Annotated in this window: 47 protein-coding genes (1 of these 47 running past the window's edge); 22 read left to right on the top strand and 25 right to left on the bottom strand. The window is 48.4% G+C overall.

From position 1 onward, the window contains the following. The 4 genes from BLQ13_RS23500 to BLQ13_RS23485 all read left to right on the top strand — a co-directional run. On the top strand, nucleotides 1–493 hold the 3' portion of the coding sequence (locus BLQ13_RS23500; RefSeq protein WP_090924127.1) for a DUF1700 domain-containing protein. Its footprint begins 113 nt before the window's first position; only the last 493 of its 606 coding nucleotides appear in the window; the start codon falls outside the window, past its left edge; it ends in the stop codon at nucleotides 491–493. After that, nucleotides 490–1413 carry a DUF4097 family beta strand repeat-containing protein gene (locus BLQ13_RS23495; protein WP_090924126.1) on the top strand — a complete coding sequence of 308 codons (924 nt, stop codon included), beginning with the start codon at nucleotides 490–492 and terminating at the stop codon, nucleotides 1411–1413. Before BLQ13_RS23500 ends, BLQ13_RS23495 begins: the two co-directional genes overlap by 4 nt. An 83-nt stretch (nucleotides 1414–1496) precedes the next feature. Further along, nucleotides 1497–2216: a 3-ketoacyl-ACP reductase gene (locus BLQ13_RS23490; RefSeq protein WP_090924125.1), complete on the top strand. Its 720-nt coding sequence runs from the start codon at nucleotides 1497–1499 to the stop codon at nucleotides 2214–2216. Between the two features lie 527 nt (nucleotides 2217–2743). Beyond that, a complete protein-coding gene (locus BLQ13_RS23485) occupies nucleotides 2744–8749 on the top strand; it encodes an S-layer homology domain-containing protein (protein WP_090924124.1) in 6006 nt (2001 codons plus the stop codon). A gap of 205 nt (nucleotides 8750–8954) precedes the next feature. Here the strand turns inward: BLQ13_RS23485 and BLQ13_RS23480 are convergent, their stop codons facing one another. Together BLQ13_RS23480 and BLQ13_RS23475 are read right to left on the bottom strand one after the other, a co-directional pair. Next, nucleotides 8955–9503, bottom strand: a complete 549-nt coding sequence (locus BLQ13_RS23480; protein WP_090924123.1) for a helix-turn-helix domain-containing protein — start codon at nucleotides 9501–9503, stop codon at nucleotides 8955–8957. A 41-nt stretch (nucleotides 9504–9544) separates the two neighbouring features. Beyond that, nucleotides 9545–9913, bottom strand: coding sequence for a glyoxalase superfamily protein (locus BLQ13_RS23475; protein WP_090924122.1), 369 nt, complete (start codon nucleotides 9911–9913; stop codon nucleotides 9545–9547). Between the two features lie 309 nt (nucleotides 9914–10222). Between BLQ13_RS23475 and BLQ13_RS23470 the strand changes: the two genes are divergently transcribed. The 4 genes from BLQ13_RS23470 to BLQ13_RS23455 all read left to right on the top strand — a co-directional run bounded on the left by BLQ13_RS23470 (nucleotide 10223) and on the right by BLQ13_RS23455 (nucleotide 13762). Then, nucleotides 10223–10900 (top strand): alpha/beta hydrolase, encoded by a 678-nt coding sequence (locus BLQ13_RS23470; protein ID WP_090924121.1) that lies wholly within the window; start codon nucleotides 10223–10225, stop codon nucleotides 10898–10900. After that, nucleotides 10897–11670, top strand: a complete 774-nt coding sequence (locus tag BLQ13_RS23465) for a DODA-type extradiol aromatic ring-opening family dioxygenase (protein ID WP_090924120.1) — start codon at nucleotides 10897–10899, stop codon at nucleotides 11668–11670. The genes BLQ13_RS23470 and BLQ13_RS23465 overlap by 4 nt, the downstream gene beginning before the upstream one ends. Before the next feature lie 293 nt (nucleotides 11671–11963). Beyond that, nucleotides 11964–12575, top strand: a complete 612-nt coding sequence (locus tag BLQ13_RS23460; protein ID WP_090924119.1) for an SMI1/KNR4 family protein — start codon at nucleotides 11964–11966, stop codon at nucleotides 12573–12575. A gap of 182 nt (nucleotides 12576–12757) precedes the next feature. Next, complete coding sequence (locus BLQ13_RS23455) at nucleotides 12758–13762, top strand: cation diffusion facilitator family transporter (RefSeq protein WP_090924118.1); 1005 nt, start codon at nucleotides 12758–12760, stop codon at nucleotides 13760–13762. 191 nt (nucleotides 13763–13953) lie between these two features. On the opposite strand, the gene BLQ13_RS23450 is transcribed toward BLQ13_RS23455, so the two are convergent. Beyond that, nucleotides 13954–14541 (bottom strand): NAD(P)H-dependent oxidoreductase, encoded by a 588-nt coding sequence (locus BLQ13_RS23450; RefSeq protein WP_090924117.1) that lies wholly within the window; start codon nucleotides 14539–14541, stop codon nucleotides 13954–13956. A gap of 135 nt (nucleotides 14542–14676) precedes the next feature. On the opposite strand from BLQ13_RS23450, the gene BLQ13_RS23445 reads away from it, so the two are divergent. Continuing rightward, complete coding sequence (locus BLQ13_RS23445; protein WP_090924116.1) at nucleotides 14677–15711, top strand: AraC family transcriptional regulator; 1035 nt, start codon at nucleotides 14677–14679, stop codon at nucleotides 15709–15711. Nucleotides 15712–15863: 152 nt separating this feature from the next. Then, nucleotides 15864–16364 carry a hypothetical protein gene (locus BLQ13_RS23440; RefSeq protein ID WP_090924115.1) on the top strand — a complete coding sequence of 167 codons (501 nt, stop codon included), beginning with the start codon at nucleotides 15864–15866 and terminating at the stop codon, nucleotides 16362–16364. Between the two features lie 295 nt (nucleotides 16365–16659). Here the strand turns inward: BLQ13_RS23440 and BLQ13_RS23435 are convergent, their stop codons facing one another. From BLQ13_RS23435 to BLQ13_RS23410, 6 genes are all read right to left on the bottom strand, one after another. Beyond that, complete coding sequence (locus BLQ13_RS23435; RefSeq protein WP_090924114.1) at nucleotides 16660–17379, bottom strand: CPBP family intramembrane glutamic endopeptidase; 720 nt, start codon at nucleotides 17377–17379, stop codon at nucleotides 16660–16662. 24 nt (nucleotides 17380–17403) lie between these two features. After that, complete coding sequence (locus BLQ13_RS23430) at nucleotides 17404–17595, bottom strand: hypothetical protein (protein ID WP_090924113.1); 192 nt, start codon at nucleotides 17593–17595, stop codon at nucleotides 17404–17406. A gap of 92 nt (nucleotides 17596–17687) precedes the next feature. Further along, nucleotides 17688–18761 carry an ABC transporter substrate-binding protein gene (locus BLQ13_RS23425; protein ID WP_090924112.1) on the bottom strand — a complete coding sequence of 358 codons (1074 nt, stop codon included), beginning with the start codon at nucleotides 18759–18761 and terminating at the stop codon, nucleotides 17688–17690. Next, nucleotides 18758–19567, bottom strand: a complete 810-nt coding sequence (locus BLQ13_RS23420; protein ID WP_090924111.1) for an ABC transporter permease — start codon at nucleotides 19565–19567, stop codon at nucleotides 18758–18760. The genes BLQ13_RS23425 and BLQ13_RS23420 overlap by 4 nt, the downstream gene beginning before the upstream one ends. Continuing rightward, nucleotides 19542–20375, bottom strand: coding sequence for an ABC transporter permease (locus BLQ13_RS23415; RefSeq protein WP_090924110.1), 834 nt, complete (start codon nucleotides 20373–20375; stop codon nucleotides 19542–19544). Before BLQ13_RS23415 ends, BLQ13_RS23420 begins: the two co-directional genes overlap by 26 nt. Then, nucleotides 20365–21474 (bottom strand): ABC transporter ATP-binding protein, encoded by a 1110-nt coding sequence (locus BLQ13_RS23410; RefSeq protein WP_090924109.1) that lies wholly within the window; start codon nucleotides 21472–21474, stop codon nucleotides 20365–20367. Before BLQ13_RS23410 ends, BLQ13_RS23415 begins: the two co-directional genes overlap by 11 nt. A 251-nt stretch (nucleotides 21475–21725) precedes the next feature. On the opposite strand from BLQ13_RS23410, the gene BLQ13_RS23405 reads away from it, so the two are divergent. The 3 genes from BLQ13_RS23405 to BLQ13_RS23395 all read left to right on the top strand — a co-directional run bounded on the left by BLQ13_RS23405 (nucleotide 21726) and on the right by BLQ13_RS23395 (nucleotide 23699). Further along, entirely contained in the window at nucleotides 21726–21977 is a 252-nt protein-coding gene (locus BLQ13_RS23405) for a hypothetical protein (RefSeq protein ID WP_090924108.1), read from the top strand. A gap of 85 nt (nucleotides 21978–22062) precedes the next feature. Next, nucleotides 22063–22257, top strand: coding sequence for a hypothetical protein (locus tag BLQ13_RS23400; protein ID WP_090924107.1), 195 nt, complete (start codon nucleotides 22063–22065; stop codon nucleotides 22255–22257). Between the two features lie 170 nt (nucleotides 22258–22427). Further along, on the top strand, nucleotides 22428–23699 hold the full coding sequence (locus BLQ13_RS23395) for an MFS transporter (RefSeq protein ID WP_167375827.1): 1272 nt from the start codon (nucleotides 22428–22430) through the stop codon (nucleotides 23697–23699). A gap of 37 nt (nucleotides 23700–23736) precedes the next feature. Here the strand turns inward: BLQ13_RS23395 and BLQ13_RS23390 are convergent, their stop codons facing one another. The 6 genes from BLQ13_RS23390 to efeO all read right to left on the bottom strand — a co-directional run bounded on the left by BLQ13_RS23390 (nucleotide 23737) and on the right by efeO (nucleotide 31184). Then, nucleotides 23737–24990 carry a nitric oxide synthase oxygenase gene (locus BLQ13_RS23390; RefSeq protein WP_090924105.1) on the bottom strand — a complete coding sequence of 418 codons (1254 nt, stop codon included), beginning with the start codon at nucleotides 24988–24990 and terminating at the stop codon, nucleotides 23737–23739. A gap of 127 nt (nucleotides 24991–25117) precedes the next feature. Beyond that, on the bottom strand, nucleotides 25118–25597 hold the full coding sequence (locus BLQ13_RS23385) for a Dps family protein (RefSeq protein WP_090924104.1): 480 nt from the start codon (nucleotides 25595–25597) through the stop codon (nucleotides 25118–25120). Nucleotides 25598–26002: 405 nt separating this feature from the next. Further along, nucleotides 26003–26743, bottom strand: a complete 741-nt coding sequence (locus BLQ13_RS23380; RefSeq protein ID WP_338060893.1) for an HAD family hydrolase — start codon at nucleotides 26741–26743, stop codon at nucleotides 26003–26005. 254 nt (nucleotides 26744–26997) lie between these two features. Beyond that, on the bottom strand, nucleotides 26998–28944 hold the full coding sequence (locus BLQ13_RS23375) for an FTR1 family iron permease (protein WP_244159435.1): 1947 nt from the start codon (nucleotides 28942–28944) through the stop codon (nucleotides 26998–27000). A 61-nt stretch (nucleotides 28945–29005) separates the two neighbouring features. Beyond that, nucleotides 29006–30283, bottom strand: coding sequence for an iron uptake transporter deferrochelatase/peroxidase subunit (gene efeB, locus BLQ13_RS23370; protein ID WP_090924103.1), 1278 nt, complete (start codon nucleotides 30281–30283; stop codon nucleotides 29006–29008). Between the two features lie 4 nt (nucleotides 30284–30287). Continuing rightward, complete coding sequence (gene efeO / locus BLQ13_RS23365; RefSeq protein WP_090924102.1) at nucleotides 30288–31184, bottom strand: iron uptake system protein EfeO; 897 nt, start codon at nucleotides 31182–31184, stop codon at nucleotides 30288–30290. 331 nt (nucleotides 31185–31515) lie between these two features. Between efeO and BLQ13_RS23360 the strand changes: the two genes are divergently transcribed. The 3 genes from BLQ13_RS23360 to BLQ13_RS23350 all read left to right on the top strand — a co-directional run bounded on the left by BLQ13_RS23360 (nucleotide 31516) and on the right by BLQ13_RS23350 (nucleotide 35561). After that, a complete protein-coding gene (locus BLQ13_RS23360; protein WP_090924101.1) occupies nucleotides 31516–32460 on the top strand; it encodes a zinc ribbon domain-containing protein in 945 nt (314 codons plus the stop codon). Nucleotides 32461–32780: 320 nt separating this feature from the next. Further along, nucleotides 32781–33527: a DUF3105 domain-containing protein gene (locus BLQ13_RS23355; protein ID WP_090924100.1), complete on the top strand. Its 747-nt coding sequence runs from the start codon at nucleotides 32781–32783 to the stop codon at nucleotides 33525–33527. A 312-nt stretch (nucleotides 33528–33839) separates the two neighbouring features. Beyond that, nucleotides 33840–35561, top strand: a complete 1722-nt coding sequence (locus BLQ13_RS23350) for a methyl-accepting chemotaxis protein (RefSeq protein ID WP_090924099.1) — start codon at nucleotides 33840–33842, stop codon at nucleotides 35559–35561. Nucleotides 35562–35752: 191 nt separating this feature from the next. On the opposite strand, the gene BLQ13_RS23345 is transcribed toward BLQ13_RS23350, so the two are convergent. Together BLQ13_RS23345 and BLQ13_RS23340 are read right to left on the bottom strand one after the other, a co-directional pair. Further along, nucleotides 35753–36706 carry a nucleoside hydrolase gene (locus BLQ13_RS23345; protein WP_090924098.1) on the bottom strand — a complete coding sequence of 318 codons (954 nt, stop codon included), beginning with the start codon at nucleotides 36704–36706 and terminating at the stop codon, nucleotides 35753–35755. 267 nt (nucleotides 36707–36973) lie between these two features. After that, entirely contained in the window at nucleotides 36974–39205 is a 2232-nt protein-coding gene (locus BLQ13_RS23340) for an MMPL family transporter (RefSeq protein ID WP_090924097.1), read from the bottom strand. A 208-nt stretch (nucleotides 39206–39413) separates the two neighbouring features. On the opposite strand from BLQ13_RS23340, the gene BLQ13_RS23335 reads away from it, so the two are divergent. Continuing rightward, on the top strand, nucleotides 39414–40052 hold the full coding sequence (locus BLQ13_RS23335) for a TetR/AcrR family transcriptional regulator (RefSeq protein ID WP_244159434.1): 639 nt from the start codon (nucleotides 39414–39416) through the stop codon (nucleotides 40050–40052). A 123-nt stretch (nucleotides 40053–40175) separates the two neighbouring features. Here the strand turns inward: BLQ13_RS23335 and pdxR are convergent, their stop codons facing one another. Further along, the gene (gene pdxR / locus BLQ13_RS23330; protein WP_090924096.1) at nucleotides 40176–41693 is read right to left on the bottom strand and encodes a MocR-like pyridoxine biosynthesis transcription factor PdxR; all 1518 of its coding nucleotides are present in this window, start codon (nucleotides 41691–41693) and stop codon (nucleotides 40176–40178) included. 181 nt (nucleotides 41694–41874) lie between these two features. Between pdxR and BLQ13_RS23325 the strand changes: the two genes are divergently transcribed. Beyond that, on the top strand, nucleotides 41875–42456 hold the full coding sequence (locus BLQ13_RS23325) for a GNAT family N-acetyltransferase (protein WP_090924095.1): 582 nt from the start codon (nucleotides 41875–41877) through the stop codon (nucleotides 42454–42456). 35 nt (nucleotides 42457–42491) lie between these two features. Here BLQ13_RS23325 and BLQ13_RS23320 read toward each other — a convergent pair whose 3' ends face one another. Beyond that, nucleotides 42492–43388 carry a diacylglycerol/lipid kinase family protein gene (locus tag BLQ13_RS23320; RefSeq protein ID WP_090924094.1) on the bottom strand — a complete coding sequence of 299 codons (897 nt, stop codon included), beginning with the start codon at nucleotides 43386–43388 and terminating at the stop codon, nucleotides 42492–42494. A 471-nt stretch (nucleotides 43389–43859) separates the two neighbouring features. On the opposite strand from BLQ13_RS23320, the gene BLQ13_RS23315 reads away from it, so the two are divergent. Continuing rightward, nucleotides 43860–44528 (top strand): hypothetical protein, encoded by a 669-nt coding sequence (locus BLQ13_RS23315; RefSeq protein WP_090924093.1) that lies wholly within the window; start codon nucleotides 43860–43862, stop codon nucleotides 44526–44528. A 285-nt stretch (nucleotides 44529–44813) separates the two neighbouring features. Here the strand turns inward: BLQ13_RS23315 and BLQ13_RS23310 are convergent, their stop codons facing one another. The 4 genes from BLQ13_RS23310 to uxaC all read right to left on the bottom strand — a co-directional run bounded on the left by BLQ13_RS23310 (nucleotide 44814) and on the right by uxaC (nucleotide 50818). Further along, nucleotides 44814–46703, bottom strand: a complete 1890-nt coding sequence (locus BLQ13_RS23310; protein WP_090924092.1) for an ABC transporter ATP-binding protein — start codon at nucleotides 46701–46703, stop codon at nucleotides 44814–44816. Next, the gene (locus tag BLQ13_RS23305; RefSeq protein ID WP_090924091.1) at nucleotides 46700–48427 is read right to left on the bottom strand and encodes an ABC transporter ATP-binding protein; all 1728 of its coding nucleotides are present in this window, start codon (nucleotides 48425–48427) and stop codon (nucleotides 46700–46702) included. The genes BLQ13_RS23310 and BLQ13_RS23305 overlap by 4 nt, the downstream gene beginning before the upstream one ends. Continuing rightward, nucleotides 48424–49002 carry a MarR family winged helix-turn-helix transcriptional regulator gene (locus tag BLQ13_RS23300; protein ID WP_167375826.1) on the bottom strand — a complete coding sequence of 193 codons (579 nt, stop codon included), beginning with the start codon at nucleotides 49000–49002 and terminating at the stop codon, nucleotides 48424–48426. The genes BLQ13_RS23305 and BLQ13_RS23300 overlap by 4 nt, the downstream gene beginning before the upstream one ends. 376 nt (nucleotides 49003–49378) lie before the next feature. Beyond that, nucleotides 49379–50818, bottom strand: a complete 1440-nt coding sequence (uxaC, locus tag BLQ13_RS23295; protein WP_090924089.1) for a glucuronate isomerase — start codon at nucleotides 50816–50818, stop codon at nucleotides 49379–49381. 302 nt (nucleotides 50819–51120) lie between these two features. On the opposite strand from uxaC, the gene BLQ13_RS23290 reads away from it, so the two are divergent. Continuing rightward, nucleotides 51121–51873, top strand: coding sequence for an MBL fold metallo-hydrolase (locus BLQ13_RS23290; RefSeq protein WP_090924088.1), 753 nt, complete (start codon nucleotides 51121–51123; stop codon nucleotides 51871–51873). Nucleotides 51874–52369: 496 nt separating this feature from the next. Here the strand turns inward: BLQ13_RS23290 and BLQ13_RS23280 are convergent, their stop codons facing one another. Together BLQ13_RS23280 and BLQ13_RS23275 are read right to left on the bottom strand one after the other, a co-directional pair. Continuing rightward, the gene (locus tag BLQ13_RS23280) at nucleotides 52370–53833 is read right to left on the bottom strand and encodes an alpha-amylase (protein WP_090924086.1); all 1464 of its coding nucleotides are present in this window, start codon (nucleotides 53831–53833) and stop codon (nucleotides 52370–52372) included. Nucleotides 53834–54036: 203 nt separating this feature from the next. Further along, nucleotides 54037–56355 carry a helicase C-terminal domain-containing protein gene (locus BLQ13_RS23275; protein WP_090924085.1) on the bottom strand — a complete coding sequence of 773 codons (2319 nt, stop codon included), beginning with the start codon at nucleotides 56353–56355 and terminating at the stop codon, nucleotides 54037–54039. Nucleotides 56356–56576: 221 nt separating this feature from the next. Between BLQ13_RS23275 and BLQ13_RS29070 the strand changes: the two genes are divergently transcribed. After that, nucleotides 56577–57074 (top strand): antibiotic biosynthesis monooxygenase family protein, encoded by a 498-nt coding sequence (locus tag BLQ13_RS29070; protein ID WP_090924084.1) that lies wholly within the window; start codon nucleotides 56577–56579, stop codon nucleotides 57072–57074. A 326-nt stretch (nucleotides 57075–57400) separates the two neighbouring features. After that, nucleotides 57401–57671: transposase (locus tag BLQ13_RS23265; RefSeq protein WP_090916541.1), on the top strand; the 271-nt coding region annotated here is incomplete at its 3' end.

Here is a 57671-nt window from a genome sequence, read left to right as displayed (position 1 = left end):
TGAAGGCAAGTCGGAGGAAGACATTACACGTGAGCTCGGCCACCCGGAGGAAATTGCACGTAAAGTACTCGGCGAACGGTATACTGCTAACGCATACTCTCACACATCCGATAGAGATCCCTTTGATGGGCCAACATTCAGAGAGATGAAACCACCTGTTAATCACAATCGGGCTACGCGAAACTTTTTTGTGGGCATAGGCTTGATTTTCCTTAATCTTACACTCATGATTCCGATCGGTCTTAGCCTCTGGTCCGTGTGGCTTACGATTGCAAGTCTATCCTTGCTTGCGCTGGCTCCTATCGCAGCTGCCTTCGACTATCTGTATCTGAATCACCTTGAAACAACAGAAATTTTCGTTGCTATTGGGCTGTTCGGTATTGGCATTTTGTTTGCCCTTGCCTCCAAATATATCTTTATCGCATTTAAAAATATGACACTTCACTATATTCGGTGGAATATCAACGTGATGAAAGGGGATGTTTCTGCATGAGCACGAAGAAATGGCTAGCACTGGCTCTCGTCTGCATTGGCATAGGTTTACTTGGAACATCGGTCTATGGTTTTCAGTTCAAGGATGATAGGGAAGCATACAGCAAGCGGTGGGAACTCAGCACCGGAGGACTGCAAGATGATCTGCAAAATATTCAGCTGGATGGCAATTTTAATGCTGATATCGAATTCATCGTTAGTCCAGACAACACCGGCTATATCGAAGTGGATGGAAAGTGGGCACCGGAGGTTATTCAAAGCTTCGAGGAGGCAAGTTTTACCGATGGCACATTCCAGCTGACGCTGCAAAAACACAACCGTCTGAAGTTGTTCTCTTTTAATTGGAACTGGGGCGAACCAGATTCAAGAATAACCGTGGCTTTGCCAAAAGGATATCCCTTGAATGATGTCACACTACACTCTAGCTCAGCGGATTGGGATATAACTGGGCTAAATGCTGAATCTCTGGAGATGAAAAGCACCTCAGGCTCCATTGTTTTGCATGATATTCAGGTTCCTCGCATGGAATTGTCTTTGACCTCAGGGGACATTGCTGCTTCTTCTATTCAAGGGGATTTAGCCGTAGAACAGACATCAGGAAGCTTCACCGCAAAACAAGTGGATGGAAAAGTAAATAGCGTGATTCAATCAGGAGATGTGGAAATTGCACAATTGAATGGTGAGGCTAATGTTGAGTTCACATCTGGCAGTATTGATATCCAGCAATCTCACGCAGCGCCTATTCAGGTATCAGGGACATCGGGGGATATATCCATTCAGGCTGCACCTGATTTTGATGGGATTTATGAGGCCAAGGCTACTTCGGGCGACGTTAATATACCGGAGTCACCAGGCATAAGTCAGGATGTGATCCAGGCACGCACGACTTCTGGCAGCATTCGAATTACCCAACCGCGCTAACGTGTGATGAAGCATATTTCCGATCATTGGGTAAAATATAGTATAATCAAGTGCTAACCCAAATGCTGAGGAGGAATATTCCTATGGAACTTAAAAATAAAACAGCCATCATTACTGGCGCCGGTAAAGGTATTGGCCGCGCCATCGCGGAAGCCCTTGCCAAAGAAGGCGTACATCTTGGACTGATCGCCCGCACCGCTTCCGATCTGCAAGCCCTTCAAGAGTCTTTAAGCCAGCAATATGGCGTGAAAGTAACAAGTGCTGCAGCAGACATCTCGGATCGCTCTCAAGCTGAAGCAGCGGTCGCAGCTATCGAGATGGAGCTTGGAGCAGTCGATATCCTCATTAACAATGCAGGGATCGGAAGTTTCGGTACACTGCTAGAGATGGACCCTGAAGAGTGGGAACGCATCCTGCATGTGAATGTCATGGGTACATACTATGTAACTCGGGCCATTCTTCCAAGCATGATCAAGGAAAGCAGCGGCAGCATCATTAATATCGCTTCAACGGCAGGTGAGCGCGGATTCGCTACAGGTTCAGCCTATTGTGCATCCAAATTCGCATTGCTGGGCATGACGGAATCCTTGATGCAGGAAGTTCGCAAATCGAACATTCGTGTAACCGCGCTGACACCAAGCACCGTAAATACGGAACTGGCTGTGAATGCCGGACTCAAAATCGGAGATGAGGATCGCATGATGCAAGCCGAAGATGTAGCCGAACTGGCGCTGGCTACCCTCAAGCTGTCTGACCGCGTATTCGTCAAAGCCGCAGGCATCTGGACAACCAATCCACAGTAAGATGTGACTCCACCAACCAGAATGCTGGTTGGTGGTTTTTGTGTTTATGATATAAAGGATATGTAACGTATTCGTGAGGATGCTGAAGGTAATTAATTCGAAAAGTGTTCTACAAGAACTAATAGGGTTGATTGTTTGTATCCAGAGTCATGATGCAGAACACTTCTCTATCGTAATCATTAAGGAACCTTTTAAAAGTAAACACGGCATCCCCTGGAGTTTTGATTTTGTTTTTAGGAAAATGAATTGATGTTTTATCACGTACTATTTATAGTTTTATGATTTGGACAATGGTCTGCGTAGCTTTTGTTCGTTTACTCATTCGTAGATACGACTTTCCGGTATACGTTCTGGCCCGAGTCCGGGATTTTGTCGTAGCTTTGATACAATAGAAACAAGCAGAATGAAAGAGCCTTCGGAATTGATCGAGATTCCAAGGCTCTTTCATGTTTATTTCTTGTTTATTTTTTGTTTATTGTGTTTTTGTATAATAAACCTGATTTTTGTCGAAATGGGGGACGAGAGCTGTGAATCATCAAAGAAAAGCCAAACAATGGTTGAAGAAGTTGTATATATTGAGCATGGCGTTGATTATTGCATGTTCAAGCATATTAGAAATCCCGGTTTATGCAGCTGAGACTTGGAGTCAATTTGGCCGGATCGGGTCGGTCTCCAGTTCAAACCCCGGAGGTTTTGCCTCTCCCAAAGGAGTAACGGTAGACAGCAGCGGGAATGTGTATGTGGCCGATAGTAGCAACCATCGCATTCAGAAGCTGACCCTATCGACGAATACATGGAGCGAGTGGAAAAAGGTCGGTGGCGGCGCAGGAAGCGGTTTGGGCGAGTTTAACAGCCCATGCGCAGTGGCGGTAGACAGCAGCGGAAATGTATACGTGGCCGATTCTGGCAACCATCGCATACAGAAGCTGACACTATCGACGAATACATGGAGCGAGTGGAAAAAGGTCGGCGGCGGCAATGGACTCGGTTTGGGCGAGTTTTACAATCCAAGAGGAGTGGCGGTAGACAGCAGCGGGAATGTGTACGTGGCCGATAGTAGCAACCATCGCATACAGAAACTGACCCTATCGACGAATACATGGAGCGTGTGGAAAAAGCCCAGTACCGGCGCAGTCGCAGGAAACGGCTTGGGCGAGTTTAATTTTCCTAATGGAGTGGCGGTAGACAGCAGTGGGAACGTGTATGTGGGTGATAGTAACAACCATCGTATTCAGAAGCTGAACAAATCCACGAATACATGGAGCGAGTGGGTGAAGAGCGGCGGCGGCGCAGGAGCCGGTTTGGGTGAGTTTAATACTCCAAGAGCAGTGGCGGTAGACGGCAGCGGGAACATCTATGTGGCCGATACTGGCAACCATCGCATTCAGAAGCTGAACGCAGGAAGCGGTACATGGAGCGAGTGGGTGAAGAGCGGCGGTGGTTCAGGAAACGGCTCGGGCGAATTTATTAATCCAAATGGAGTGGCGGTAGACAACAGTGGGAATGTATATGTGGCCGATGACAGTAATCGTATTCAGAAGCTGAACGCAGCCAACAATACATGGAGCGAGTGGTCTGTATTAGGGCCTGTTAACGGGATTAGTCCGGGCGAGTTTACTTTTCCAAGAGCAGTGGCGGTAGACAGTAGCGGGAACATCTATGTGGCCGATTCTGGCAACCATCGCATACAGAAGCTGAACAAATCCACGAATACATGGAGCGAGTGGAAAAAGGTCGGCGGCGGCAATGGAAGCGGCTTGGGCGAGTTTTACAATCCATTGGGAGTGGCGGTAGACAGCAGCGGGAACGTGTATGTGGCCGATACCGGCAACCATCGCATTCAGAAGCTGACCCTATCGACGAATACATGGAGCGAGTGGAAAAAGGTCGGCGGCGGCACTGGAACCAGCTTGGGCGAGTTTAGCGTCCCAAGTGCAGTGGCGGTAGACCTTAACGGGAATGTGTATGTGGCCGATTCCGGCAACCATCGAATTCAGAAGCTGACCCTATCGACGAATACATGGAGCGAGTGGAAAAAGGTCGGCGGCGGCCCAGGAAGCAGTTTGGGAGAGTTTAGCGTTCCAGGTGCAGTGGCGGTAGACCTTAACGGGAATGTGTACGTGGCCGATTCTGGCAACCAGCGCATTCAGAAGTTGACCCTATCGACGAATACATGGAGCGAGTGGAAGAAGGTCGGCGGCGGCACTGGAACCAGCTTGGGCGAGTTTAACAATCCAAGAGCAGTGGCGGTAGACAGCAGCGGGAATGTGTATGTGGCCGATTCCGGCAACCAGCGCATACAGAAGCTGACCCTATCGACGAATACATGGGGCGAGCGGAAAAAGGTCGGCGGTGGCACTGGAACCAGCTTGGGCGAGTTTAATACTCCTTATGGAGTGGCGGTAGACAGCAGCGGGAATGTGTACGTGGCCGATTCGGCCAACCATCGCATGCAGAAGCTGGATATACCTTCATCTGCGATCATTGACTTTGCAAGCACAGCGAAGACGAGCACAACGGCATCGTTCAGTTGGACTGCAGCCAGCGGAGCGACGGGACTCATCATCGAGCAGTCGCCAGCCGGAGCGAATACATGGACAACGACCACGATTGGCGCGATCGCAACCAATTCGACGACTGCGACGGTAACAGGGCTCAGCGCGGCCACCGCATATGATTTCCGGTTAGTGGTCAGCGGCGGGGCGAACGCAGGCAACTCGAACACGGTGAGTGTCACGACCGATAATGTACCAACGTACACGATAGCAGAGATAGCGGATCAAACGGCAACGGAACTGACGGCAGGTTACAGTTCGGGCACTCAGGACACGAAAACGATCACGATTACGAAAACCGGCACCGGAGATTTGACGAACGTAGCGACGGCGTTAAGCGGAACCAATGCGACCGACTTTGTAATTACGCAGCCGGGAACGACGACACTAAACAGCGGAACGACATCGACGACGTTTACGGTGAAAGCAAAGGACAGCCTGGCAGCAGGCACGTACACCGCAGCGGTGACGGTATATGCGGACAGCATGACGAACGTGACATTTGCGGTTACACAGACGGTGAATCCGGCGCCCGTGGCACCGTCTATCACAAGTCAGCCGGGCAACAAGACAGTGACAGCGGGACAGACGGCAACATTCAGTATAACCGCCAGCGGCGACGCGCCGCTTAGCTACCAGTGGAAGAAAGACGGCAATGCGCTGACAGACGGCGAAAACATCAGCGGAGCAACGGCGGCGACCCTAAGCATCAGTAACACGCAATCGGGCGATGCGGGCAGTTATACCGTCGTGGTCACCAATGCAGCGGGGAATGCGTCAAGCAACGCGGCAACTCTGACGGTGAACGCTCTGACCAACGCGGCAACACCAAGCATTGATACACAGCCGACGGGCGCCACGGTTAACGAAGGTGACAGCAGCCCGAACTTAAGCGTAGCGACCAGCGTAAGTGACGGCGGAACGCTGTCCTACCAGTGGTACAGCAATTCGGTGAACAGCACGATCGGCGGCAATGCAATTGCGGGTGCAACCAGCGCAACCTATGCCGCGCCGACAACATCGACAGGCACGACCTACTATTATGTTGTCGTAACGAACACAAACAACGGTGTCAGCGGCACCAAGACCGCAACGGCAACGAGCAACATCGCTGCGGTCAACGTGAACGCTCTGACCAACGCGGCATCACCAAGCATTGATACACAGCCGACGGGCGCCACGGTTAATGAAGGTGACAGCAGCCCTAACTTGAGCGTAGCGGCCAGCGTAAGTGACGGCGGAACGCTGTCCTACCAGTGGTACAGCAATTCGTTGAACAGCACGTTCGGCGGCAATGCAATTGCGGGTGCAACCAGTGCAACCTATGCCGTGCCGACGACATCGACAGGCACGACCTACTACTATGTTGTCGTGACGAACACGAACAACAGCGTCAGCGGCACCAAGACCGCAACGGCAACGAGCAACATCGCTGCGGTCAACGTGAACGCTCTGACCAACGCGGCATCACCAAGCATTGATACACAGCCGACGGGCGCCACGGTTAATGAAGGTGACAGCAGCCCTAACTTGAGCGTAGCGGCCAGCGTAAGTGACGGCGGAACGCTGTCCTACCAGTGGTACAGCAATTCGGTGAACAGCACGGTCGGCGGCAATGCAATTGCGGGTGCAACCAGTGCAGCCTATGCCGCGCCGACGACATTGACAGGCACGACCTACTACTATGTTGTCGTGACGAACACGAACAACAGCGTCAGCGGCACCAAGACCGCAACGGCAACGAGCAACATCGCTACGGTCAACGTAAACATCGCGCCTACCCATACGATTGCTCCTATTGCGGATCAAACGTTAGCTGCACTTACTCAAGGTTATGCTCTGGGTACCCAAGAGACAAAAACTATCGATGTAACGAATACTGGCACGAGCGATTTGTCGAATCTGTCGGCGACGGTTAGCGGCATTCATGCTAGAGATTTTGTGATTACGCAACCAAGTACAACGTTAGTGAACGGAGCGACCACGTCAGCCTTTACGGTGAAAGCGAAAGATGGCTTACCAGCGGGGACATATACCGCAACAATAACGTTATCAGCAACCCAGATGACGGATGTGACGTTTACAGTGATGCAAGTTGTGAACATGCCGAACGCACCGGAAAATCCGCAAAACCTTGTGGCTGTCGGTGGAAACGGTGAGGTCACCCTAAATTGGAGTACGGTAACGGGAGCGACGTATTACAACCTTTATATGGCGACTGATCCAAGTCAGCTTAGTAACGCTTCGGTTGTTATCGTCAATTCCTCTACCTACAATGCACAAAACTTGCTAAACGGCACGACCTATTTCTTTACAGTGAGAGCAGGTAACTCGGGAGGCTTGAGTGGGGAATCGAATCAGGCAAACGCCACCCCTGCAACTGTACCGGCAGCCCCAACGAATGTTTTGGCAGTAGCTGGAAACGGAGAAGCCACCGTAACCTTTACAGCTCCAACCGAGAACGGTGGAAGTCTAATTACGGGGTATGAAGTAACCGATTCATCAGGGAATGCAGTCACAACAGGAGCGGCAAGTCCGATTGTAATTACAGGTTTAACGAATGGAACGAGCTATACATTTACGGTGAAAGCGATCAATGGTCTAGGAAAAAGTACAGCATCCGCTAATTCAAATGCGGTTATTCCGCAAAAGTCATCCGGCGGTAGCACGGTCCCGATCGATACGCCATCCGTGCCTAGTACTCCAACCATCCCGGAGAAAACGAATACGGGAATGGATATACTTGTGAATGGTAAAGCGGAAAATGCGGGGACCGTAGCGAGAACCCAACGAAACGGTCAAACCGTTACAACCGTGTTTGTGGATCAGAAAAAGTTAGAGGACAAGCTCGCTGCGGAAGGCCAAAATGCTGTGGTGGCGATACTTGTAAATGACAAATCCCATGTGAACGTCGGCTCATTGAACGGTCAGATGGTGAAAAACATGGAGGACAAGCAAGCTGTTCTTGAGATCAAAACCGATCGTGCGACCTATACGATTCCAGCGCAACAAATCAATATTAATACGATATCCGAGCAGGTCGGCAAGTCAGTAGCCTTGCAAGATATCCAGGTACAAATCGAAATATCCGAACCAACAACAGATATGGTGAAAGTTGTTGAGAATGCGGCAGCCAAGGGAACGTTCACGCTTGTCGTACCGCCGTTAAACTTCACGGTGAAGGGTATCTACGGAGATAAGACTGTCGAAGTATCGAAGTTTAATGCCTATGTCAAACGAAATATTGTGATTCCGAATGGTGTTGATCCCGGTAAGATTACCACAGGAATTGTTGTTGAGACAAACGGAACCATACGTCATGTTCCGACCAAGATTGTCGTGATTGACGGCAAATATTACGCGCAAATCAATAGCTTGACGAATAGCACGTATTCTCTTGTCTACCATCCGCTCGAATTTGAAGATGTGGCCAAACATTGGGCAAAACAAGCAGTGGGCGACATGGGATCACGGATGGTTATCGATGGTACGGGCAATGGTATGTTCAGTCCCGACCGGAATATTACCCGCGCTGAGTTTGCAGCTATCATTGTTCGCGCATTGGGACTCAAGACGGAGAATGGAGCAACCTCATTCTCAGACGTACAATCAACAGATTGGTACAGCAGTGCTGTCAATACTGCTTATGCCTACCACTTGATCGGCGGTTTTGAAGATGGTACCTTCCGTCCGATGGACACGATTACACGGGAACAGGCAATGGTGATCCTCTCCAAAGCAATGGCGATTACTAGTCTGAAAGGCAATCTTGCTGTTCAATCGACAGACGTAATACTTCGTCCTTATGGAGATACGGCAGCTGTGTCTGCATGGGCGCTGAGCAGTGTAGCTGATACTGTAGAGGCTGGCATTGTATCAGGAAGAGGCGGCAATGAGCTTGCACCGAAGGATTACATCACTAGAGCTGAGGTTGCCAAAATTATTCAGGGACTATTGCAAAAATCCGGCTTGATTTAAGCAAGAGAACGACGGCAGCTGAATTGTGATTTGGCACAGCTAAGACTCGCAAAGAAGAACTAATTAACTAAAACAAGGTGAGGGACACGTGTCCCTCACCTGTTTATGCTTTTGTAATACATCTGAATTAGATCTCTACTAATAAAAGCAGACGGTACACATCATATTTTAGAATCCGTCCCTTTCCTCACTCGCCTCACTTACCTTACTTGTTCAACAGATGATCCAGCTCCAATTCCTTGGACACCGCAATCAGCACAACGGCGGGTTCCTCGCCGATATTAGTCACTTCATGGGGTACAATCGCGTTCCATGTAAACGAATCTCCCGCTTCCAGCGTCTCCACATCTTCTCCCTGCTTCGCTTGGATGATACCTTGCAGCACCAGATGGCTTTCCTCCCCCGCATGTTTGCTGATCCCGGTCGAAGCTCCCGCTGGCAGTTCTACTATGGACATACGCATCGCACCTTTTGCCGTTAACTGCTGTACTTTAATCTGTCCGCTACCTGCTGTGGTCTCCTTGCGTTCATGCTTGCGTACCACATTCATACGTTGCTCTGATGTCAACAACAGGTAAGGTAGCGGGACGCCCAGGTAGTCCGCGATGCTTTCCAATGTAGCGATGGACGGTGACGTTTTGTTATTTTCCACATTGCTGATAAACCCTTTGGACAACCCTGTCCCCTCACAGAGTTGCATAATCGTAATCTGTTTCTGTTTGCGTATCGTTCGAATGGCCAAGCCAATATCCATGTGACCGCCCTCTCTTCTCTCTAACTACCGTTTCCTTGAAATCAAGATTCAACCGTTGACTCTACAAAAACAAGGCGATTGCCAAATGGATCGGTAATGGTCATTTCCCGTGAATCCCAAGGGGTCTTCTCGATACCCGGTCTCGCATATTTATATTTTTGCAAAGAAATCCGCTTATGCAGCTCCTCCAGATGCTCTGTCTCAATCCGTAATGCCGCACCAGGAGTACAGTCCCCGTGATGTTCGGACAGATGAATAACAATCTCATCCTGCGACACCTGCATGTACAGTGGCATATCAGCCTCGAATCGATGCTCCCAGTCCACTTTGAACCCCAAGTAATCCATGTAAAATTCCTTTGCCTTCGCTTCATCAAAAATTCTAAGAATAGGTACGATATGTTTCATCATCTTCTTCACGTCCTCCTCTAAAGAGATAAAAGCACAACAACAATTCTTATTCCAAGTTCCCTTATACAAAACATATTTTCATCATACAAAAAAAGTGTTGACCCTACAATGAAAGCATGATAGATTTTGTTCATAAATAAGAATATTATTTTCACATAGGTGAACTTTATGTTTTTAGTTTAATCCATGTCATTACTTCTTTCCACTCTTTTTGCTTCATTGGTTTGACCTATGCATTTGTTTGATATTTGCATTCATTTTATACATTCGATTTATCACAACTCATATTTCACCTGGAGGTGTATTGGTTTGAATTCTACTTATATTCATGAGGTGAAGTTACCTCCACATTACGATAAAACCCAGCAATATCCTGTTATTTTTGCCTTGCACGGCATGGGATCAGATGAGCAGGACATGCTTCGCTTGATGGAACCTCTGTCTACCGATTTCATCATTGTTGCCATTCGTGGGCCTATTGTACAGGGTGGAGGTTATGCTTATTTTCAGATCAAAAGCATAGGCAATCCCGTCCGCGAGTTATATGATGCCTCGGTTCAAGGACTGCAACAACTTATCATCGAGCTGTCAGCCCAATATGCGGTCGATCCTGCACGGCGTTACATCGCCGGATTCAGTCAGGGCGGCATCATGGCGATGACGCTTGCCTTGGTGATGGGTGATGCCATCAAAGGCATTGTGGCTATGAGCGGATACATTCCGCAGTTTGTGAAGGAAGAATATGCTTTGCAGCCTTCATCGAATCTGTCTGCTTTTATCTCACACGGCGATCAGGATCACCTTTTCCCGTTACAGCTGGGTGAAGATAATGCTTCGTTTTTCCGGAATCATACGAATCAAGTTACGTATGTGCCATACAGCGGGGGCCACCATGTAACTCCTGAGTTATATGCCAAACTCCAACACTTCCTTCGGACGGATGCCGGGGTATCTACAGAAGACACGAAAGGAATGACTGAATCATGATGCCATCTTTGTTTATCGCCCATGGTGCTCCTTCTCTTGCTTTGGAAGAGAATGCGTACACTGAATTTTTGCAAAAACTTGGGCAGGATCTGCCCAAACCTAAAGCGATCGTCCTGTTCTCCGCTCACTGGGAATCGACTACACAGCTCGTATCTGCTGTAACCGGCTCATATGACACGATCTATGATTTCGGTGGTTTTCAACCCGAACTGTACCAGATCAAATATCCAGCGCAAGGACATGCTGAAACAACCGCTGAGATCATCAAGGTGTTCACCGAAGCGGGCATTTCAGTGCAGACGGATGAGGTACGCGGCCTGGATCATGGAGCGTGGGTTGTGCTACGCCTGCTCTACCCAGAAGCAGACATTCCTGTAATCGCTCTGTCCGTTAACCGTTATCTGACGGGTGAGCAACAGTATCAGGTAGGCCAAGCACTCGCTTCTTTGCGAGAGCAAAACGTTCTTGTCATTGGCAGTGGCGGAACCGTGCATAACCTGCGCCGTCTGAACTGGGAAAGTCAAGGTGTAGATTCCTGGGCTATGGAATTCGACAGCTGGCTCCAAGATAAGCTTGAGCACTGGGATACGGATGCCCTCTTCGCATATGACAAGCTTGCTCCATCTGCACAGGCAGCGGTTCCTACGCCAGAGCATTTTGTGCCAATCCTGATCGCCATGGGTGCAGGAGATGAGAAGAAACAAGCCTCTCTCTTATTCCGCGCGTATCAGCTGGGTAACCTGAGTTTATCCTGCTGGAGATTTGAATAACAAAACATGAGATCGATTTAAAACCAATAGACCAAATAGAGATCAAAGCGTGAGTCACAGGGTAACCCTGCTGCTCACGCTTTTTTTTGAGATATTGTTAGGTGGTTGAATGCAACTACATAGACCACAAGCGCACTTTTACACTTCCATATTCATTCGTTATGTAGGACTCCCGCTTGGTCTATGGTTTCTTGTACGAGTTTCCTGAGTAAATCTATACTAGTGGGAAAGCATCTCATTTAACAGATTCACCAGATGAGTATGACATGCGAACGCTCATAAGGAGGCGAAACATGATGTCAGAACCAAAGTCAGAACAACGGATCGATGAACTCATGCAAGAGTTGCTAGAACTGCTGGAAGAAAAGGTGCAGGATGAGGAAAACCAGGAGTTGCTGGAGGCCTACCGTGAACAGGAAGGAGCAACCGATGAGGAACTTGACGCGTTCGAGCAATATTACAGCATACGTCTACCAGAAGACTTCCGGGCATTTTACAAACGTAAAAACGGCAGCGGATATGCCTTTCACGTTCTTTTTCCAGGTGATGCCGCACAAAATGAAGATATGGTCTTCTACATGTTATCGCTGGAACAAATGAAGAGAGAACATGACGGTACTGTAGAGATTCGGATGGAAGACTATTTTTCCGAAGAAGAAATGCGTGAGCTGGACCCGCGAATCAAGCCTTATTTGCATCAGAAATCATGGATCACCTTTGGCAAGCTGGGAGGCGGATCGCTTTATTTGATGATGGATTTTGACCCAACAGAGCAAGGAACATATGGACAGATTATTATATTCAAACATGATCCTGACTTTGTCTATTACGTGGCTGAAACCTTCACCGAATTGCTGGAGCAATCCAATCGTAATTTGCGTGAGATCGATGTGATCGAATACTAAGTCAAATTGAATGACAAACAATTATATTAACAGCCGTTATCGTCTGGATAGTGATATGACCATTTTTTCATAATGCTGGGATATGTAAAGGCGGTTATAATAACATTTAGTGGAAATGCACAAGCTACCGGAAGAAGGACTGTCTTTCTACACCAACTACATATCTGGGAGGAACTACCGAAGTGGCTGAACAACCGAAGTCAGAGAGCTTTATGTCTCTCGTCAAAAAAGGCAACACATCCTCTGCTGTAGCCATGGCGGGTAACGCCATACTTGCACTATGTAAAGGAGGAGCCTTTATATTCAGTGGCAGCGGCGCCATGTTCGCATCAGCGATGCATTCACTGGCCGATGCCATTAACCAAGGGTTTGTATTTGTCGGAAGTGTATTATCCGAGAAAAAACCTACACGCCGCTTCCCGACTGGATTCGGACGGGTCATCAACATTTTCTGTATGATTGCCGTAATTGTGGTGACGATTATGGCCTACGAAACCATTCACGAAGGCATTCACCTGCTCCAGCATCCTGCTGGTCACTCGGGCGGACTGTGGATCAACATTGGTGTGCTTGTGCTTAATATTGTGATCGATGGAGCCATCCTCATCAAAGCAATGAAGGAAATTTTGAAAGAAGCTCGTGCTCCCAAAGCGACAGGGTTCGCCCTGGTGCCTGCAGCAATCAAAAATGTAGGACGTGCCGCACCACCAACCCGCCTGGTATTCTACGAGGACGTTGTAGCCGTGCTTGGAGCGACGCTTGCGCTTATATCTGTTGTCGTCATTGCACTGACAAACTTCGCTTTGCTTGACGGTATTGTCACCACTATCATCGGATGCCTGATGATCGCCGTTGCTTTCCGTGTCGGCTATGACAACATGATTGGTCTGATCGGTGTCGCCGCACCGCAGGATATCGAGGACAAGGTGTCCCAGACGATTCTGGCAGACAGCCATGTGGCTGATATCCAGATGATGCGTATCATTCAGGAAGGCCGGTATTACCATGTTGAGGGTCTGATTGAGCTGACTAAGGGACTCAGTCTAGCGGATGCGGATGATATCAAGTTCCGGATTCAGGAAAAACTGATGACAAACCCGGATATTGCTGACGCGGCGATCTCGATCATTGAAGACGACGGCGTTAACAGCTGGGGCAAGAAACATTCGGATGTGTTGAAAAAGTAGTGAAAAAGCAGGTTAACAACTGACTTATCGCTGCTTCATCTTCACAACAAAGAAACGAAGCAGGGAGTTCTCTGCCTCTTTTCTTTTGTTTTGTGTTCTTTGATCCTTGCTTTGATCCTTTTCTTTGCTCTGTTCCTTTGTTCCTCACTCTTTATGAACGATTCTCATTTGATATTCCTATCCCTATTAGATCATCGTGCCTGCCTCATCCCCATTTCCATCACCTTACCCAGCCATTTCTGACGAAACGCTTCCGTGGACTTGCGGATTGGACTAATCTCGGTTACACGTACAGGGGATACCCCACTGAATTGAAGGACGTTGGATTTCATGACCCGGTGACCTGCCCTTCTGTATACCAATGCATTGTAGAACCAAGGGGTGTCCATCGTCACAATAAGCTGTGCAGACTTACCTTTCAACAATTTGTCCCAGAGCGGTGAGTTGTCCCGATACCTCATAGCAAACCCGGGCAGGAAAATCCGATCAATAAACCCTTTCAACACAGCGGGCATTGTTCCCCACCACGTCGGATACACAAATACCAAATGATCTGCCCAGCGAATGAGTTCCTGTGCCTTCAGCAGATCAGGCTCGAGCTCTGTCCGCTGACGATAGCCGTATCGGAGATTAAGATTGAACTCGATCTCACTCAGATCGATCATCTCCACCGTCCCACCTGATTTTCGTGCGCCCTCTGCGTAGGACTCTGACAGTGCCTTGCAATAACTCTGTGGATCGGGATGACCGTTAATGATGAGAATTTTATTTGCATTCATACGTATGTTCCTCCTGTATAATATGGTTCATGAAGACCGATGAAACGGATATATCACAAGCATATAGTGAAGGTAGGTATAAACAAATGATCAACGACGCCAAATCATTGCGGATTCGTGCAAACGGGAGGACTTATGAAACATCTTAACCACAGTGTCCCGATATCCATGGTATATCCTATTTTGAAAACGCTGGTACACAAAGGTTTTGACACGGAATCCTTTTTCAAAGACATCGATGTAGATCCCTCCATCTTGGAGAACCCGGATGCCCGGATTCCCGTCACTGAATTGGAACGGATCATGCGGCGTGCTGCTGATTATGCAAACGATCCATACTTTGGATTAAACCAGGGTGGGCGGCTGGATTTTGCGGATTTAAGTCTGCCCGGATATGTCATGATGCACTCCAAAACGATTGGTGACGCACTTAGCGCGTACCAGCGGTATAACGATATTTTATATAGTGGATTTCAACTGGAGTGGAAGGTCGATGGACCGGATGTGATCATTCAGTTGTCTGTTGAAAATGAAGAAATCCCCATGTCTCGCCATTGCGTAGAGGATATGACTGTATCGGTATTACATCTGATCAACAAGCTGGCGAATCACCGGGCCGTGGTAAGAGAAGTCCAATTCAGTCACGAAGCCCCTGTCGGGGCAGGTGATCTGTCTGTTTACATGAACTCCCTTGGGGTCACTCCCGAGTTCGGTGCTACCCAAACCCTGCTGCGCCTATCCAAAGAGGTCCTGACGTTGCCCGTTTTATATTCGGATGCCAGGATGTTGAAGGTTTTCGAGTCGATGGCGGAGGAGACCCGGGCAGACCTGTATGCCTCTCAGCCCTTCTCCAGCAAAGTAAACCGATGGATCACGGAGAGTCTGCCTTCCTTCTTCCCCACATTACAACACACGGCAGCACATCTCGGCGTGAGCATTCGCACACTCCAGAGCAGATTGCGTGAAGAAGGTACAACGTTTAACGAAATCTCCGTTCAGGTACGGAAGGAAATGGCGCTACGTTACTTACAAAGAGGCAACTATGCTGTCGTCGATATCGCCTATGCCCTTCATTTTTCGGAACAAAGTGCCTTCCAGAATGCGTTCAAAAAGTGGACGGGACAGACCCCGGGTCAATACCGGGCTAATCTGGCGACTCGGCAGGGATAGGATCGTAGCCCCACACCTAGACTTTAGTCTAGGATAAGTTTAACGCCAAAGACGGAGGTTCCCCTTTTCCAGTTCGTGGTATGCTGTATATAACGAAAATGATGTTACATATTGCACGGATGAAAGATTCCATATTCAAAAGGAGAGAAATTATGGCTAAACGTACGATTCTTGCACCTGTCCTGATTTTGCTCGGTGTATACCTGATTCTGAATCAAGGCGGCACAATGGGTCCAGGCACTATCTTTGGTACTTTCTGGCCTACGTTATTTGTGATTCCGCTCGGACTGTTCTTCCACTGGTTATACTTCTCCATGATTGGCCGTGGCGTTGGATTGCTCGTTCCAGGCGGCTTGCTGCTGACCGTCGGTATTGTATGCCAGATCGCGATGCTGTTTGGTAACTGGGGTACGATGTGGCCGGGCTTCATTCTGGCGCCAGCGGTCGGTTTGTTTGAACTCTACTGGTTTGGCGGAAAAAATAAATGGTTGCTGATTCCGATTAATATTCTGACGGTTCTTTCCCTATTGTTCTTCACTGTCATGTCGATCGGTTCCGTACTGAGCAACATGAGCTATATTCAACCGTTTGTGGCCATTCTGCTGATTGTGGGCGGGTCGTATATCATCATGGGGCGCAAAAAGCCTATGTAGTGGCATGATATCCGATAAGTTCTTTGAGTTACACTGGAGCCACTCCGAGTGCAGAGTAATCTTCCGATCGCTGTTACCCCCGGATTTTTTGGAATCTCATATCCTATGAGAAAATCCGGTTGTAAAGGCGAGCGCTTCGCTTCCTTCGTTTGTCCTGTCCCCTCCGTTAACGTGTAATCTCATATTCATCGGATATCGCACTTCAAAGCTATTGCTTTAGAGCAGGTAAAAGAAAAGGAACATCCCTGATCCATACGTGATCAAGGGATGTTTTTATTTATTTTTGTTGTTCTTATTAGGGTGAAACTGCCTGTTCATTGGGTTTTGATTGCATAGCTATGTTGTATTTAATCCAGAAAAAGAGGATCAGAGGCAGGGCCGCGTTGGACGCGACAAAAAAAATCAGTGAAGGTATTCCGGCAAGTGGCATGTAGCTTATGCCTGTCACTTGAACGAATAACTGCTCGCCGTTCGGGCCGTCAGAGAACAGGATGGATGATGCTCCGTTCCAGCCCAGATGGCTTCCTGCTGCAAGAGCCATAGAACCGGTTTTGGCATACGCATATGCCCAAACCAAGCCCATAATAAAGGTCGTTATAAATACAATGAGCATAATCGGGATGTTTCCGAACACACCGTCCGTGAACCAGTGATACATCCCAAACGCCATGGAAGAAAGTACGATTCCCCATCGGACTCCTAACCCGTGAATCATAAGTACAAGCAGTGCACCACGGAAAAGCAATTCCTCAAACCAGACCGACTTGAAGTTCCACCAACTGGCTATCAAAAAATCAGCCCAGGAATATTCGGGGTTTAGCTTCCAGTTTGACATGGTGACCAGAGATTCTGTCCAGTGAACTGCCGAGGAAACGAGGATACCCAAAAGTAAGGCTATCGCAAATTGCTGGAGACGTGGACCTGCCGGACGATACCCGAGCACAGACAACGGTTGCTTGATCGTGAAACGAAGCAAGAGCCAAGATAACAAAACAAGCACGATCATGCCTAACATCACGAACCTCCTTCCCGCTTCATTTTAAGTAAAACAATTGAATTCAAACATCACATCTACACCGTCAGAGTTTCCGTTCCGTTCTCTTTCATCCCGTTCCGTTCCCTCTATCCCGATATACTTTTCATATTCGGGGTTATGGGCTTTAGTACGCACGGGTGTAAATAAAGTTCCCGGCAATCCGAATTCTCGGAGCCCGCGCCGGAATAAATCCAACGTCAAATATCCCCTGAAGCCGCCAATAGGTTCAGGGGGTATTTGCGTTGCACTCGTTATACTCGTTGCAGTTTGCGTAGACTGGAGGACAATTATTTACTATGCATCTTAAACTCCAGAAACAGGTCGTTATAATGCGATAGCATTTTTTTGCCCAGATTGTTGTAAACCTCCAGCTTGCTTGTCAGTGTCTCGTCTGGATAGAAGCGTTCATCCTGCGAGATATCTTCTGGCAACAGCTTAAGTGCCTCCGCATTCGGTGTCGAGTATCCCACGTACTCTGCGTTGCGTGCAGCATGATCCGGGTCCAGCATAAAGTTGATAAACTGGTGCGCGCCGTCTACGTTTTTAGCTGTTTTCGGGATGACCATGCTGTCGAACCAGAGATTTGAACCTTCCTCCGGTACCTTGTAATCCAGCTTGTCGTTCTGATCCATAATCTCCGATGCATCCCCGGACCATACGAGTCCAACCGCGGCTTCTTCGTTCGCAAGCAGCATTTTGATCTCGTCTCCAACGATGGCTCTTACGTTAGGAGTCAGGGTAGACAGCTTTTTGAGTGCAGCCTGAAGATGATCTTCATTCGTATCATTAAGTGAGTACCCCAGGCTATTCAGCCCCATACCGATGACCTCACGAGCACCATCGAGTAGCAGGATCTGATTTTTCAGACGCGGGTCCCATAGGTCATTCCAGCTGTCAAATGTCAGGCCACCCACCAGTTCCGGGTTATACACAATACCAACGGTTCCCCAGAAATACGGAATAGAGAATTGGTTATCCGGATCATAGTTCAAGTTCAGGAACCGGGAATCGATGTTTTTCAGGTTAGGCAGCTTGTTGTGGTCAATCGGAACGAGCAGGTTCTCTTCTTTCATTTTGCTAATCGCATATTCAGAAGGAATCGCCACGTCAAACGTTGTGCCGCCCTGTTCAATCTTGGTCAGCATCGCTTCATTGGAATCAAACGTCTGATAAATGACCTTCATTCCAGATTCTTCTTCGAATTCCTTCAAGAGATCCGGGTCGATATAATCGCCCCAGTTGTAGATCGTCAGCGTGTTTCCACCGGAATATCCCTGACTTTTGTTCAGATACGAAGCCAGAATCATAAGGGCGAATGCAGCCACAAACACAAGTGCGAATGTCCGTACCAACTGTTTCATGGACGCAGCCCCTTTCCTCCGGCTGGAATGCGTGATGCACGGCGGTTAATGAAGTAATATCCGACCACCAGCAGCACCGTGAGCAGGAACAACAGGGTAGACAACGCATTAATCGACAGCGACACCCCTTGCCTTGCTCTGGAGTAAATCTCCACCGAAAGTGTGGAGTATCCATTCCCTGTCACAAAGAAGGTTACGGCAAAGTCGTCGAGCGAGTACGTCAAAGCCATGAAAAATCCAGCAAAAATACCGGGTTTCACGTAAGGCAGTACCACACGCGTTAGAATTTGCCATGAGCCCGCGCCTAGATCACGAGCCGCATCCATCAAGGTTGGGCTCATCTCCTGCAGCTTCGGTAGCACCATGATGACCACAATCGGCACACTGAATGCGATATGAGACAGCAATACCGACGTAAAGCCGAGTTTGATGCCAATCATCGTAAACAAAATCAGGAATGATGCACCGATAATGACATCGGGGCTAACAATCAACACGTTGTTTAGAGATAACAGTGTGTTTTTGGTCCGTTTACGACGTACATGATAAATCGCCAGTGCCCCTGCCACACCCAGAATGGTTGAAATCGCTGAGGACAACAGCGCGATAATAAACGTATTCAAGACAATAATGAGCAGCCGGGTGTCCGCAAAAACTTCTCTGTACCATTCCAGTGTGAAGCCTTCGAACCCCCGCATATGGCCACCACTATTGAATGAATAGAAAATCAGATAGGCAATCGGCGCGTACAAAATGGCGAATACAACAGCCAGATAGACGTTAGACAGCTTTCCGTTTCTTCCCATTTCGCACCTCCTTCTTGCCTGATCCGGTTAGAAACATAATGACTGCCATCGCGATAATCAAAAAGACGGCAATCGTCGAACCCATGCCCCAGTCCTGGGTAACGAGAAAATGTTGCTCAATCGCTGTACCCAGCGTAATAACACGGTTCCCCGCAATGAGGCGGGTAATCATAAACAGGGACAACGCCGGGATAAATACGGCCTGACAGCCTGATTTCACTCCGCTGATCGTCAGCGGGAAGATCACACGGCGGAACGTCAGCCACGATGAAGCGCCGAGATCCCGTGCAGCATAGATCAGGGACGGATTCATCTCCTCCAGCGCGTTAAAGATCGGCAGAATCATAAAGGGAATGAAGATGTACACCGAAACAAAGATAAAGCTGAAATCAGTGAACAAAATCTGTTGTGTCCCAATGCCCACCACTTCCAGCAGAGAGTTGGTCAGACCGTATGTGCCGAAAAGGCCAATAAAGGCGTACGCTTTTAACAACAGATTGATCCAGCTTGGCAAAATGATCAGCAGCAACCACAGCTGCTTATGCTTCGTCCGGGTCAGCATATACGCCGTTGGATACGAGATAAGTAGCGAGAACGCCGTAATCAGAAATGCATACCAGAATGAACTGAGCGTCATCTGCATATACACCGGTGTAAAGAACCGCGCATAGTTGCCAAGTGTGAAGTTACCCTCCACATCAAAGAACGAATAATAGATGACCAGCAGCACCGGCGCTACAACGAACAACACCATCCATAACACATAGGGAATCAGATACGCATTGCGCGTGCTGGCTTTAGTCTGCATGAGCGGCCTCTTGGTAAGCTTCGAGTCGTCTGTCGAACTCTTCCTCAGTTTCGTTAAAACGCATAACATGAATGGCTTCCGGGTCAAAATAAAGCCCGATGCGCGATCCGACGGCCGCTTTCTTCGTCGAATGAATCAGCCATTCGTTGCCTGCGTCATCGTAGGTCGAGATTTCGTAGTGTACGCCGCGGAACAACTGCGAGTCCACCTTAACCTTGAGCTTGCCCTGCTCCTCGGTTGTGATCTCGAAGTCCTCTGGGCGGATGACGATCTCAACAGGCTCGTCAGGCTGCAAACCCTGATCGACACATTCATACTGTGCACCTGCAAACTCAACGACAAAGTCCTGCTTCATCTTGCCTGCCACGATATTCGACTCTCCAATAAAGTCCGCGACAAAGCGGTTAATCGGCTCATCATATATATCGTTCGGCGTACCACTCTGCTGAATGACACCACCGTTCAGGACAAAGATTTCATCAGACATCGCAAGTGCTTCTTCCTGGTCATGCGTGACAAAAATAAACGTAATGCCCAGCCGCTGCTGCAGCTCTCGCAACTCGTACTGCATCTCGGTACGAAGCTTCAGGTCGAGTGCCGACAAAGGCTCGTCCAGCAGCAGAATCTCAGGCTCGTTCACAATGGCGCGGGCAATCGCCACACGCTGGCGCTGTCCGCCGGACATCTCGCCAATCTCCCGGTTCTCATAACCGGACAGATTGACAAATTTGAGAGCTTCGAGCACTTTGCTACGAATCTCGGATGTTTTCATTTTTTTAATCCGCAAGCCAAAGGCTACGTTCTCGAATACATTCAAATGCGGAAATAACGCATAGTCCTGAAATACCGTATTCACCTGACGCTGATGCGCAGGAACCTTGTTAATCAATGCGCCGTTAAAATAAATGCTGCCCTCCGTCGGCTCCGCAAAGCCGGCAATCAGCCTTAATATCGTTGTTTTACCGCAACCGGACGGGCCGAGAAGCGTATAAAATTTTCCACGTTCAATCTCAAAGCTGACAGCTTTCAATACAGCCTCATCCTGGTCATATTGCTGTGTCACCCGCTCGAACCGGATGATCGGTTGTTGTTCTGACATGCTTCACGTCGCCCCCTTATCCTTGGGTTTATCCTAAGAAACCTTACCTATTATACACGACTTTAATTAAGCCATATCTCGAATATGAATAATTTACCCCATTTTCTTTTGTTTTGAAAGGTCAAGCGCGTACGTTACAGATATTAATAATATGGCAATAAATCTATTTTCTTATTAATTAGTCTTCTATACAAACGAATTAATAGATTCAGAATAGTATAACGTATATCCATCACAAGGAGGTATTCTTCATGGCTAACTACTTGTCCCCACACTCTCCAAAAAGTAAAGCTGCCAACAAAAGCAAATTGGTATCCAAAAACCGCGCAAAAAACAAATCTAAAAACAACGCAGGTAACACAAGCAAGTCAGAGCATATTCAGGAAACTGTCGTTAACGTCATTCTGCCTGAATCTAAAGAGAAAGATACACATCACCACCACCATCATCCACACAATCATCATCACCATCACTGCAATCCCGGCTGCAATCCTTACTGGTAATCTATCTATTTCATTATCTTAGCCTGTCCATGTGAATTGATAGATTCAAAAAAATAAAACGTATATTAATGAAGGAGGCTTTACCATGACTAACTTCTTCTCACCGCTCTCTCCAAAAAGCAAAGCTGCCAACAAAAGCAAACTCATTTCTAAAAATCGTGCGAAAAACAAATCTAAAAACAATGCAGAAAACACAAACCATGCAACACATATTCAAAAAACCGTTGTTAACGTTGTTATACCTGACCACGAAAATAAACACCCTCACCATCATCACTGATGGGAAACCCTGTTCAGCATTGATGTAAATTTCGCAGCATAAGTCTCACAAGAAGACGTAGCAGTTACATCTGCTACGTTCCTTTTTGAGTTATTTTAGTTTTTCGAAGTGATTCAAAAAGAATGAATGATGCCGGGACTCCATATCATGGAGTTGAGGTGAGAAAGACCATGGAAATGCGTCGTAATTTACCCCTTTTGATGAGTGTCTGTTTTCTTAGCCAGATGGGGGGATTTATGATTCTGCCCCTCTTTCCGATATATATCGACCAACTTGGCCTATCTGGCTGGGAGATGGGGTTCATTTTCGGATTGTTCTATTTAGGTAAAGTAGTCGGCGGGCTCCCTGCCTCTGCTCTCTATCGCCATGTAGGGGTCAAAATATCTCTCGTCCTTATGCTGCTGATGCTCGCTATATGTACAGCCGGTTTTGCCATTGCCTCTACGCCCCTGTTCCTTGGCCTGTTGCGGCTATTGCAAGGAATGGCTTCAACCGGGCTGACCGTCATCGTACGCTCCATCATCAGTGACGGAGGAAATAGCGATAACCGGGGACTATACAACGGATACATCAGTAGTAGTGAGGGTGGGGGCATGATCCTAGGGCCGGTCATCAGCGGCTGGCTTACGCTCCACGTACCGCTGTCCGTTCCGTTCTGGCTGGTTGCATGCTGTTGTCTGATCGCCATGGTTGTTGTTATGGGTATGCAAAACAAAACAACGTATGGATCATCTGGCTCAATACCCATTCTAGAGTCGAAGGATAGTGAAGTTCTCTCTTCGGCTCCTGCAGATCAAACTTCACGTCAAGAAAAGATTGCTCAGGAGTATACCTCCAATAATACACAGTCTCGCTCAAGCCTTGGCACAGGTCCTATTCCTGTCCCACTTACAGGATACATAACGGTGCATGTCCTGGAGATGAGTGCCTACGCTGTATTCCTGACGTATTTTGCACTCTATGCAACCCAAATCATGCAGTGGGATACTTTCTCTGCCAGTCTGGCCTTTACCATAGCCGGAATCTCTACCCTTGCCGCTGCCCCTTTTGTCGGTTTTCTCTCCGACCGCTTGGGTGATCGGCTCCTGCTGTGTATGCTGGGCATGTTCCTGATCGGCGTTGAAGTCATTGTTTTTCTAAGTACATCTGTCCACCTCTGGGTGTACATTGGCATGTTCATCGGTGGCATCGGCGGAGCTTGTTACATGGATTCCTTTTTTGCACATATTGGGGATCACACTCCTGAAGTGAATCGAAGCTCTGTCATTGGTAAAATTGTCTCGTCTGCGGAGATCGGTTCTATGGTATCTCCTCTACTCGCAGCACTTCTGATGGAGACCTTGTCTCTATATGCTGTATTTGTCTTCAATCTTGTTCTGATCGCGGCAGCCATCACCGTTCAAGCCATCATGCGAAGCAGGTATCGGATGAAAGAGAGCTGAGAGGACTGCTTCAAAAAATAAAACCCGCTCACACAAATTAATGTGCAAACGGGCATTTCATTGGTGTATTCCCTGCCTGTGACTGTTTGGCTTCATCGGACGCATGCTCTCGGTCGTTTTGATGATCCATGTTCTCATGGTGCTTATGGTGTTGCTCACTTATACCGACATCTGAGGCAACAGCCATCCCATCTTGAAACCTGTATGCAGGGTCCTGATGAAAAAAGTTCGGCTTCACAATCTCATTAAGGTAGGAACTGTGAAAAATATGAGTAGTAGCTGGGGACACTGGTGGAATCAGCCACACCCAGTCTCCGGTCAGCTCGCGTCCAGCCTTTTCTTCCCGCTGTTCAAACAGAGCAAACTGCGATGCAGCTGTATGGTGGTCCACGATACTCACGCCGGCCTTCTTAAAAGAATGTAGCACAGCCACATTAAGCTCCACCAGTGCTCGGTCTCTCCACAGTGTCGTTTCACTCGACGTGTTTAACCCTAGTGCAGCAGCTACATCTGGCAACTTGTTATATCGGAATGTATCGGCAAAGTTTCGCGCTCCGATCTCCGTTTCCATATACCAACCGTTAAACGGCGCAGCCGGGTAGTTAATGCCTCCGATCTCGACCCGCATATCCGCAATCATTGGCACACCGTACCAACGCAGGCCGAGTTCAGCAATCTCCACTCGCTCCGGGTGCTCAATCTGCACTTCGATGATCTCCTGCTCTGGTATTACATACCACTCTGGGGCCTGTCCTTGAGCTTGAATAATGATCGGCAACACATCATAATCGCCTCCAGCTCCCTGCCAGCCGAGGGAATTGGCCGCTTTGGTCAGTTCAATGGAAGCAGGATCACCCACAATGCCTTGCGCTGTCTCATATCCAGCATAACGGATCAACTGATGATTCCAGATACGGATGGGGGCTCCAACTGGGCCTTCTGGCGGCAAGAGGGTAATCGTCGGGATGATCTTGCCTCCGTTTGAAGCGTTATGGATATGATCCAGTACGGCCTGCGCAGCCACTCCTGCGGTATCAGCATGACGTGCATCCACAATGCGCAGCTTGTCCCAAAACAGCCGCCCGATACAGCGGTTGCTGTTCCGCCATGCCATTTTGCAGCCATGTTCCAGTTCCTCTGCAGTATGGGTATAGGTTCCCGTTTTGTCCATCTCTTGCTTAATGGCAATAAGCCGGGCCTCTGCGTCTTTACGCGTATGGCCCAGCTCTTCATAACTAGTATATATAAACCGTTCAGCTTCTTCCTGCAATCGATCCAGGTCTGTCCGCATTTCTCATTCCACCATTCTGTACATCTTGGATGCCATTATTATACGGGAAGCACACCGGATTTGTAAGCGAACGGGATGTTTGTTCACGGACTCTACATATCGTTGTCAGGACACAGGTTAGCCTAGATTATTTGCCCAAAAATGCGTTTAACATCCAGATCTCTTTATCCAGCGCAGCAGTGAATCCGATCATCATGTCTTCTGTCGCATTGTCTTCTGCTTCTCCAGCTTCATGAATGCCTTGGCGAATCACATCAAGCATTGCATTCAGATCGGCAACAACATGTTCAACCATCTCTTCAGCAGACAGTTGTCCTTGTGCCTCCGCAATTGGGGACAGGCGAAGTTGTTCTGCAATCGTTGCTACAGGACGACCACCAATGGTCAGAAGACGCTCAGCAACCTCGTCCATATTCGCTGTAGCCAAGTTGTACAGTTCTTCAAATTTGGCGTGAAGTGTGAAGAAGTGTGGTCCTTTGACATACCAATGGAAGTTGTGCAACTTCGTGTAAAGGACAGACCAACCTGCGATCTGACGGTTCAATACCGCTTGAAGTTTAGCTGTGTTTGTTACAGAAGTGTTTGGGTTAGTTTGGATTGTACTCATGGAATTTATCCCCTTTCGAATATCTCATTTTAGTTTTGTTTGTCATATGATTTGTTTGGTATCGCTTCGTTATTCTTTTCTTTTAATTTAGACTTAATCTAAATCTTGTTTTAATTATAGCACTGACTATATACTTTGAAAAGAGCTTTGAGCTCTCTTCCAAATGAAGATTCCATGAAGCCGGGCTTCATGATGAACTTTTGGGTGCTTCCACTATGAACAAGGCTGCTCATGTAGTTATACCGCCAACCTTACCGACCTTCAGTGAACATTCTCACACGTCTGAGTGAAAACAAAAAAACAGCCCTTCATCTGCAATCACAGATGACAGGACTGAATGCCTTGTTAGAACATGATCATTATTTAGTTAATTCTTAGAAGTGCTTCGATTCTCCGAGTTCCCGCCTATGAACGAACCTGTTCAAACGTAAGAAGATGACTGATTTCCTCGTAGTTCCGTGCCGTAAAATGAGGTTGATGATCCGATTCGGGCGATGCCTCACGGTGATTAAACCAGATGATCTTCCAGCCTGCATCCACCGCTCCGGCAACATCGTTGCGCCACGAATCTCCAATATAGTAGCTATGATCTGCTGTTGTTCCTGTCTGCTTGTTCACATGCTCAAACAGTCTGCCGTCCGGTTTCGCATAACCGACTTCACCGGAAATAAAGACCAGTTGCTCGTCCACCAGACCGAACGCATCTAGCGCTTCTAACTTACGCCGCTGATGCTGACCTTCTCCATTCGTAATCAGCCCCACCGTATGTCCCTCCGCTTGAAGTCTGCGAATCAGATCATATGCTCCTTGGAAGGGAGTAATCTGAAACTGTCTGGTCAAATACCTTCGTTGCAGTTCTTGCGCTTGTCCAGGCTGCAGTTCAATCCCAAAATCAGCCATCGTTAGCTCGAATCTACGGCATCTCATACGCTCTACTGCATCCGGTTCAGGAACCGCCGAAAGGTCTTCCTGTGCAGACAGCCAGTCGCTGTAATAGCGAAATCGATGATACGCCAGCGCATAATCAAACGATTCCGGCAATCCGAGCACTTCCTCCAATGCTCCCCGAAGCGGCTGTAAGTGATCATATAAGGTATCATCTAGATCGAAAAATATGGCTTTAGTTGTATTATTGCTCTCCATCATGGATGCTTCCCCCTGCTTCTAATCTGCTCTCAAGTCAAACTGTTCTCTTATTACTACTATATATGTAGTGGAGAAGTCCGTCCAAACCCACTTAGATGATTTTACGTAAAAATGCCCCCTACTTACCACCCATCGTGGTGAAGTGAGAGAGCATTCTTAATTAAATCTCTGGAGATGCCCGGGGAGGTACTCCTTGAACGACATCATCGGATTTAACGTACATCACCAGAATCGGCTGGCTACACTGGAAGTATTCAAACTGATGTACTGGACATATCTCTTGCTGAGCGTTTCTCGGTGCGAACCAGACTAAAGACCAGATAGACCAATACCACCATTTGCGGCACGAAGGTCTCCCATGTAGGATACATGCCAAGCCAGCTTAGGGCAGGGAACTCATGTGCTACATGTGCAGAAAGCGTGGCCGATACCTGCAGGGCATGAATACTCTCGCCCAGAAAACGAAAGACCAGATAATAGATCAATAGCGTAGCCGTGAGGAAAAACCAGCGCACCGGCAGACGCACGCTGAATTGAATAATCGCTATGGCCAGAATAACCAGGATCACCAAGGCTATGCCCACCCCCATGAACAACTGGGATAGCTGAATGGAAGGAGCCATGCCGATGTAAAAAATAGTGGTTTCCGCACCTTCTCTTAATATGGCAAGACCAGCGACGGCAAACAAAGACCATAAACTTCCGCGTGCAAGGGCTCCTCCAACCTGGCGTTCTACATAACTGTTCCATGAGCGGGCGTTTGATTTGTTATGCATCCATTGTCCAACGGTCAACATCAGAACCACTGCCGCAAGACCCGTATACCCTTCAATCATCTCGCGTGTACTGCCTGAAGACGCCGCAGCCAGCAGCAGTGTTAGCACCACAGCCAGCCCTACACTCAAGAGTAAACCGCTACCCGCCCCAGCCCAAATCCATCGCCGCGCAGCAACTTGCCCGCTCTTCTTGGCATAGGCCAGCAAAGCAGCCAGTACCAGAATCGCCTCCAGTCCTTCACGAAGAAGAATTAAGGCTGCATCCCATGCAGTATAAGACGTTGTTTCCGTTAAAGGTTCCAACCGCTCTATCATTCGGGATACCACTACTGTTGCTTTCGATGTATTCGGTGGACTGGAGACCAGGTAGCCGGATGCTTCCGTCATCTCATTCTCGATTGCGGTATACGATGCAGGCGAAGAGATCTGCACCTGTCCTTCGACGGAAGGCCAAGCAACAATAAACTGTTCCATGCCTGTAGCCGCTCCGGTGCTATCCCCGGCCTGAATCTGCTGTTGCACCTTTTCCAGCAATTGCAGCAGATCAGCCAGCGATGCAGAACCAGCGTTGACTGCTTCTTTATCCAGTTCCCCATCCTTGAGTGTCCCCATACTGTAATCCGTCAGAAGCGTCACCATTTCGTTCATTTGCTGGATGGCCTGTGTTTCCTTGCGCGGTTCAGCTTGCATGGCAATCCGAATCAGGCTCATCTGTTTCTCAAGCTGGCTGTATACGCCAAAATGGTCCTTGCGAATCGGTGCTTCCGTACCTTTCCAGGCAGTAACGATTCGTTTATACGTGCGCTCTGCCAGTGGCCAGTCTCCGTTTTGCATTGCGACAAGACTACTTCGGGAATCCGGAAGTAAACGTGTTGCCGCCTTCCGGCCTGCGTCACTGCCACCTTCTACACTTTGGAAGGCTTCTACGTATGCATTGACTGCTCTTGCAAGGTCTGCCAGTGCACTTTTGGCTGCGTCGGCATCGCTACCCTTCAACACATCTTGAACCTTGGTGAGTGCATCGTTAACGGTAGTAATTAAACCTGCGATCTGCTCTGCATTTTGCTCCGGTTTCAGTTGTCCGGCTTGTTGCCATAACACCTGAAAATCGGATACATCCCGAATGGCATCTTCCAGCTTGCCCTGGCCTGCTTCCACCAGCGCGCTTCCTACCGGAGGAAGCAGAGCATGCAACTGATCCGTTTTCGCGCTTTTCTGTGGTACAGCGGACGCAGCTGCAGCTGACGCATATGAAGCTTTTCCAGAAGCATAAGCAGTAGTCTCCTCAAAGGCAAGGCCGCGTCCACCAAAAACATAATCAACATGTTTGAACAGGCCTCCTCCCATCCATGAAAAAGAATAGATGAGGCCAACGAGTAAAGATAATGTAATGCGTAATGGTAATGTGATGCGTAGCAATCTCATATCGTTTTGCCCCTTAATCCGTGACCATTTGGATGTGAACTTCGATGTAAACTCATCAGCATTAGAACAATGTCTCCCCGATATATCCACCCTGTTTGCACCCGGGAAAACAGGCAAAGACGGCACTGCCCACATGCACCGTATATTCATTCAGTTTGTCACTCTTCGCCAGCCGTGTCTGGATCGGGATAAACTGCTTGTCCAGATCCCGCTGGTAGCTAATAAACAGCAAGCCTGCGTCGAGCTGGCCTGTTTTGGCATCGAGGCCGCTCGAATACGAGTACGAGCGGCGCAAGATCAGTTGACTCCCGTCTCCCTTGGCGAGCCGCAGATGCGATGTTGCCGGGATTAAGGGCTGTCCATCGGTGGATCTCGCCTGCAGATCCACCGGGTCGAATTCTCCACGGCTGCCAATCGGCGCGCCGCTATCACGGTGGCGACCAAACGTCGCCTCCTGATCCTTCAAGGTGGAGCGGTCCCAGACCTCCACACGCATGCGCACCCGGCGGACGGCCATGTAGCTGCCGCCGGCCATCCACCCCGGACCGTCACTCGGCTGCGCCCAGACGGTCTGATCCATGAGCACGGCATCCATAGTATCCGGATTGCCGGTGCCGTCTTTGAAGCCGAGCAGATTGCGCGGTGTTCCACCCGCGGGGTCGGCTCGGCCTGTGCGCTGGAAGCCCTCCTGGGTCCAGCGCAGCACCGCATGCCCTCGCGCAATACGCGCGAGGTTGCGGATCGCATGGAAGGCGACCTGCATATCGTCTGCGCAGACTTGCACGCACAGGTCGCCACCACACCACTTCGGGTCCAGCGCATCCCCGGCAAATGCCGGCAGGTCACGCAGTCCCCGCGGCTTCGGTCCCTTCAAGCCGAAGCGCCCGTCAAACAAAGACGGCCCCACACCAAACGTCAACGTGGTACGTGACGGTGTCAGGCCTGCCGCCTCCCCCGTATCGGTGGGGGGCGTATTCAGCGTGGTGTTGTGCTCGCCGATCATCTGTCCGGAAGCCATGGCAGCCGAGGCTGCCGTCCAGTCCCGGAACAGACGGCGAAGCTCTTCCACGCTGCCTGCGGTAACGTCAAACGCCGCAAAGCAGATAAAATCCTGCGCGGGCGTAATAATGCCTGCCTGATGCTTGCCATAGAAAGGCAATCCCTTATCAGCCGCCGCAGGTTCTACAGCGGCGACAGAAGAGCCTTTGCGGCCCAGCGCCATCAGTCCGCCTGCGCCGCCCCCGCCAATAAGCAGACCAAGCCCGGCTACGCCGGTCAGCTTCAGCATTTCACGCCGTGACAACGGCTTTTTCAGCGAATCCTGCTTGTTCTCCGTCATCGTTCTACACTCCCAGTACCTGTCCCATATTGGACAGCGGCTCCGCGAGCGCATCGAGATTCTGGCTTAGCTTGCGCACATCCTCATCCTTCAACTTCTTGTAAGAAACGTACCCGTCACCTTCCTTGAAAGGAGCCAGTTCTTTCTCCAGCGCATCGAATCGATCCGCAATCTGTTGGTTCAACTCTTTGTCCTTGGATGCCAGATCATCCTTCAGCAAGTTGTAAATCTCGCGTGCTCCTTCTACATTCGCCGCAAAATCATACAGATCCGTATGCGAATACCGTTCCTCTTCCCCGGTCACCTTGCTGGAAGATACCTCGTTCAGTAGTTCGACCGCACCCGTGACCATCAGACTTGCATCGATATCCATCGTTTCCACTTTAGCCCGTAGCAGCTTCGCATCACTGAGCAGTGTGTCTGCATATTCGCTCATGCCGTCGGTTGTTTTGTCTGCCCATAATGCTTTCTCAATCCGGTGAAAACCACGCCAGTCTGCAGCTTCAACGTCACCATCACGTGCATCAATGTTAGGGTCCAGATCACCTAGCGCCTCCGCTACCGGTTCAATCCGTTCATAATACATACGTGCCGGGGCATATAACGACTTGGCCTTTTCTAAGTCTCCAGCCTTCACCGCATCCGTAAACTTCTCGGTTTCCTTCACAAACGCATCAATCTGCTCTACGGCAAACGTACGATACCCCTCTACCGCAACAGAGTAATCTGCAACAGTTGCCTCTTGGCCTCCCTTGCTTGTATCCTGAGATGCTGTTTGAGCTTCACTCGTTACAGCTGTCTTCTCAGATGCCTTGTTCAAAGCCGCCCCATCATTGCCACACGCTGCAAGCAGCACCGAAGTCACCATCACGACAGCTGGCAAAGTCACACTTTTTCTCATTCTCAACACGAACACTCCCCTATGAACGCAGTAATTAGGCAACAAACCCTTCAAACAATCCTTTACCGATACAGGAACGTCGAGCAGACATACAAATATCGCTCTTGACCCTAGCTTTTAATTGATAATGATTATCAATTTCGATAATGACATCATAATTCCGCCCCATCTTTATGTCAATATGAAAATATGGCAGGTTATTACGCCTGTTTCATTAGGTTTATTTTGGGTATTTAATTCTGCGATCCATAGACAAAGTTCGTCATAGAACGTTAAAATGAGACACAATGTTAACTTGTTCCATAATTTAAGAAATTGGAGGCTTATGAACATGAAATGCCAAGTATGTAATCATGAAAATGGAGATGCCCAGTTTTGCGAGAAGTGCGGCTCTAACCTGACGGGAACCCATGCTTCTTCTGATCCTGTGGATTCCGTAACACGCACAGATTCAGCTTCCGCTGACTCGGAATACACGCATTGGTCCAGCAACAAGGAATCTGCTTCTCATCAACCAGAACCTACACGCTCTTCTTCGGATTCACCTGTACCATCGCTTGTAAAAGAAACAGCAACGGTACATTCCAGTAATCATGAAGCTCCTGATCACGATACTAACCAAGGTAGCACAGGAAATCAGTGGAACAACTTCGTTCAGAATGAAAAAGTACAGCAAGCCAAAGAAGTAAGCAAACAATACCTGACCTATTTCCTCAGCGTACTGGCTCGTCCGTATCAATCGATGAAAACCGTCGGTGAACAGCATGCCCTAAATGGGTGGCTAACGATGGCATTGTTTGCTGTATTAACCTCTACATATGTTCTGATCACATTTGGCCGCCTCGGTGCGGAAGGCATATTTGTTAGCGGATTTTTGCGCCCTCTCCTGTTTTCAGCTATTATTCTGGTTGCTGCTGTTGCGCTCATCTATGGTGTACTTAAGCTGGAACGGATTACGTTCCGTCCCAAAATTCTGGTTGCCCAGTTCGGAACCTTGCTGGTCCCTGCAATCGCTACGCTTCTGCTCGCTAACTTGATGATTGTGATCTCCTACTCGTTCGCGATCTCCCTACTGGTGCTGTCGTATATTATGGTGTTTGTTGCGATGAATACGGTGCTGTTCCAGCATCCGCTCAATCGGACCAAAGCTGCCATTGACAGCACGTACAGCGTGTTGATTGTGAATGCTGTATTGTTTTACTTAATGTACCGTTTGTTATTTTCGACTATAGCTGGCTTACTTAGCCCGTTATTTTCGCCGTTTGGACGCTTGTAAATTCGTTTCTTCTACTTAAGATTGCTGAAATGGAGACTTCTCCCGATTGTGGGGGGAGTCTTTTTCATTTGCGAAAGGCAACGTTGCGCGGATCATATTCCATACACTATAATGTGTAGTGTAAAAAATATGTTTGTATTTACTTATATGAGCCAGCATTTAGTTGAAGTCACTTTGCTCTACTGTTTTTTCTTTGTTTCTTGCTTGGTTTTTAATGTTTATTAGCTTGTCTGTATGTTTTCTTTATGTTGCTTCACCTTTAACACTACGATATGTAGTGTAAATATTCATTATTTGTTGACGAAAGCGGAGGAATTCGAATGGACATGACCCACATGGATCATATGCAAATGGAACAACAAACGGGGACCTCATATCTATGGCTGATTGTTGGAGCCGCCCTGCTGCTACTCTCGATTGCCGCCTATATCTGGGCATCACGTACGCGCGGCAAAATTCTTAGCCACATGAAAAAGAATGAGCGAGCAGCTATTCAGAAGAAAAGCCGCTCGCTCCGGCTCACAGCACATGCCTTGATCGCTGTATCCATCGTAGCCTTCGGCGTATTTTTCCTTCAAGGTGCCGGAAAGACATACGATGTAGCCGACCTCCCGAACAATGCAACCATCAATGTGACGGATGACAAATATTATGGGGCCACCCACACCGAGGAGCCGATCCAGTATGAAATGAAAATACCGACATCGGGGCCACATAATCCGCATGATATCCAATTTGGCTTTTATACGGACTTCCCGGGGTATCCTTATCTAGTTCATAACATGGAGCATGGAGACATCATCATCTATTATCGTGAAAATGCCAGTGATGAACTGAAGGAACATCTCCAATATCTCGCAAAATTTCGCCAAGCCGGGTCAGGCATTCTTGCCGTACCCAACAAAGATATTCCTGACGGCAGCGAGATCGTTGTGACCGCTTGGACCAAAACAATGAAGCTGGACAAGTTTGATGATGCCAAGGTAGGTACGTTTATCCATCGTTACATCAATCAGGGGCCTGAGAAGATCCCGCCATCCATTCGCCAAGGCGGCGGAACAATGTAGCTTAGCAAATTTAAATGTAACGATCTCCAGAAACCTTATCTTCTGAAAAAGGAGTGCTTAAGCTCAAAAAAATCCTTTTGAGCAAAAAAAGGGCTTTCAGGAATCGTTACATTTTCAACTGTTCAAAAAAGGAACAATTAGCGCTTCTCAGGATTGTTAGACCCCACAACTGAACGCAGCAGGACACCGCGACATAACATACCAGCGTCAACCTCTTCCCCCTCCCCTAATCCTTTCCTAATCATATGCCGATAAATTGAAGTAGAAATACATACATAACATATACGCTCACAAGGGGGAGCCATTGGAACAATGAATAGTTTGTTTATGCGAATTTTTTTGTTTTTTTCCTGTTTAATGCTGGCTGCTGGGGCCATTTTAGGCATCACGATGTATCGGGCATCTGCTCAATTGGTTGAACAATCCATGGGGATGCAGGCACAGGCTGTAGCTGAACGGGCAGCCGCTTTGATCGATACGACACTGTATGCTCCACTCAGCACGGGGCAGGACAAAACGGCGTATTACGATACGCTGCGCGCACAACTTAGCCAGTTGCGTGAAGCCAACGGACTCAAATATTTGTACACACTTGGCACACGCGAGGAAAGTGGAAAGGCTGCGTATTATTACGTGGTAGACGGGGCCGCGCCGGATGTAGCCGAGGATGATTTTTCCCCATACGGTACAAAAGAGGAAACACTGTACGATGGCATGCTTCAAGCCTTTGCACAAGACACATCGGTTCGCGGAGAGCTTACTCGGGATGACGATTACGGGGCTACGATTACCGCTTATGTACCGATTCATGGATCAGATGGCAAGATGTTAGGTATTGTAGGCGCAGATCTGGACTCTACCGCTGTCTATGCACTCATGTCGAGCAACCGCATCACGATGGTTTGGACAGCACTGGCGATTGTATTGCTCAGTGTATTGCTGGTGTATATTTTCGCACGTTATCTGACAAGGCCACTGGTGAAGCTGAAACAGCTCATTACCGAAGTTGGAAAAGGGGACCTCACCGTCAATGTGGAGCTTGGACGCAAGGACGAAATTGGCCAGCTCGCTTCCGAGTTCAAACACCTGGTCACGGATACCCGGCAAGTCATGACGGGCATTCGCCAAAGCTCGGATTCCTTGCTTCACGCCGCAGAAGGTGTATCCCGGCATTCCCAGGCAACAGCCGAGGCCAGTCAGCGGATTGCAGAGCACACGAATCATACTGCACAGGGGGCTTCCGAACAGGTGGTACGCGCTGGAGAAGTCACGGTAGCCATGGAAGAAATCACACGTAGCATGCAGCATATTGCTCATTCTTCTTCCAGAGTTGCCGACGTATCACAGCAGACAACAAACGAAGCCATTCAAGGACAGGCGAAGCTGGATACAGCCATCCGCAGCATGGACGGGATTCATCAGGCCAACGTACAGATGGCCGCATCGACGACCCAGCTTACGGATTACTCCAGCCAGATTGAATCGGTCGCCCACTTAATGAAAAATATTGCTTCACAGACGAATCTGCTCGCACTCAATGCCAGTATTGAAGCTGCCCGTGCAGGTGAACACGGTAATGGTTTCGCCGTTGTTGCTTCCGAGGTCCGCAAGCTTGCAGGAGAATCCGAGCAATCTTCACAACATGTAGCCGAGTTGATTGCCGAGATGACACGTCAGACCTCTTTGCTTGCAGAACATATGTCGGCAAGCACTACGGCGGTGCAATCCGGTCTGACTGTTGTGCAAGAGGCAGGTCAATCGTTCTCCTCCATTCATGGCGGCATTGAAACGATCAACGAGCGCCTGCATGAAGTGTCCGCAGCTTCTGAACAGCTGTCAGCAAGCTCAGAGGAAGTGTCGGCATCCATTGAAAACATGGAACACATCTCGCGAGAATCCTCATCCAGCATCCAGAAGGTATCGCAGGCTGCCGAAACGCAGCTACAATCCATGGGTGAGATCAGTGCTTCCGCAGAGTCACTGCGTGTTTTATCCAGCGAGCTGAATGGCCTGATCAGCCGCTTTAAGATCTAGTTCGGTGCCCGCTTGCTCCATACCAAAAAGCCGCATGGCAGTAATCCACATCATCGGGGTTCTCCCCGATCATCGGAACACAGCCTGCGGCTTTCTTTAGCTCTTACCTTTCTACCGATTCGTATCTTTGATGCGTATCGTAGAAAGGTCTTTTTATCTTACATGAAGGTCAGCCCTACGGCTGCCGATCATTAGTAACGCTGCGGAGCAGCTTTTTTCCCCAAATCCGTCATGTATGTGAAAAATGCTTCCGGATCTGTATCATACACCAGTTGCACCGGACGTCCGTCCGCCTGCTCCACCGTGCGGCCTTGGCTCGGGCCATCCGGAATGACGATGCAATTCACGGTTTTTTTCTTCACGATGTCCTCGCGGCCTACGGAAGCCGTAGTCAGCACATCCCACAGATAATACGTGGAGTTGGTCTCACTGTACACCAGTGGCGGACATCCTGCATAACAGTTCCCCAGGAAATCCACACCTTCGAAGCGGCGTTCTGCTGCCCAGCGGTTACGGACTGCGGGTGTAAGAGGTACTTTGTTTGTGCTTTCGAGTGCGACCAGATCAATCTGGATGCCGCTCTGCCATACGCGATAAGCTGCTTCCGGGTCCCAGAATACGTTCCATTCCGCCGTACCGTCATGCTCCGGCTCTTCTACGTTTCCGCGTTCAAATGTACCGCCCATCCATACCAGCTTGTCGATTTTCTCTTCAATGTCCGGTGCTTCGTCCAGCGCACGCGCGAGGTCCGTCAGCGGGCCTGTGAACAACAACAGCGTTTTGCCTTCGGTATTGCGTACTTTCTCAATCAGATGCTGATGCGCAGGAATAGCGGAGAGCGGCGCTTCCATTTTGCCGGATTCATTCAGCACAGGCAGTGCATCTACATAGAATGAGTGCAGTCTCCATGCAGCTGGAAACGGGTTTTTGCCTCTGGAATTGGATTTAGCCACTTCAATAGAATACGTCCCGAAACGATCGATAATTTTACGGCTCGCATCGGTTGCCGGCTCCAAATATCCGTCTGCCGGAATAACCGATACACCGGTTACGTTTACATTGTCCATTTGCAGAAGCATAAACAGCGATACGAGATCATCCACGCCGCCGTCATGATTGAAATACACATTCAGTTTGTTCGTCATGCTTGCTTTCATCCTTCCTCTGGTTACCCCATTGATGTGAACTTGTCCGTCTGCCCAAGGCCGACGCTTCTTCTATTATGTCCCATAACCCTAAGCCGAGTAAACCTTCCACACCCAAAGAATCCCGTATCTATAGCATTCCCTGCGCATTTTTACCAGCTTATCCATTCCATCTCAGACATACATACCCAAGGCTCTCGCCTCTGGTAAAAAGAAAGATGGACCACGGGCATCAAGCCCCGCCGTCCATCTGCCCCTCCTCCTGAATTACAGGGATCGGGTTGGTTTCTTCTCTTGCTTCTCGGCAATCTCCGTATACTTGCCTGGCCAGAAAGCCCATTTGCCCAGCAACGCTGTAATCGCTGGCACCATGAACGGACGAACCAGGAACGTATCGAGCATAACACCTACCGCGGTAATAATCCCGAACTGCACCAGCACCTGAATCGGCAATGTTGCCAGAACGGCGAACGTACCCGCCAGAATCAGACCTGCAGAGGTAATGACCGACCCCGTCTCGCCTACACCTTCTCTAATCGCCTGGCGAAGCGGCATCGTTTTGCGTTTCTGCCAGATGCTTGAGATCATGAAGATGTTATAATCCTCGCCCAGTGCCACAAGGAAGACAAAGGAGTACAGCGGGATGGCTCCCTGAATCGCTTCTGCTCCAAGTCCATAGTGGATAATGATCCAGCCTAGGCCCAGTGCGGAGAAATACGACAGGACTACAGTGACAATCAGGTATGCGGTCGCAACAACCGAGCGCAGATAGAGCAGCAGTAAGAGCGTAATCATACCGATCACGACCGGAATAATAATCTTCGCATCCCGCTCTCCAGCGACTTCGATATCATATTGTTCGGCAGTCTGTCCATCAATCCACACTTGTTGATCCACATTGGTAACTCCGGCGTCTTTCAATGCCGCTTCCGCCGTAGCCCGCAAGTCAGGAATATGCTGCATCGCTTCGATTGAGTAAGGATTGAGATTGAACTCTACGTTATACGCCGTAATGTTGGCATTCTCCGCGCCTTGCTGCGGGTCGCCCACCTTGCTGATATAATCCAGTGATTCGAGACGTGTTTTCAGATCTGTCTCTTTACCTCCGGCATCCACGATCACTTTAACTGGAGCGAGCTCTCCTTGCGAAAATTGCTCCCCAATAACCTTGAAGCCTTCACGCGAAGGTACATTTTCCGGGAAGGAAGATAACAAGTCGTACGTAAATTTCACTTGGGTTGAAAAAGTAGCCAGTCCACCGAGCAGCACTACCGTAATCGCCAGGACCGTCCAAGGTTTAGTCGTTACGATGCGTCCGATCCAGCTTTCACGGACTTTACGCGGAGCCGGAGCCGGTTTGCCTTTTTTCTTTGCCCGCTCCACTTCCATCTCGTGAGTACGTGGAACGAATGGATAGAATGATCCTCGTCCGAAGATGGCCAGCAGCGCCGGAACGAGCGTCAGACTTGCAATAAACATAATAAAGATGGATAAACTGAAAGGTACGGCAAAACGATGATATGCACCGTATTCAGCTAACAGCAATACAAGTAGAGCTGCGACAACCGTAAATCCACTCATCGCAATCGCGCCGGATGAACCGGTGATGGCTTGGAAGATCGCTTTCTTTTTATCCGGCTCATGATAGAGAATTTGACGGTATCTGGAGATCATGAACAAACAGTAGTCCGTACCTGCTCCGAAGAGTAATACAGTCATGATGGAGATCGACTGGGCGTCAACTGTGATCCAGCCTTGATCCGCCATAAATCCAAGAATCGGACTGGTGACCATATAGGCGAAGCCTACGGCAATAATCGGAATGATCGCTAGCACCGGTGAACGGTAGATCAGCAAGAGCAACACGAGTACAAGCACGACAGTTGCGATGAGCAGAGACACATCGGCGGATGAGAACAATCCGCTTGCATCAATCGATATGCCCACTGGTCCAGTTACGCGTGCAATTAACTTGCCTTCAGTATCTATAGCCGTATCAAATGGATTCATGCCGAAGATGGCTTTTGTTTTCTCCTCTAACCCTTCGACACCTGCCTTCAGTTGCTCTGAATCGGCATCTTTGTTGAAAAACAGCGGCATGACGATGGTGCTTCCGTCTTCCGAAAGCTGACCTTTAATCGCCTGCGGTGGCAGCTGATAGAGCGGTACAACCGACTGTTGCTGCTCCACCGGGTCTTGATCCAATCGCTCGGTTAACGCCTGAATCTGCTGGATCTGATCCTCTGTGAGTCCAGCAGAGTTACGCCAGACAATCAGCGCGGGTAAGCCCTCGCCGCCAGGGAATTCCTTTTTCGCCAAGGCAGCGGCCTGTACGGAAGGTTTTGAATCACTTAAATCTTGTGCGTTGTTGGTCTCACGCTGATTTACTGCGGGCCATACCATACCAAGTACAACCGCAATGATAATCCATACGAGCAGTGTCACCCATTTACTTCGTTTGCCCGCTACAAAGCGGCCATAACCTGAACCTTCCTGCATGGTCTATTCATCTCCCTAGTTTTGTTGAAATCCATCATACGAGAAATCTTTTTATCAAAAACAGCTTTTAAATTAATGTCATGGTATGGAAATGAACCATGGGTCATAATATAATTGAGTTAATTATATATACCGGAAGGTTAATTATGCAATCCCTAATTTTTTGAAAAGTCACAATACGTTATTTTATCCGTAAATGAGGTCGAGTATGATGAACAAAAAACCAAGAAAAGAAGCACGCCCGGCGCGTGCTCCAGGCAGACCCAAAACAGGTACAGATCAAGCTTCCGCCTACAATAACATCCTAATGACAGCCTCACGGCTGTTTATGGAATACGGATACGAAGCCGTTTCCCTTCAGCAGATCGCTTCGTTATGTCAGGTGACCAAAGCATCGATCTATTATCATTTTTCGAGCAAACCGGAACTGTTCACCATAGCCATTACCCGTATGATGGCGATGGGCATGCAGCAGACAACACTGCGGCTTGAAGAACCCGGCACGTTGTACGAACGGCTGGTCAACGTGGCAGCTGCCAAGATGCAACAGTCTCATGTGGATACGGAAACGATGATGCGTGAAGCCGAAACGTATCTGAATGCCGACCAGTTTGCTCAGATTCGGGATGCAGAACATCGTATCTTCGAAGTTCTCGCTACACATTTCCAGCGTGAGATGGACAACGGGTATTTGAGAGAAGCCAACCCCTTGTTGCTTGCTCAGGCCTTCACGTCCCTGTTGATGTTAGCCAACCGTGAAGATGTACGCCGTATGCACGATACGATTGCCGAACTGGCCGAGGAACTCGTCGGACTCTTTTTGAACGGAGCAGTTAAACATCCATAGGATGAGTAGACGTGTAAACACAACTTACCCTCTACTATTCCATGTGCGCATCTGGAGAACATTGAGTAAGGTTTCAATGATCGTTAAATCGGCCGAATTTGGCTAGAGTAACCTTGACTTAAATCAACAGAAAGTCTCCCATACACGCGCCAGCGCGGCAATGCCTGGCTCGATGTTCTCTGCTTCAATACCGGCAAATCCGATGATAAACTCTCTTTTGCCGTCAGCAGGAGCACTTCCTTCTGCCCACAGATAATCCGCCGAGGCCACACGTATACCCCCTTCTAACGCCGTAGCCACCATATTTCTGGCGGTATTCGGGTTGATCAGCCTTAATACCAGATGGAATCCGGCCTGTTCACCCTTAATCTCCATTCCGGGTTGACTACCGAAATGTTGCTGGATGGCCTGCACAGTCAAGTCATGTTTGCGTTTATACAGGTTGCGCATTTTACGAATATGTTTACCCAGCTCTCCGTCCCGCATGAATAACTCCAATGTCCGCTGATGCAGACGTGAAGCTGACTGTTCGAACAGAACCACTCGATAAACCTCGCCAAAATGAGGAACGAGTTCCTTCGGGAGAACCATGTAATGCACGCAAAAAGCAGGGGCAAGCACCTGAGAGAATCCTCCCATGTAGATAACAGGTGCGTTCTCCCGCAGTCCCTGCATCGAAGAAATAGGACGACCGGAATATCTGAATTCGCCGTCATAATCATCCTCAATCAGATAGGCCCCGGAACGTTCCGCCCAGTCCAGCAAGGCGAGTCTGCGGCTGATGGGCATCGGCATACCCATGGGAAACTGATGCGACGGGGATACACCAGCCAGTGACACATCTGCCTGATCCAGTTCATCCAGATTTATGCCTTCACTGTCCAGTGAGATTGGGATAATCTCATATCCATAATTCCGAAAGGTTCCAGGTAACAGGCGATACCCGGGGTTCTCCACAGCAATTGATCTAACCCCACCTTTGCGAAGCATCGTCTGTGTAAGCAAGGACATGAGCAGATGTTGCTCTGCACCTATCACAATCTGCCCAGGCGTACAGCGAACTCCTCTAAATTGTCCTAGATAGGCCGCAATCTCGTTGCGCAATCCCCACTCACCCTGCGGGTTTCCGTAAAACAATAAATCCTTGGACTCTTCACGCCAAACGCGGTTTGCGTACTGCTGCCATTTCATATAAGGAAACAGGCTAAAATCATTATGCGACATGTGAAAATCATAGGTAACATTCGTCACCGGACGCAAGCTCAGTAAATCTGGTGATACTACTGTAGAACCTGCCTGACCCTGTTTGTTATTTGTACGGGCATAGTTAACCCCTTTTTCATTTTCTGCCGTATGTATATCGGACTTCCCCAGTAACATATCGTGATAACCTTCAACAACAGCTCGAACGCGGTAACCTCTTCGCGGCTCGCTATATACGTATCCTTCCGCAATAAGTTGCTGGTATGCCGCTTCCACTGGTGTTGTGCTTATGCCCAGCAGTTCTGCCCATTTTCGTACAGAAGGAAGGCGGCTGTGTTCCACCAATTCCCCGCGGAAAATCTCCCGTTTGATATGATCCGAAAGCTGAATATAGACGGGTACACTGTCGCGCTCATCAAGTTTAGGTAATTGCATCATAACTGACTCACTCCATCTGTCCTTTTCATTTTGTTAAAACTGTATATTTGGAAGTATACAGTATTGGGATATACTCATGTCAGAAGCAAGGACTTAAAAACAATATTCAGGCGAAACAACACGCTAGATGCCTTACAGGCCCCACAAGTTTGCTTGAATAGATCAGGAGGAAAACAAAACTATGTCACACCCTACATCTACAAATCGCATCGCCAAACTCATGCAGACTGAACGCATTTACCTGCGCCCATTCGATATCACCGATGTCGATGCTTATTATCCAAGCCTGTTTGAGCCCGAAATGCGTAAACAAACAGGAACTCAAGCGAGCTTTATCCGTTCTCAGGTTGAAAAGTATGTAGAGAGTTTAGCTCAAGACGACTCACGCTTGAACCTGCTTATTGCATTACAAAACACAGACGAAATCATCGGCGATGTCGCCCTGATGGACATGCATGCCAAAAATCGCAGTGCACATATTCGCATCGCCATTGATCAGCCAGCTCACCAAGGCAAGGGATATGGTAGTGAAGCCTTGCTACTTATGCTGGACTACGGCTTCGGCATTGCCAATCTGCATCGGATCGAACTGGATGTCTTTGCGTTTAACGAACGCGCCATTCATACGTATGAGAAGCTCGGCTTCCAGCGTGAAGGCGTGAAGCGGGACATGTTGTACTACAATCATCAGTATCATGATGCCATTCTGATGAGCATTCTTGAGCATGAATTCCGGGAGAAACATCTGAAAATAGACAAATGATAGAGTTCACGCAAAAAATACAAAAACCGGGGAGGTTATTTCTCCGCCCCGGTCAGGAAATGCAGATGACCCGCCAGCACCGACAGCTCGGCGGGTGTCTCCATGTACAATTCGCCATCCGTATCGGCCGGCATCGGTGCATCTGTTTTTATTTTCAACGTCGACGCCTTGAAGTAGGAAATACTCTCATTCCGCGGTTGCCATTCTCCCTCTGGCTTATGTGAAAGCACCTCACGCAGAAGTGGAATGCCTGTCTCATGAATAATAAGCACATCCAGCTTGCCATCCTGCAACGCATCCGGAGCAAACGGTAACGCATTCGTGCCCAGAAAACGTCCATTCGCCGCGTAGATCATTACCGCTTCGCCTGTTGTCCGCTCTCCATCGATCTCAAGCTCATACTGAAATGGCTCGGAACGGGTTATCGTCTGGAGTGTGCTGATGAAATAACTGACTTTGCCGAGCGCCCCTTTTAAATTCTCGTTAATGTTCTGTGAAGCCTCACTGATGAGCCCTATTCCGAAAAAGTTCGTAAACACCCGATCATTTGCTCGTCCCACATCCACCGAGATAACTCGGCCTGACAGCATCTCTTGTGCTGCTGTCTCCGCATCCGGGGAAATCCCAAGTGATCGTGCAAAATCGTTACATGTACCGCCTGGAAGTACGCCGATCTGTGGAGGATTTTGCAAGGATGCCAGCCCGTTTACACACTCATGCACCGTACCATCGCCGCCTAGAATAAACACCACATCGAACTCTTCTCCGCGCTCCCGGCACAGCTTCTCTCCTTCACCCGGTTCATCCGTCCGAACCACGACCAATTCATGAATGGCTGGAGCAAGTACGCCTGTGACCACACCTAATGTATTCTCCCGATTGGCTTTCCCTGCATGAAGATGATGTATTAACAAGGCTTTATTCCATTCCATGCTGCTTTCCTCCATTCCAATGCTTGTTTCCCTTTACCCAAAAAGGTTGAAGTAATAAACAAAACCATGGCTCAGCGCATGATCGTGACATGCGAACCGTGGTTGTGAAGGTGAAACTTCATATGAAGAAGCGACAGACGGAATATGCATCGTTTTTGTTGTTCATGCGTAATACCAGATAGCTGTACAGGACAAGCTACTTTCATTCATTTTTGGCAACGTGAGTTGTATGTTATTATTCTATAAAAATAAAGCTTCTGTTCTGTCTGAAGCCACATGATTACCATCATTTATTATCATGGTCTCGCATCTCCGGTCTTATAGCCATTACCTGCTTTAACCGGATGTATGCATGAGAAAAAAGGTTCCTCCGCAACCTATGAGATATAAGCAACAACTTCGCGGGAGCAACCCATTCAATTCGCTTCAAAACGGTTATATGTACACTATACACGAATGGAGGAATTCCCTATGATTCCAGCTACAATGGAGCAATTAGAGCAAGTTCGCAAGGAATGCCGTACGATGGTTCGCAAAAGAGCAACCGCTTCTGCTGGCTCCACACTCGTACCTCTTCCCGGTACAGATGTCATCGCTGATGTGGGCATGCTGATGCAGCTGTTACCTGCCATTAACAATAAATTCGGATTATCTCAAAAACAGCTCGACGGCATGGACCCTGAGACGAAGTCCATGATTTACGGATTTGTGATGTCGATCGGGAGTAAAATCATCGGCCGCATGGTCACGAAGGAATTAGTCGTTCAGGTGCTCAAACGGGTGGGTGTACGAGTAGCGACGAAATCGGTCGCCAAGTTTGTTCCGTTTGCGGGGCAAGGTCTCGCCGCCGCTCTCAGCTTCACTGCCATGCGGTATGTGGGCAACAAACACATCGACGACTGTTATGAAGTGGTTAAACGTATGATTGAACAGCGCGAAGGCCTGCCTGGTGAACCGGCAACGGCATCACTGGAGGAAGCTACCCGCCATCACCTTGAGGAAAACTTGCAGGATATAGCCGAACATGAAACAAAGCAGCATGCTGATACGAAAGAGGAAGAGGAAGAGGAAATCAAACAGGACCATCAGAGCACCAGTGAAGGTAAGAAGGGTTTCCTGTGGAGACCAAGGCTTAAATAGTACGTTAAATTGTCTTCCATACATTGCATATCTGCAAGCGAACATGGCTGGCGGGACAAGGCACAACATCTATCCGCAGGAAAACGTTGTGGCATAGCAGTAAATAACACAAACGGGACGAAGCAGTTCAATAACTGCGACGTCCCGTTTGTTTGGGTTTATGTTACACCAGAGGTGCGAAGAGCACCGTGGTGGAGGTTCTATTTTTCCAATAAACTATGGTTCTAGATGTTCCTGACGGGTCTGACGGGTCTGACAGCTCTGATAGATATCTAGTCCAGTCCGTTAGATCGCCTGCGGCTGCTGCTCCGTAAACTGACTGTTATACAGATCCGCATAGAAGCCCTGCTTCGCCATCAGTTCCTCATGATTGCCCTGCTCAATCACGTTACCATGATCCATGACCAGAATGAGATCGGCACCACGAATGGTAGACAAACGGTGAGCGATAACAAAACTTGTACGGTCTTGCATCAGCTCATTCATCGCTTTCTGGATAAAGACCTCGGTCCGTGTATCAACGCTACTGGTTGCTTCATCCAAAATCAGGATGGACGGGTTCGCCAGAATCGCTCTCGCAATCGTCAGCAGTTGTTTCTGACCTTGAGAGATATTGGACGCCTCTTCATTCAAAATCGTATCGTAACCGTCCGGCAGTGTGCGAATGAAATGATCAGCATGGGCAGCTACAGCGGCTTTAACCACTTCCTCTTCCGTTGCGCCTTCCCGTCCATACGCAATATTATCCCGGATTGTACCGTTAAACAGCCACGTATCCTGAAGCACCATACCGAACAGACCGCGCAGATTACCACGGGACATGTCTTTAATGTTAATGCCATCAATGGTAATCCGGCCACTCTGGAGTTCATAGAACCGCATAAGCAAGTTAATCAGTGTTGTTTTCCCGGCACCTGTCGGTCCAACAATAGCTACAGTCTGACCTGGTGCCACATTAATATTCATATTGCGAATGAGCAGTTCATCTTCTTTATAGCCAAAATCCACCGCCTCAAAAGCTACAGCCCCTGTCGGGTAACGCAACGTTGCAGGTTGTTTCGACTCAGGAACTTCCTCTTCCTCGTCCAGCAGTTCAAACACACGCTCTGCCGAAGCAATCGTTGACTGAATAATGTTGGAGATGTTGGCAATTTGGTTAATCGGCTGTGTGAATTGCCGCGAATATTGCGTAAAGGCCAGAATATCCCCGATGGAGATGGAACCCCGTGTAACAAAAATCCCGCCGACCACACAGATCAGTACATATCCCAGATTCCCGACAAAGTTCATCAAGGGCATAATAATCCCTGAAATAAACTGGGCTTTCCAGCCCGATGCATACAGTTCTTCATTCACTTTCTCGAATTGCTGTACAGATTGTTCCTCACGTCCAAAGGCTTTGACCACCTTGTGTCCGGTATACATTTCTTCTACATGACCATTCAGTTCACCGAGCGATTTCTGCTGTCCCGCAAAATGTTTCTGCGAACGGGAGGCCACCAGCATAACGACCACGACACTAAGCGGTAAAGTCAAAATCGTGATCAGCGTCATCCATGGACTGATCGTCAGCATCATAATGATGACACCCACAATCGTCACCACGGACGTAATAAACTGGGCCAAACTTTGCTGCAGCGTGTTACTGATATTGTCCACGTCATTGGTTGCGCGGCTTAGCGTCTCACCATGTGTACGGGAATCAAAATATTTCAGCGGCAAACGTCCAACCTTGGCACTGATCTGCTCGCGCATATCATAGACGACCCGCTGAGCTACACCCGCCATCAGATATTGCTGTACATACGCAAAAGCAGCACTAAGCAGATAAAGTCCAAGCAACAGGTACAATACTCGCATCAGGGCTGGGAAATCAATCCCGGCTCCCTGCACACCCTGCATAATCGCAATGGCTCCATGAGCAAGAATATCTGTACCCTCAGCCATGATCTTCGGACTAATAATGCCAAACACGGTACTTAGAATGGCAGCGATCAAAACAAAGATCAGACGAGAGCTGTGTGGTCGGAGATACTGAACCAGGCGGCGCAGTGTGCCTTTGAAATCCTTCGCTTTCTCGGCTGGAGGCCGCATACCCATTCCGCCGCCAGGATGACCCGGTCCGGGTCCGCGTGGAGCACTGGATGCTTTGTGCTGTGCTGTACGTTCACTCATGCGATCTCCTCCTCAGTCAGCTGGGAGGATACAATCTCACGATAGACTTCATTGTTCTCCAGCAGCTCTTTATGTGTTCCCGAACCGACAATTTTGCCCTCATCCATGACGAGAATACGGTCTGCATCCATTACCGTGCTTACCCGCTGAGCTACGATCAGCACAGCCGCTTCCGTCGTTTCCGATTTGAGCGCAGCACGAAGTTTGGCATCCGTTTTAAAATCCAGGGCCGAGAAACTGTCATCGAAAATATAAATTTCAGGACGGCGAACGAGTGCGCGTGCAATGGACAAACGTTGTTTCTGTCCACCTGACACATTATTCCCGCCTTGTGCAATCAGGCTGTCATACCCTTCCTTCATCTCGGAGATGAAGTTTTCGGCTTGGGCCGTACGTGCCGCATGAATCACTTCATCCATACTCGCATCATCCTTACCTTGCCGAATGTTATCTGCAACCGTACCGGTAAAAAGGACAGCTTTTTGTGGGACAAACCCGATTTTGGATCGAAGCTCTTCTTGTTTAAGCTCCCGCACATCGGTTCCATTCACACGCACAGTACCTTCGGTCACATCATAGAAACGCGGAATGAGGCTGAGCAATGTAGTTTTGCCTGAACCCGTTCCGCCGATAATCGCTGTCGTTTCACCGGAACGAGCCGTAAACGAGATATCGGACAACGCAGCATTTTCTGCACCCGGATAACGGAAAGTGACACGGTCGAACTCAATCGTTCCTTGCATCAATTTCATTGTGCGAGGCTGTGCAGGATCAGACAGATCAGGCTGCATATCCAGCACTTCGTTAATCCGTTCTGCGGAAGCTGATGCTCTTGGAATCATGACAAAAATCATGGATACCATAATCAGTGAGAACATAATCTGCATCGCATATTGTACAAAGGCAATCAGGGAACCAATGTTCATATGATCGCCATCAATACGCAGACCACCAAAGTACAGAATCGCAATCATCGAAAAGTTCATGACCAGCATCATCACCGGCATAACTGTCGCCATCAGGACATTGACCTTAATCGACGCATCTCTTAATTCCGTATTTGCCCCATTGAAACGAACACGCTCATGCTCGCCACGGTTAAAAGAACGAACAACCCGGATACCTGTCAGCTGTTCACGCAGAACCAGATTAAGCCGGTCCAGCTTTTTCTGGATTTGCTTGAATAACGGAAATCCTTTGGAACCGATTAAGGCGATCGCTCCTGCAAGTACAGGCAGAACAACCAGGAAGATGGTGGATAGCTTCGCGTCCTGAGAAACGGCCATGAAAATCCCCCCGATACACATCATCGGAGCCATAATCATCATACGCAGCATCATCGTTAATACGTTCTGTACCTGTGTAATATCATTGGTTGTACGCGTAATCAGTGAAGCTGTGCCAAGCTTGTCGAATTCCTGCAGCGAGAAATTCTCAACATGCCGGAACACTCGGCTGCGTAGCTGTTTGGCAAATCCGCCCGCTGTGCGCGAAGACAGATAACTCGCGATAATGGAACATGTGGTTCCGCCAATGGCAATCAGCAGCATGAAACCGCCAATTTTCCAGATATAAGGTACATCACCTTTGACGATACCCAGGTTGACGATATCAGCCATTAACGTTGGCAGGTACAGCTCCGCCATCGTTTGCAGAAAGATGAGCGCCAAAATAAAAATAATCGGAATACGATAGGGCTTTAACATGCGAAATAACTTCATCATGGCGTATCATCTCCTTGTTCGGGTGTTTCTGTATCAGGTGCTTTATTGTCGTTTTCATGTCCTTCATCGTGACCAGAAACCTGTGCATCAAAGAAGGTATACACCTTGCTGAGCAGTTCCGCCAGTTGCAAACTATCCTCTTCGCCCAAATGTTCAACCAGTCTGTTGAAGGTAGTCATTCGTTCTTCATGGGCTGCACGAATAATTGCTCGGCCTGCATCTGTAATTGTAATCCGCACCGCCCGCCGATCCTCGGGGTCCATCGTCCGCTCAACCAGCCCTTCATCCTCCAGGCCACGAATCACGGGCGTAATCGTTGGTGATTTCACACGCATTAATGCGCTAATTTCGGACACTTTTAAACCCGGATGCTCCTGGTTCAGATGGCTCTCGAAATCAGGCGGATTATCCCGCCAATCCATACGCTCCCCTGGATGTGCACCATGAAGCAAGCAAGCGAGTACCATAATTTCGTTGTGATTGCGCCCATGTGGTTTATGTTGTCTCCATTTGCCTTTGTTAAACTGCATAATGGAATATAAAAGCTTCTGGGCTACCGGATCTATGCCAGTCATCACATCACCCTCCTTCTTCGGAACATCATGTTCCATAAAATAATCATCGCCTGTTAATAGCCTACCGATTTAATAGATGATCAATTTAATAGTCAATCAATTAATTAGGTTACCTAAGTATATTCTCAGCTTATGTATATGTCAATCATTTCATTCATGTCAAAAGCATCCAACATCAGAGAGCATTCCAATGCTATCTGAACACCCATATAATCACTTGCGCTTCTACTTGACAGCATGTTTACTCTTAGCCATCCCATGACAAAAAGCCCCCAACCCATCAGTTTGATTAAGACCAAACAAAGGGAGTAGAGAGCTTTTTTAAAATAGAATTTTCTAAATAGATTTTTTTAAATTAGACCTGTTGAATCGATATTTATTTTGAAGCAGATACACTCTTCGGCACAGCAGCAAACGGGAAATAGTCTTTAGCATTATTATAGGATATGCCTTGCACGATCTGACCGAGCAGCTCCATATCGTTTGGTGCTTCACCTTGTTCTGCCCATTCACCAATCAGATTACAGAGCAGGCGGCGGAAATATTCATGTCTCGTATACGAGAGGAAGCTTCGGGAATCGGTCAACATGCCGACAAAGCGGCTGAGCAACCCCACATTTGCAAGTGCCTTCATCTGTGCAAGCATGCCATCCTTCGTATCATTGAACCACCATGCCGCGCCAAGCTGAATTTTACCTGGTACGCCTCCACCTTGGAAGCTACCAATAATGGCAGCAAGCACTTCGTTATCCCTTGGATTAAGGGAGTAGAGAATCGTTTTTGGCAGAGCGTCCTGCTGCTCCAACGTATCCAGCAATCCGATAACAGCCGATGATAACGGTGTATCATTCACAGCATCATAACCCGTATCGGGGCCGAGTTGTTTGAACATTTTCGTATTGTTGTTACGAGCTGCATTGATGTGGAACTGCATGACCCAGCCACGCTCTGCATACAGCTTGCCAAGGAATGTCAGTGTAACCGTCTTGTATCCGTCCTCTTCCGCGCGCGAAACCTTCTCCCCCGCAAGTGCTCTGGCAAAAGCAGCAGCCGCTTCCTCGCGAGTTGCATCAGCATACGGCACGTAATCCAGTGCGTGGTCAGATACACGACCACCTGCGGAATGGAAGAATTCCACACGGGATTCAAGCGCAGCCAGGAATGAGTCATAATCCGTAATTGCTGTGCCCGCAACCTGTGAAAGCTTGCCTACCCACTCGATGAAAGTATCCCGGTTCAATTCCAGTCCTTTGTCCGGACGGAAAGACGGCAGAACTGCTGTATCGAAACCTTCAATCTCCTGAATTTTGAGGTGATATTCCAGAGAATCCGTTGGATCATCGGTGGTGCACACCACGGTGACATTGGATTTGGTAATCAGATCACGCGCACCGAAGCCTTCGCCGGTCAGTTTGGCATTTACTTTTTCCCAGATCGCTGGAGCGCTTGTCTCATTAAGCACTTCATGTACATCGAAATAACGTTGTAATTCCAAGTGAGACCATGCATACAGCGGGTTGCCGATCATCATCGGCACTGTTCTGGCATACGCAAGGAAACGGTCATAATCCGTTACCCCTTCGCCGCCCGTCACATACTTCTCTTCCACACCGTTAGCCCGCATCAGACGCCATTTGTAATGATCGCCGTACAACCAGGCCTCTGTCAGATTGCCAAATGTTTTGTTCTCGTAAATTTCCTGAGGACTGAGGTGGCAGTGATAATCCATAATCGGCATGTCTTTCGCATACTGCTCGTACAGCTTGACTGCCGTTTCATTGTGAAGTAAAAATTGTTCATCCAGAAAAGATTTCATTCGCCTTGCACGCTCCCTTTAGGTGAGTTTACGTTCATTTAGGTTCACTTTCCATCTTTACGCTACACCGTTTTCGCCTAAAGTTCAATATAAAATGATAGCGTTCTCAAAAAAGGTTGGTTTAGGCACACTCTTGGAAACACAGTATACTGGATTTAACATCAATGATACCGATTTAAAGATCGATGCTGATGTTACTAATATCAATATTGATATACTAAGATAGAATCAGTACAGGTTATTGCAATGGAAGCTTGACCCTACAGCGGTCTTACATTTGCCAAACAAGGAGATGAAATGCGATGAAAATCACTTTTCTAGGCACAGGAGATATGTTTAGTGTTGAACAGCATCACAACAGTATACTCGCTGAATTCGGCGATACACATCTGGTTATTGATTTTCCAGAGTCCAATGCCAAAGCGCTCAAGGAATGCGGATTCGCGATGACAGGTATTCATAATGTGTTTATCACCCATCTACATGAGGATCATATTAATGGGGTTCAGATGCTCGGCTATTATGGACAGATTGTCGGTGACCGCAAACCACGCCTGTTCATTCATGAAGAGTTGGTTGACCCACTGTGGAACATCCTTTCTCCAGGGATGCGGTATACAACAGACGGCGAGCGTACAATGAGTGACTATTATGATGTGATTCCGCTTCCGGATGGCGGAAGTTTTGAGCTTGGCGGGGTCACGTTCGAGACATTTCGCACACAGCATGTTCCCGGCATGGTCAGCAACGGGCTGATGGCGAAGCCTTATTTTTACTATAGTGCAGACAGCACACTGGATCGTGAGCGAGTGGAACGGTTTGCACCCGATGTGCAGTTGATTTTCCATGAATGCCATATGCATGATTTGGTGATCAAATCCCATACGTCACTGAAAGATCTGGAGCAGCTACCCGCTGAAGTGAGACGGAAAACGGTACTGATGCATTATCATGATGAATATGCCGATGCAGACAAACGCGCAGCATTCAACCGTACGTACGCGGGTGATCTGCGCATGGCTGGCACGCTGGAGTCCTTTGAGTTGGACCAGTAATTCGGATGCTCAGGACCACCCTTCCCCCCTCCCGTTTGTGCTTTATACGCTTCGTCCTAGACATACCTTGTACAACTCAAAAAGGTCATCCGCAGATGACCTTTTTGAAGTTTATGGATTTATTGTTTTACAAACTGACCTTCTTTACATGCAAACCTGTCCATGTAGAGATTCAGTTTCTTTTCTCGGATTTATTTAATTTGCTACTTATCTCAAATAATATACCTATGATAATTGAGGCATAAACATACAAAGCTGATGAATCAGGTCCTTCAAAAATATTTATCCCAATTATATTGAACAACCAAGAAAGTATTGATATAGCAATAAAACTTAAAAAGATGTATACAAATATCATCCTATCCCACCTTTCCTCCTCAAGACTAACATACACATATAGGAGTATCAATAATAAATACCCCAAATGAGGGAATAGGTGGATAATGAATACGATATTTATATTTCATGCTATCATATGAACGCAATCGACCGGAGACTAGCCATTCTGCTCAGACAGTGCCCAGACGGACACACCTCCGCCGCAGACGTGGAACGTAGCCCAGCCATCTTCCTCAATGGTGATCGAATCTTCACAACTACCGGTCAGGTCTTCCCAGACTTCCCCTGCACGATGCTCTCCGACAAACATTCTCTTCTCACCGTCATCTCCGTTTGAGATGACCACTGCGCAACCCGAGCCTTCAAACTCTTCCAATCCGCGACGAACCCAACCAATGGTGTTGGGATGATCGAAATAGTCTTCCTGCTCTCCATAAGCTTTGTTGCAACGAGCTGACAACAGAATGTCCAAAATCTCTTTTTTGCCCTCCACCGGTTCAGGTCCGCCAATCCCGTAATAATCGCCGTAAAAGACGACGGGATATCCGTCACGACGCAGTAGCGTCAGTGCATACGCGCTCGGCTTGAACCAATCGCCAACCCAGGATTCGAGCGCCTCATGAGGCTGTGAATCATGGTTATCTACAAAAGTCACCGCATGGGTTGGATGAGTCTGAACCAAGGTGTCGTCAAAAATTTTGGAAAGATCGAAATCGCGTCCAGCCAATGAGGCCTCATGAAATTTATAGTGAAGCGATACGTCAAACAAATCAATTTGGTAATCCACTGTATCTAAAAAGGTACGACAAGCATCCAGGTTGGGATTCCAGAACTCACCGACGATATAGAAATCTTGCCCGCGTTTGCGGATCATCTCTGCAGTAAATTCCTTGATAAACTCATGGTTAATATGTTTGATCGCGTCCAGTCGGAACCCGCCGCATTGCAACGTATCGATCAACCATTTGCCCCACTCGATCATTTCATGCCGTACATCCGGGTGGTTATAATCTATATTCGCAAACATCAGATAATCATAGTTGCCAAACTCATCATCGACATTTTCATTCCAGGTTTTGTTCTCGCCGGCAATGCGGAACACACCCGTACGTTCTTCTTTTGCATCAAAATCGGTGCCGTTGAAGTGTTCGGATGTCCATTTGAAGGAAGAATATTCGTTGCCCCGGCCTGGGAATGTGAACTTCGTCCAGCCTTCGATCTCGAATGGCTCGGATATCTCCTTCGTTCGATCATTGGGATCAACCTCGATCACTTTAAAGACTTCCTTCTCATCTGCTCCGGCCTTATGATTCATTACGAGATCCACATAAACGGCAATGCCGCTCTTCTGACATTCTGCGATGGCTTCCACCAGTTCCTGCTTGGTGCCATATTTCGTGCGTACCGTACCCTTTTGATCAAATTCACCCAGATCGTACAGATCATATACGCCATAACCTGTATCCTCTGCAGACACTGCCTTTGTTACAGGAGGCACCCATACAGAGTCTATGCCTTTTGCTTTCAGTTCCGGGGCCATGTCAGCCAGTCGCTTCCAATGATTTCCGTCTGCAGCCAAATGCCATTCAAAAAACTGCATCATGGTATGATTTCTCTTCATCACAAACCGACCTCCTTGATTTGCATGCGAAGCGGACCGCGGAACGGATAGGGTATCGCCGTTGTTCGTTCGTGCTAACCAAGTTATAACCCGATTGCCCTATGTTTCAATCATGAAAATGAAAGAATTTTAAGAAATTCAATGAAAATTTTTCGTAAAGCACTGAAAACAGCACGATAAATACATAAAAAACGTAAACATCATCAAATCCGTTTATAATCCATCCATTCGTCAGGTAAAAGAGAACGATACGGCTCCTGCGTGAAACGGTCATCAACTAGCACGAGCACACCCTTATCTTCTTCCGTTCGAATGAGCCTGCCCCCAGCCTGAAGCACTTTATTCATGCCTGGGAAAACATAAGCATAATTAAAACCGTTACGTCCTGATTTATCAAAATAATCCTTAAGCACGTTGTTCTCCAGACCAATCTGCGGCAACCCTGCTCCTACAACGACAACGCCATTCAGACGGTCTCCTGGCAGATCGACCCCTTCCGAGAACACACCGCCCATTACAGCAAAAACAAGACGTGTGCGCTCGGGATGTGGCTGGAAAGCCGCCAGGAACTGCTCTCGCTCCTGTTCGTTCATGCCTTGCTCCTGCATCACCGTATCCGCATCGCTGGCCCCCGGAAGCTGTGTATATGCTTGATAGATTTCACGCATGTACGGATAGGAAGGGAAAAAGACCAGCAGGTTGCTGCGCGGCCACTCGGATACGAGCTGCTGTAACATCTCGGCAATCGGGCGTTTGGATCGCTCCCGGTCTTTATAACGCACAGACAGAGGCATGAGCCGAACATCCAGCTGTTCCCGGTTGAACGGCGACGGAATCTGCAATGTGTAGTCCTCTTCCTCTGCCCCCAGCATATCGCGGTAATAACGAAGAGGTGACAAGGTTGCCGAGAAATGAATGGTTGAGCGGAAGCCCTTCGCCGTCTGCCGCAGTAGCAAAGATGGGTCCAGACAGAACAGTTTCACCCGTACCTCGCTTCGGACACACTCTGCATAGGTGATAAAACGCTCGTCATATAGCCTGGCAATTCGTACGAAGTTCTGTGCTGTAAAATACGCATCAAGCAGCAGCTGATCCATCTCAGCATTGCCAGATCCACCCTCGGCCAGACATTGCTCCGCCACCATGACAAAAGGCTCAAGCCGTTCAATTAGTTCCTCTGGTGCTTCTTGCTGTATAATCTTGCCCTCTTCTCCGCCGTTCTTACGAAGGGTGATCAGATACTTGTCGATGGCCCCGGTATAATCCACAATCGCTTTGGCAGCAGGCACACTGCTGCCCAGCGTCTGGAACTCTCTTTTGACATCGAGAAAAACGGCCTTTTCCAACTCTGCCGAGAACATCATACGCCCGCGATCCACCAGATTATGTGCCTCATCTACTAGCAGCACCGTCTTGCGCTTCTGTTCCTCCAGCATCCGTTTGAGTGAAATACGCGGATCGAAAATGTAGTTGTAATCGCAGATCACCGCATCGGCTGCATATGCCGCATCCAGCGAGAATTCAAACGGACACACCCGATGTTTGCGGGCATACTGCTCAATAACGGGCCGTGTCATCAACGTTTCATGTTCCAGCATGTCCAGCACAGCACCATTAATTCGGTCATAATACCCTTCACACATGCCACATTGCCCTGTATCGCAGGCTTCCTCGTCCTTGAAGCAAATTTTGTCCTTCGCCGTCAGGCTGATGACATGCATGTTCAACCCTTCTGCCTGCATCCGGGCAAAAGCTTCCTCCGCCGCCACTCTCGTTGTCGTCCTCGCGGTCAAGTAGAACAAACGACTGGCCTCACCTTCACCGATGGCTTTCACCGTAGGAAAGAGCACGGACATGGTTTTGCCGATGCCTGTAGGTGCTTTGGCCATAAGTCCCTGTCCTTCACGAATCGTTTTGTACACTGCACCTGCCAGCTTACGCTGCCCTTCCCGGTATTTGCGAAAAGGAAACGGCAACTCGCGCACACTAACGTCCCGCTCCGCTTCATAAGCAACAATCATCTCCGCATACGGTGCATATCCGGCGATGACTTCTGATGCAAACTGCTCGAGCTCCTGCCGCTCCGCCATGCGGCGAAACCGCCGCTCTTCACCCGTCACCGAATGCACATACGTCAACTGCACCTGCATCCGCGGCTCACCATGCTGAGCGGCATACATAAAGGCATACATCTTCGCCTGGGCCCAGTGCACGTCGAGGCCGCCTTCCAGTTCGTCCAGGTTACCCGCCGTGGATTTGATCTCATCCACCGTTAATTGCCCCTCCAAGCGAATCAAGCCATCACATCGGCCTTCAATGACGTAGGTCAAATCCCCATGTTGAAGCTCGGCTTCGAGTACAACTTCTTTTAAATCCTCTTCGGTATATGCCTTCTGCACACGCTGATGGATTCGCGTCCCCTCCTGCATCGAGGCATTGGTGCGGAATCCGGGACGGATGCTGCCGCTCCGATAAACATACTCGACCAGTGGCCTGACTGATATCCGAATTGTTGTTTTCATACGATCACCCGTTCTGCTTGTAGTGGTTCTACTTTATCATGAAACAGGTTCCTCTAACCAGATTATTGGCAAATTGGACTCGTCCGTTCCCGTATGCTATGTTGAGTTGTATGAAGCGAACGCTCTGCTTCTCCAGCTTATTTCTGTCCTCTACGTTCTCCCGTGTAAAAGTATAGGCAAACTTATTTTGAATTTACGTATAAAGAGGAGGCAAACTTCCTATGTATATTTATTTGATCCCATCCCCGTTACCGGATGCACTTACGGCATATCCACATCTGACACTGCGAGCTGAAGGTCAGGTACTTCTCGCTATGGAAACCACTGATCGTCTGCTGGATATTGAGTCAGATGAACAGGTAGCTTCTTATGAAGCATTCGATGATGCAGGAGCATGGGCAGGCGGTGGATTTGCTGTGCTGAACAACATTCCTGTAACCGAAGATGGCCGGAATGATTTTGAGGAACGTTTTAAGAACCGTGCCCGCAAAGTTGAAGATGAACCTGGATTCGTCGGTATTCGTGTACTTCGTCCATTGAAGGGTGATACGTATGTCGTACTGACACTGTGGCAAACAGAAGAACATTTCAAAGGCTGGCAACAATCGCAAGCTTATAACCACGCCCATCGTAACCGCAGCACTAGTGAGGGCCTGACCGCGCAGAAGCCAACTATGTTCCCGCGACCTTCATTTGTGACCACATATACAATCGAGTAAAGAGAGTAGAGTAAAGTTGAAGAGTTACACGCAAATGGAGTTGCGGAGTGAGTGGGACGTTAGGAAGTTTACCGCAGGCATGCAGGTTCACATCAAGGGGAAGCGACGCAACAAGGGACGAACTAGGGGTAAAAAGTACTGCAGTGGGTTACAAAACAGGCTTCAAGACAAGCCATAGTATTTGAAATTCTAACGATCTCAGGAGAGCTTATTCCGGCCTTTTTTGCCCTTATGGAGATCTAACGATCTCAGGCTTTAAAGCCCCCTAATCCAATTGGACACTCGAAGCCACCTCAGATACACTAAATGAAATGAGGAGAGTATTCATGAAAAGACGATTTAGATGCCCAGTTGAGGCGAAAAAGGAATATGTCGTAGAGGTGCTTTCTGGCCTCCGGACAGAGGTCGTAGCACGAAAGTACGGCATGTCTCCTAAAACGCTGACGACTTGGGTTCGTCAATATGAAGATGAGGTGGGGGAACTGGTGGCTAAAAAACAAAAAGAAACGCAACAAATACAGCAAGATGCAGCCAACTATCAAGAACTGCAGGAGAAATACGATGAAGCTTTGAAACTTCTTGGCGCAAAAGAATTAG

The organism is Paenibacillus polysaccharolyticus (assembly GCF_900102085.1).
Classification (GTDB): Bacteria; Bacillota; Bacilli; order Paenibacillales; family Paenibacillaceae; genus Paenibacillus; species Paenibacillus polysaccharolyticus.
This window is presented reverse-complemented; position numbering and strand designations above follow the sequence as displayed.

Bases quoted from the DNA above. Each gene is read 5' to 3' on its own strand.
- BLQ13_RS23495 (WP_090924126.1), top strand. From the start codon at position 490: ATGAGCACGAAGAAATGGCTAGCACTGGCTCTCGTCTGCATTGGCATA.
- BLQ13_RS23490 (WP_090924125.1), top strand. From the start codon at position 1,497: ATGGAACTTAAAAATAAAACAGCCATCATTACTGGCGCCGGTAAAGGT.
- BLQ13_RS23480 (WP_090924123.1), bottom strand. From the start codon at position 9,503: ATGGATATTGGCTTGGCCATTCGAACGATACGCAAACAGAAACAGATT.
- BLQ13_RS23475 (WP_090924122.1), bottom strand. From the start codon at position 9,913: ATGATGAAACATATCGTACCTATTCTTAGAATTTTTGATGAAGCGAAG.
- BLQ13_RS23465 (WP_090924120.1), top strand. From the start codon at position 10,897: ATGATGCCATCTTTGTTTATCGCCCATGGTGCTCCTTCTCTTGCTTTG.
- BLQ13_RS23460 (WP_090924119.1), top strand. From the start codon at position 11,964: ATGATGTCAGAACCAAAGTCAGAACAACGGATCGATGAACTCATGCAA.
- BLQ13_RS23450 (WP_090924117.1), bottom strand. From the start codon at position 14,541: ATGAATGCAAATAAAATTCTCATCATTAACGGTCATCCCGATCCACAG.
- BLQ13_RS23445 (WP_090924116.1), top strand. From the start codon at position 14,677: ATGAAACATCTTAACCACAGTGTCCCGATATCCATGGTATATCCTATT.
- BLQ13_RS23440 (WP_090924115.1), top strand. From the start codon at position 15,864: ATGGCTAAACGTACGATTCTTGCACCTGTCCTGATTTTGCTCGGTGTA.
- BLQ13_RS23435 (WP_090924114.1), bottom strand. From the start codon at position 17,379: ATGTTAGGCATGATCGTGCTTGTTTTGTTATCTTGGCTCTTGCTTCGT.
- BLQ13_RS23425 (WP_090924112.1), bottom strand. From the start codon at position 18,761: ATGAAACAGTTGGTACGGACATTCGCACTTGTGTTTGTGGCTGCATTC.
- BLQ13_RS23420 (WP_090924111.1), bottom strand. From the start codon at position 19,567: ATGGGAAGAAACGGAAAGCTGTCTAACGTCTATCTGGCTGTTGTATTC.
- BLQ13_RS23415 (WP_090924110.1), bottom strand. From the start codon at position 20,375: ATGCAGACTAAAGCCAGCACGCGCAATGCGTATCTGATTCCCTATGTG.
- BLQ13_RS23410 (WP_090924109.1), bottom strand. From the start codon at position 21,474: ATGTCAGAACAACAACCGATCATCCGGTTCGAGCGGGTGACACAGCAA.
- BLQ13_RS23405 (WP_090924108.1), top strand. From the start codon at position 21,726: ATGGCTAACTACTTGTCCCCACACTCTCCAAAAAGTAAAGCTGCCAAC.
- BLQ13_RS23400 (WP_090924107.1), top strand. From the start codon at position 22,063: ATGACTAACTTCTTCTCACCGCTCTCTCCAAAAAGCAAAGCTGCCAAC.
- BLQ13_RS23395 (WP_167375827.1), top strand. From the start codon at position 22,428: ATGGAAATGCGTCGTAATTTACCCCTTTTGATGAGTGTCTGTTTTCTT.
- BLQ13_RS23390 (WP_090924105.1), bottom strand. From the start codon at position 24,990: ATGCGGACAGACCTGGATCGATTGCAGGAAGAAGCTGAACGGTTTATA.
- BLQ13_RS23385 (WP_090924104.1), bottom strand. From the start codon at position 25,597: ATGAGTACAATCCAAACTAACCCAAACACTTCTGTAACAAACACAGCT.
- BLQ13_RS23380 (WP_338060893.1), bottom strand. From the start codon at position 26,743: ATGATGGAGAGCAATAATACAACTAAAGCCATATTTTTCGATCTAGAT.
- BLQ13_RS23375 (WP_244159435.1), bottom strand. From the start codon at position 28,944: ATGAGATTGCTACGCATCACATTACCATTACGCATTACATTATCTTTA.
- efeB (WP_090924103.1), bottom strand. From the start codon at position 30,283: ATGACGGAGAACAAGCAGGATTCGCTGAAAAAGCCGTTGTCACGGCGT.
- efeO (WP_090924102.1), bottom strand. From the start codon at position 31,184: ATGAGAAAAAGTGTGACTTTGCCAGCTGTCGTGATGGTGACTTCGGTG.
- BLQ13_RS23360 (WP_090924101.1), top strand. From the start codon at position 31,516: ATGAAATGCCAAGTATGTAATCATGAAAATGGAGATGCCCAGTTTTGC.
- BLQ13_RS23355 (WP_090924100.1), top strand. From the start codon at position 32,781: ATGGACATGACCCACATGGATCATATGCAAATGGAACAACAAACGGGG.
- BLQ13_RS23350 (WP_090924099.1), top strand. From the start codon at position 33,840: ATGAATAGTTTGTTTATGCGAATTTTTTTGTTTTTTTCCTGTTTAATG.
- BLQ13_RS23345 (WP_090924098.1), bottom strand. From the start codon at position 36,706: ATGACGAACAAACTGAATGTGTATTTCAATCATGACGGCGGCGTGGAT.
- BLQ13_RS23340 (WP_090924097.1), bottom strand. From the start codon at position 39,205: ATGCAGGAAGGTTCAGGTTATGGCCGCTTTGTAGCGGGCAAACGAAGT.
- BLQ13_RS23335 (WP_244159434.1), top strand. From the start codon at position 39,414: ATGATGAACAAAAAACCAAGAAAAGAAGCACGCCCGGCGCGTGCTCCA.
- pdxR (WP_090924096.1), bottom strand. From the start codon at position 41,693: ATGATGCAATTACCTAAACTTGATGAGCGCGACAGTGTACCCGTCTAT.
- BLQ13_RS23325 (WP_090924095.1), top strand. From the start codon at position 41,875: ATGTCACACCCTACATCTACAAATCGCATCGCCAAACTCATGCAGACT.
- BLQ13_RS23320 (WP_090924094.1), bottom strand. From the start codon at position 43,388: ATGGAATGGAATAAAGCCTTGTTAATACATCATCTTCATGCAGGGAAA.
- BLQ13_RS23315 (WP_090924093.1), top strand. From the start codon at position 43,860: ATGATTCCAGCTACAATGGAGCAATTAGAGCAAGTTCGCAAGGAATGC.
- BLQ13_RS23310 (WP_090924092.1), bottom strand. From the start codon at position 46,703: ATGAGTGAACGTACAGCACAGCACAAAGCATCCAGTGCTCCACGCGGA.
- BLQ13_RS23305 (WP_090924091.1), bottom strand. From the start codon at position 48,427: ATGATGAAGTTATTTCGCATGTTAAAGCCCTATCGTATTCCGATTATT.
- BLQ13_RS23300 (WP_167375826.1), bottom strand. From the start codon at position 49,002: ATGACTGGCATAGATCCGGTAGCCCAGAAGCTTTTATATTCCATTATG.
- uxaC (WP_090924089.1), bottom strand. From the start codon at position 50,818: ATGAAATCTTTTCTGGATGAACAATTTTTACTTCACAATGAAACGGCA.
- BLQ13_RS23290 (WP_090924088.1), top strand. From the start codon at position 51,121: ATGAAAATCACTTTTCTAGGCACAGGAGATATGTTTAGTGTTGAACAG.
- BLQ13_RS23280 (WP_090924086.1), bottom strand. From the start codon at position 53,833: ATGAAGAGAAATCATACCATGATGCAGTTTTTTGAATGGCATTTGGCT.
- BLQ13_RS23275 (WP_090924085.1), bottom strand. From the start codon at position 56,355: ATGAAAACAACAATTCGGATATCAGTCAGGCCACTGGTCGAGTATGTT.
- BLQ13_RS29070 (WP_090924084.1), top strand. From the start codon at position 56,577: ATGTATATTTATTTGATCCCATCCCCGTTACCGGATGCACTTACGGCA.